The following is a 51,355-nucleotide window of genomic DNA, read 5'->3' as shown; positions in this document are numbered from 1 at the left end:
ACTCCCAGCTTGCTTAGCTTGGGCTCTGCCCGCAAAGATGACTAGTTTTGTGAATAGCTTGGTTCAAGCGTCTTCTCAATACAGTCAGCTACTGTGATTTGCAAAGTAGCAATATTATATTATATATCTCGGATCGATATTTTCTGATTAATAATTACATCCATTTTATTTTAGGTTCTTCGCCTTTAAAGATTCTTACTATATTAGTACGGTGCCTTACGATTAAAATAATCGAAACAAGTAGGCTCATACCGAATAATATGTAATCTTGTATGATGAGTGAGCCAATTACACAACATATTGCAGCAATAATACTTGAGAGTGAAACATATTTAAATATATATAACACGCCAAAGAATATAATTGCTAATACGAGCAGTAAGATAGGATTTACACCTAAGACAACACCTGCACTTGTAGCAACTGCTTTACCACCTTTAAATTTAAGGTATATCGGATAAACGTGTCCTAGTATTGCGAATAAACCTACGATTAACCCATGTGTGAAGAACGTGCTAAGCGGTCCATCTGCATGCACTGGAAACCAAATGGGAAAGAAAACGGTTATAAACCCTTTAAATATATCTAAAAAGGTTACAACAAATCCTGCTGGTTTACCAAGAACTCGGAAGCTATTAGTTGCGCCAGTATTGCCACTTCCAAATTGTCTAATATCTTTTTTGAAAAAGAGCTTTCCTATAACATATCCATTAGGAATAGCACCGATGAGATAGCTTAATATGAGCATGACTACTATCATCATATAACTTTACACATCCTTTAATAACGTAGCTATATTTTACCATAATCTCATAGCTAGCAACGACCAATTTTGAAATTTTGTTTTTTTACTAACTTAAAATTGATTAGTTTTTAACTCACACTTGCAATTTAGACCGATTTATATAAGAATAACTATTGTATAGTTTTTAAAACGAACGTACGTTTGTAGGAGGCGAACGCATTGGCAACAAAAAATTCAAATCATTATTCAGATGATTCTATTCAAGTATTAGAGGGATTGGAAGCTGTAAGAAAGCGTCCAGGTATGTATATAGGATCTACTGATAAACGAGGTCTACATCATTTAGTATATGAAGTTGTAGATAACTCTGTGGATGAAGTGTTAAACGGATATGGTAATGAAATAAATGTAACAATTAATCAGGATAATAGTATTTCTATTGAAGATAATGGTCGTGGCATGCCTTCAGGGATGCATGCATCAGGTAAACCTACTGTAGAAGTTATTTTTACCGTCTTACATGCCGGTGGTAAATTTGGTCAAGGTGGATATAAAACATCTGGTGGATTACATGGTGTTGGTGCTTCAGTCGTTAATGCATTGAGCGAATGGTTAGAAGTTGAAATACATAGAGATGGTAATATCTACAAGCAAAGTTTTAAAAATGGTGGGGTGCCTGCCTCTGGTTTAGTTAAATCAGGTAAAACGAAGAGAACAGGAACTAAAGTTACATTTAAACCAGATCCTGAAATATTTAAAGCAACAACTTCATTCAATTTTGATACATTGAGTGAAAGATTACAAGAATCAGCCTTCCTATTAAAGAATCTTAAAATAACATTGAAAGATTTACGTAGTGGTAAAGAACGTGAAGATGTTTACCATTATGAAGAGGGGATTAAAGAATTTGTAAGTTACGTCAACGAAGGCAAAGAAGTTCTTCATGATGTAACAATGTTCACAGGTTCAGCTAATGGCATAGAAGTGGATGTTGCTTTCCAATATAACGATCAATACTCAGAGAGTATATTAAGTTTCGTTAATAACGTGCGTACAAAAGACGGAGGAACACATGAAGTAGGATTTAAAACTGCTATGACACGTGTCTTTAATGATTACGCTAGACGAATTAATGAATTAAAAGAAAAAGACAAAAATTTAGATGGTAATGATATACGTGAAGGTTTAACTGCGATTATATCAGTACGTATTCCAGAAGAGTTGCTACAGTTTGAAGGACAAACGAAGTCTAAATTAGGTACTTCAGAAGCGCGTAGTGCGGTTGATTCAGTAGTCTCTGATAAATTACCGTTTTATTTAGAAGAAAAAGGACAACTTTCTAAATCACTTGTGAAAAAGGCAATTAAAGCACAACAAGCTAGAGAAGCAGCACGTAAGGCCCGTGAAGACGCACGTTCAGGTAAGAAGAATAAACGTAAAGATACGTTGCTCTCAGGAAAGTTAACACCTGCGCAAAGTAAGAATACTGAAAAAAATGAATTGTATTTAGTCGAAGGGGACTCTGCAGGTGGTTCAGCTAAGCTTGGTAGAGATAGAAAATTCCAAGCGATTTTACCTTTGCGAGGTAAAGTTATTAATACTGAAAAAGCAAGACTTGAGGATATATTTAAGAATGAAGAGATTAACACGATTATCCATACAATTGGCGCTGGAGTAGGAAATGACTTCAAAATTGAAGATAGCAATTACAATCGTATTATTATCATGACTGATGCTGATACAGATGGTGCGCACATTCAAGTATTATTATTAACTTTCTTCTTCAAGTATATGAAACCACTAGTACAAGCTGGTAGAGTGTTTATTGCATTGCCTCCACTTTATAAACTTGAAAAAGGAAAAGGTAAATCTAAACAAGTCGAATATGCTTGGACAGACGATGAACTTGATAAACTTCAGAAAAAATTAGGAAAAGGATTTATGTTACAACGTTATAAAGGTCTTGGTGAAATGAACCCTGAACAGTTATGGGAAACGACAATGAATCCTGAAACTCGAACGCTTATTCGTGTTCAAATTGAAGATGAAATGCGCTCTTCTAAACGTGTTACAACATTGATGGGTGATAAAGTTGCACCGCGTCGTGAATGGATTGAAAGTCACGTTGAATTTGGCATGCAAGAAGATCAAAGTATATTAGATAACACTGAAGTACAAGTAATTGAAACTGAAGAATATACTGAGGAGGAAACAAATTGAGTGAGATAATTCAAGATTTATCACTTGAAGATGTGATAGGCGATCGTTTTGGAAGATATAGTAAATATATTATTCAAGAACGTGCTTTACCGGATGTTCGTGATGGTTTAAAGCCAGTGCAACGAAGAATTCTTTTCGCAATGCATAGTAGTGGAAATACCTATGATAAAAATTTCCGTAAAAGTGCTAAGACAGTCGGTGATGTTATCGGTCAATATCATCCACATGGTGACTTATCAGTATATGATGCAATGGTCCGTTTAAGTCAAGATTGGAAATTGCGACATGTCTTAATTGAAATGCATGGTAATAACGGTAGTATTGATAATGATCCACCAGCAGCAATGCGTTATACCGAAGCAAAGTTAAGTCAATTATCTGAGGAACTTGTACGTGATATTAATAAAGAAACAGTAGCTTTTGTTTCTAACTATGACGATACAACACTTGAGCCAATGGTATTGCCGGCAAGATTCCCCAATTTACTAGTAAATGGTTCAACAGGTATTTCTTCTGGTTATGCGACTGATATTCCGCCGCACAATTTAGCTGAAGTAATTCAAGCAACATTGAAATACATCGATAATCCTAATATTACTGTTAGTCAATTAATGAAATATATTAAAGGACCAGATTTTCCTACTGGTGGTATTATTCAAGGTATCGATGGTATTAAGAAAGCTTATGAAACCGGGAAAGGTAAAATTGTCGTACGTTCTAAAGTCGACGCAGAAACACTTCGAAATGGCCGCCAACAACTTATCGTGACAGAAATTCCATACGAGGTGAATAAAAGTTCACTTGTTAAACGTATTGATGAATTAAGAGCCGATAAGAAAGTAGACGGTATCATTGAAGTACGAGATGAGACGGATCGTACTGGTTTAAGAATTGCTATTGAATTGAAAAAAGATGTAAATGCAGAGGCTATAAAGAACTATTTATTCAAGAACTCTGATTTACAAATTGCATATAACTTTAACATGGTTGCAATTAGTGACGGACGTCCTAAATTAATGGGTATTCGTCAAATTATAGATAGTTATTTAAATCATCAAATTGAAGTGGTAGCGAACCGTACTAAATATGATTTAGATCATGCTGAAAAACGTATGCATATTGTAGAAGGTTTAATGAAAGCATTATCAATTTTGGATGAGGTTATTGCTTTAATTCGTAACTCTAAGAATAAAAAAGATGCAAAAGACAATTTAGTATCTGAATTCGAATTTACAGAAGCGCAAGCAGAAGCTATCGTTATGCTTCAACTATACCGTTTAACGAATACAGATATCGTTGCGTTAGAAAATGAACATAATGAGTTAGCAAATATGATTAAAGAATATCGTCATATACTGGATAATCATGATGCGCTGTTACAAGTAATTAAGAATGAATTGACTGACATTCGAAAACGATTTAAATCTGAACGTTTGTCATCAATTGAAGCGGAAATTGCAGAAATTAAAATTGATAAAGAAGTGATGGTGCCAAGTGAAGATGTTGTTTTAAGTATCACACGTCAGGGTTATATTAAACGCACATCTACACGTAGTTTTAATGCCAGTGGTGTTGCAGAAATTGGACTCAAAGATGGAGATAGTTTACTCAAATATCAAACAGTCAATACGCAAGACACGGTACTAGTATTTACAAATAAAGGTAGATATTTATTTATTCCGGTTCATAAATTATCGGATATCAGATGGAAAGAACTTGGGCAACATGTTTCTCAGATTGTTCCTCTAGACGATAATGAAACTGTGGTCGATGTATACAATGAGCAAAACTTCAAAGATGATGCATTTTATGTATTAGCAACGCGAAATGGTATGATTAAGAAAAGTAACGTTAGTTTATTTAAGACAACGCGCTACAATAAACCGTTAGTCGCCATGAAAGTTAAAGCACAGGATGAATTAATTAGTGTAATGCGCCTAAATGAAAATCAATTGATTACTGTATTAACTCATAAAGGCATGTCATTAACGTATTCAACTGAAGAATTATCTGATACGGGATTGAGAGCAGCTGGTGTTAAATCTATTAATTTAAAAGATGAAGATGTTGTAGTTATGACAGATGCCGTAAATCAAGATAGTTCAATTATAATGGCTACTCAAAGAGGCGCTGTAAAACGAATCAGCTATAAAATTCTACAACAAGCTAAGCGAGCACAAAGAGGAATTACATTACTTAAAGAATTGAAGAAAAATCCACACCGTATTGTTGCTGGTCATGTTGTTAAAGATGAGCATATGTATACATTATATTCTGAAAGTCATACGGAAGAAGGACAAATAACTGATATTCATTTATCTGAACAATATACAAATGGTTCATTTATCGTTGATGTTAAGGAGTTTGGAGACGTTCTAGATATGACAATCGACTAATTGCTCAAAAAATTTTATTTTCAATTTAAAAAGAAAATGATAAAATTGAACTTGTTATTTTAACCAATTTTAATCTTTCAAGAGATTTATATTGATGTTGTATAACCTCAAACGTAATATACATTAGTATTATTTTATTGAGTTTATTCAATGCAGTATAAATCTCTTGTAATATATCTTAGGATATTAATTAATTATAGATGAGAGGGATTTAATGAGTGATTTTGATAATTTAATACCTGGGTGGTTTAAAACAATCGTTCAGGTAGGTAATGATTTAATTTGGTCGCAATATTTAATTGGATTACTATTAACTGTAGGCTTCTTCTTTACAATTAGTTCTAAATTTGTGCAATTACGTATGTTGCCAGAAATGTTTAGAGCTTTAGTAGAGAAACCTGAAACATTGAATAGTGGTGAAAAAGGTATATCACCATTTCAAGCATTTGCAATCAGTGCTGGTTCTCGAGTAGGTACTGGTAATATTGCCGGCGTAGCTACGGCAATTGTGCTTGGTGGACCTGGTGCAGTATTTTGGATGTGGGTAATTGCTTTCATTGGAGCGGCAAGTGCGTTTATGGAAGCTACTTTAGCTCAAATTTATAAGGTTCACGATAAAGAAGGTGGATTCCGTGGGGGGCCAGCTTACTACATAACTAAAGGTTTAAATCAAAAATGGTTAGGTATTTTATTCTCAATATTAATTACTGTAACATTTGCGTTTGTATTTAATACTGTTCAATCTAATACAATTGCAGAGTCATTAAATACTCAATACAACATAAGTCCAGTTATAACAGGTATTATATTGGCAGTTATTACAGGAATCATCATCTTTGGTGGTGTGCGCAGTATTGCGACATTATCATCATTGATTGTGCCTATCATGGCGATCATTTATATTGGAATGGTTTTAGTTATTTTATTATTAAATATCGACCAAATTGTTCCAATGATAGGTACGATCATTAAGAGTGCGTTTGGTTTCGAACAAGTTACCGGAGGCGCTGTTGGTGCGGCTATCCTTCAAGGTATTAAACGTGGTTTATTCTCTAACGAAGCTGGTATGGGTTCGGCACCTAATGCTGCTGCTACAGCGGCTGTACCACACCCAGTGAAACAAGGTTTAATTCAATCACTTGGTGTATTTTTCGATACTATGTTAGTTTGTACAGCTACAGCGATTATGATTTTATTATATTCAGGATTAAAATTTGGTGAAAGTGCACCTCAAGGTGTTCAAGTTACTCAATCAGCATTAAATGAACATTTAGGTTCAGCTGGGGGTATCTTCTTAACAGTTGCGATTACGTTATTCGCATTTTCTTCTGTAGTCGGTAACTATTACTACGGCCAATCAAATATTGAATTTTTATCTAAAAATAAAGCAATTATGTTTATTTTCAGATGTTTAGTTGTTTTATTAGTATTTGTTGGTTCAGTTGTGAAAACTGAAACAGTATGGAGTACTGCCGATTTATTTATGGGATTAATGGCGATTGTTAACTTGATTTCTATTATCGGTCTTTCAAATATAGCTATAGCTGTCATGAAAGATTATCAAAAACAACGTAAAGCTGGTATGAAACCTGTGTTCAAACCAGAGAATCTCGAAATTAACTTGTTTGGCATTGAAACTTGGGGTAGAGAAAATCAACTACCTAAAAAGTAATCGATTGAATAACTATTTAATATAATATTATTAACATACTCCTTTCAATGTATTGAATTTAGGTTTCATAACGTTGGAAGGAGTTTTTACATTAAGTTTGAAATCTTTTCATTTTTAATAATTCGTTTTATAATTCATATATTATAAAGAAAGGTGATTATGATGAGTGAGTATACTATTTCTAAAGCTTTAAATAACAACGTCATCATATGCACTTATAATAATCAAGAGGTTATTCTCATTGGAAAAGGTATTGGCTTTAATAAAAAGGCTGGAATGACCTTAGATGAAAGTGCTTCAATAGAAAAAGTTTATAAGCTAGAACAAAAGCAACAGCAAGAATATTATAAATCTTTAGTTGAAATTGCAGATGAAGATGTTCTACAAGCGATAATTGAAGCAGTCAATTTTATAACGAGTACAACGCATACTACTGACGATAAAAATCTGGTTGTTGCTTTGACTGATCACATTATATTTGCATACAAAAGATTAAAGCAAAATCAAATTATTAGTAATCCATTTGCTATTGAAACCAAACATTTATATAGTGGCGCTTATGCAATTGCAAGCCAAGTTATTGATAAACTGAATCAACGACTAGATGTCAATTTTCCACCTGATGAAATTGGATTTATCGCATTACATATCGCATCTAACACTGAGGATTTAACAATACACGAAATGTCTTTAATTAATAAGTTAATTAGTAAAAGCATACTGATTATTGAAAATGATTTGAACCATGAAATTGATAATCATACAGTTCAATATCAACGATTTATTAGACATATCCAATTTTTAATTCGACGTCTTAATAAAAAAGAATATATTTACGCTCAAGATGTCTTTATTGATATGGTTAAAAACCATTATCCTAATGCATACAATACTGCTTTTAAAATCTCAAGAATGATACAAAAACATTTAAATATTCCTATTGATGATTCTGAAATTGTTTATCTTGCACTACATATTTATCATTTTGAAACACAAATAAGTTCATCTTAAAGCGAAACAACATTTAATTGTTTTTATGTTATGATGTTAGATAGCTTTAGTTCTATAAGTTAGTTAAGGTATGGTGAGAAACATGACAACTGAAAATAAACAAGTTGAAGATAACAGCGCAAAAAAATTCAGTTTTACAGAAACGCGTTTTATGAAGTTTTTAGGCGGTAAAGATTTATTATTTGCTTTACTTTCATTAGTGCTCATAGGCATTGTAATATTTATATTTGATAAAGTTTCATATGTTTTTGAACCATTTATCATTATATTTAATACAATTGTGGCACCAATTATTTTATCGCTCATTTTGTTTTATCTTATTAATCCAATTATCAATTTGATGGAAAGATATAATATCCCAAGATTGCTGGGCATTATTATTGTGTTTTTAGCAATTGTTGGTGGCGCAACATTAATTATTAATTTATTAATTCCATTAATCAGTGATCAAATCACACGCTTAGCGAACAATTTCCCTAAGTATGTAGATAAATTTAATAATGCAATAGATCAAGTTACGCATTTTTCTTTCTTATCTTCATTTTATACTCAAATACAAGATTGGTTAGACTCTGTCTCTAACAAGATTCCTTCGATGGTTTCGAGTTATTTTGATGGATTTGGAACTAAAATAAGAAGTTTTGCAGAAGCGATAGTAAATGTAGGCGTAGTGCTTGTCACAACACCATTTGTATTGTTCTTTATGTTAAAGGATGGTCATAAGTTTAAAGAGTATTCAACTAAGATTATGCCACCAAAATTTAGAAAAGATTACCATGATTTAATGGAGAAAATGAGTGTACAAGTGGGTTCTTATATTCAAGGCCAAATTATTGTTTCATTTTGTATCGGTATCTTACTCTTTATTGGTTATTCTATCATTGGGCTTGATTATGGATTGGTGCTTGCATGTATCGCAGCTGTTACAAGCGTTGTTCCTTATTTAGGTCCAACTATTGCGATTTCACCAGCTATTATCATAGCTATTATTACATCTCCACTTATGTTATTGAAATTAATTGTAGTATGGACGCTTGTTCAATTTATCGAAGGACATTTTATTTCACCTAATGTCATGGGTAAAACATTGAAAATTCATCCTTTAACAATTATTTTCATCTTATTAAGTGCTGGTAATTTATTAGGAATCGTTGGTGTTATATTAGGTATACCAGGATATGCGATACTTAAAGTATTAGTCTCTCACATGTTCTTATTATTTAAACGTCGTTATAATAAGTATTACGGTAATGATTCAGGAGAATATGAAATAAAAAAAGAAGAGACAAAAGAATATACTCGAGCCGATTAGTACGGCTTGTTGATACAAAGTATAGTCGAGTAAAAGACAAATAATGCTAGAGTGTTACTTTGTAGTAGTTGACTAGGGCTGAGAAAGAGGGATATCCACTTTTTCTTAGCCCTAGTTTTTTAATGCAATGTACATATCAAATTTTGAAATCTGAATGTATAATCTCACGTACATTACAATACTGTTAGCACGTGTAATATATATTCATATGTTCATTCAAATGAAGGTATGATATATTTTAAACTAATCGAAGTTGAAGGTAGAGGTATGATATGACTGAAGAACTAAAAAATAGATTATTATCTATACTTAAATTTGTTTTTGCTGCAGTGTTGTTTATAGCAGTTGTTGCCACGCTATATCATGAACTAGCTCATATTAATTTCAAGCAAACGCTTGAAGCTTTTAGCAAAATTAATCGTTGGTACCTTGTAGGCTTATTTATCTGTGGTGGTGCTGCAATGATTTTGCTGAGCTTATACGATCTTATATTGGTTAAGGGATTGAAACTTGATATCCCACTGATAAGAGTGTTTAAAGTGAGCTATATTATTAATGCACTCAATGCTATTGTTGGTTTTGGTGGGTTTATCGGTGCTGGATTTAGAGCATTTGTGTATAAAAATTATACAACGGATCGAAAAAAATTAGTGCATGCCATTTCAATTATACTTATATCAATGTTGACAGGTTTGAGTCTTCTATCTATTCTTGTCGTATTACATATCTTTGATGCTTCGCACATATTAAATAAAGTAAGCTGGGTAAGATGGATATTATATATTGTTGCATTATTCTTACCTTTATTTATTGCTTATACTATGATTAATCCTATTGATCGTTATAACAAATATTTAGGTGTTTATTGCACATTGGTTTCTAGTGTTGAGTGGCTTGCTGCTGCATCAGTACTTTATTTATCGACAGTTATTGTTGATATTAATGTCGCATTTACGACTGTAATTGGAATTTTTATCATTGCTGCGCTTTCTGGATTAGTCAGTTTCATTCCCGGAGGTTTTGGTGCTTTCGATTTAGTTGTATTACTAGGATTAAAGTCGTTAGGCGTTCCTGAAGAAAAAGTTTTATTAGCGTTATTGTTGTATCGTTTCGCTTATTACTTTGTACCAGTCATTATTGCACTTGTATTATCTACTTTTGAATTTGGTTCATCTGCTAGAAAATACTTTGAAGAATCTAAATATTTTGTTCCTGCAAAAGATGTAACATCGTTTTTATTTTCTTATCAAAAAGATATTATTGCTAAAATACCATCTTTTGCTTTAGCCACTTTAGTATTAATCACAAGTTTTGTATTCTTTATTAATAACATTACGATTGTTTATGATGGCTTATATGATGATCATCATTTTGCATATTATATTATGTTATCTATTCATACTAGTGCTTGTTTATTATTACTTCTTAATGTTAGAGGGGTATACAAGCAAAGTCGTCGTGCTATTTTATTTGTAATGATTTCGCTTATTTTAATTTTCGCTGCGACAATATACACTTATGCATCTTTAATCTTATTATCATGGATTATTCTAATATTTGTATTACTTGTTCTTGCATATCGCCGATCTAAAGTTGTGAAGCGACCATTTAGATTAAAGAGGTTCATTGTAGCTATTATTTTGAGCGTCTTTGTATTATACGTTAATCACATTATTATTTCCGAAACATTATATGCGCTGGACATTTATCATATTGAAATGGATACATCATTATTAAAATATTATTTCTGGTTAACAATTCTTGTCGTTGTAATGTTAGTGGGTATAGTTGCATGGCTCCTTGAGTCAAAATACAATAGACCACACCAATTTGAAGATTTGTCACAATGTAAAGCAATCATCGAAACATATGGTGGTAATTATTTAAGTCATCTGATCTACAGTGGAGATAAAGATATCTTTATGCATGAAAATGAACAAGCATTTTTAATGTATCGTTATAAAGGTAATGCACTTGTTGTGTTAGGTGATCCAATTGGTGACCCAAATGCTTTCCAATCGTTGCTGATTGATTTTTATAATTATGGTGAAAAGTTAGGTTATGACATCATTTTTTATCAAGTATCAGATCGGTTTATGCCACTTTATCATAATTTTGGTAATCAATTCTTCAAATTGGGCGAAGAAGCCATCATAGATTTAACTCAATTTACGACATCAGGAAAGAAACGTCGTGGTTTTCGAGCGACACTTAATAAATTCGATGATTTAAATATTCAATTTGAAATTTTAGAACCACCTTTTTCAATGGATATTATTTCTGAATTGAAATATGTCAGTGATCAATGGTTAGATGGACGTAATGAAATGCATTTTTCAGTAGGACAATTTACTGAAGACTATTTACAACAAGCGCCTATTGGAATCATGAAGAATGAAGAGGGTAAAGTAATTGCGTTTTGTACTTTAATGCCTACTTATTATAATGAAGCTATTTCTGTTGATTTAATTCGTTGGTTACCTGACCTTGATTTACCTTTAATGGACGGTTTGTATTTGCATATGCTACTTTGGGGTAAAGACAAAGGCTATAAAGCATTTAATATGGGTATGGCAACATTATCGAATGTAGGTCAATTAAATTATTCATATCCACGTGAACGTGTAGCTGGTCGTGTTTTTGAACATTTCAATGGACTTTATCGCTTTCAAGGATTACGTAAATATAAAGAAAAATATAGCCCTAATTGGGAACCAAGATTTTTAGTTTATAGAAAAGACAGTTCATTATGGTATAGTATGCTAAAAGTAATGAGAGTTATTCGTCATAAATAAATCATTATTTAAAAATAAGGCATCCTACAACTGAAATGATAACAATCATTTATGAAGGATGCCTTTGATTATTTATGTGTTTAATTTGCGCTATAGTTAGCTCGGTCTTGTTGTTCTTGAGCATAACGCTCAGGGTTCTTTTTATAAAAATCTTGATGATATTCTTCTGCTTTGTAAAATGTTGAAGCGGGTAAGATTTTAGTTGCTATTGCTTTTTCAGAATGAATGGTTTGCTCGAGTTGGTGGATGTATTGTTCAGCGAGTTTTTTTGGTCCTCATTCGTGTAGAAGATTGCCGTTCTATATTGAGAACCTCTGTCTTGAAACTGACCGCCATCATCAATAGGATCAATTACCGAAAAGAATACTTCCAATAATTTATTATAAGAAAACAGTGCAACATCATATTCGATTTTTACAGTTTCATAATGTCCTGTGGTCCCACTTTTCACATCTTCATAAGTAGGGTTGTGAGTTGAACCACCCATGTAGCCAGATGTTACTGTTTCTATACCATCGAATTGATCGAAAGGTTTGGTCATACACCAGAAACACCCACCAGCAAAATATGCTGTATTAATATTCATTTATGCCATCCTTTCATTGGACCTTAGTACCATTTATTTAAAAATTACTTGATTTTTTAAAGTAACTTCTATAACTTAATTATATATAATTATAGTACATAGATATACAATTTTGAAGATTTTTACAAGACGTAAGGTAGGTAAATATGACAGAAGAGAAGGATAAGACAGTATACAGACGACAAGCAGAATCAGAGACACCTTCTAAACGACGAAATAAGAAAAAACTACGAAAATTACCTTTTATTATTTTGATTATAGTAATATTGCTTCTTGCAGCTATTATTTATATCGTCCATAGTTATCGTAGTGGTGTTAATTATGCTGAGAAACATGCCAAAGATATTAAAGTACATAAGTTTAACGGACCTGTTAAAAATGATGGTAAGATTTCTGTACTTGTATTAGGCGCTGACAAAGCAAATGGTGGTAAGTCAAGAACTGACTCCATCATGGTAGTTCAATATGATTTTATTCATAAAAAGATGAAAATGATGTCAGTAATGCGAGATATTTATGCAGAAATACCTGGGTATCAAAATTACAAAATTAATGCAGCATATTCACTTGGTGGTCCAGAACTGCTAAGAAAAACATTAAATAAGAATTTAGGTATCAATCCGGAATATTATGCAGTCATTGATTTTACAGGCTTTGAAAAAATGATCGATGAATTAGAGCCAAATGGTGTTCCTATGGACGTAGAAAAAGATATGTCTGAAAACATTGGCGTATCTCTTAAAAAAGGTCATCATCGTTTGAATGGTAAAGAATTACTTGGATATGCAAGATTTAGACATGATGAGGAAGGAGACTTTGGGCGAGTTAGACGTCAACAACAAGTTATGCAAACGTTGAAAAAAGAATTAGTTACGCCTAGCTCTGTAGTTAAGTTGCCTAAAGTAGCTGGTATTTTGAGAGGCTATATTAATACAAGTATGCCTAATTCAGCGATATTCCAAACAGGTATAAGTTTTGGTATTAGAGGAGATAAGAACGTAGAATCTCTTACAGTGCCGATTAATAATTCATACCAAAATATTAATACTAATAATGATGGCAGTGCATTAGATATTGATAAAGATAAAAACAAAAAGGCTATTCAAGAATTTTTAAATAATTAAATAACAGTAAAAAAGCACACTTAGCAAGTGTGCTTTTTTACTACGCAATTAAATACCATAATATTATTATGTAAACTTATCTGCGTTTTATTCAGTGTCTGATTTTCTAACGCCTGCAACGCCATAATGATTTTTTTGCATTTCTTCAATGACAACATGAATAGCTTCTCTATTAGCTCCAGTTGTTTTTTCAACGGCATTTGTTACTTCAGTAACTAAATTTTTTAATTGTTCATCAGAACGTCCTTCTAATAATTTAACATTGATGATTGGCATTTTATTTCCTCCTTGAAATAGTAATTTCATCCATAGTATAGCATGTTTTAAGATACGACTCCAAAATAATTTTGAGAACACTCGTTCTTATTTTTATTGAAATGGAACAAGTGTTCGTATATAATAGGAATTGGATAAGGGAGGTATCTGGCATGTATGATTATAATTTGTTGGAGGATAGAGATATTCTGTGTATTGATCAAAAGAGCTTTTTTGCTAGTGTTTCATGCATCGACAAAGGGTTGGACCCACTAGAAACAAAATTGGCAGTAGTTGCAGACACTAAAAGACAAGGTTCAGTTGTTTTAGCAGCTACACCTAAACTAAAAGAAATTGGTATTAAAACAGGATCTAGGCTATTTGAAATACCACATCGGAATGACATTTATATTATTAATCCTAGCATGAGAAAATATTTAGAAGTTTCAATTGAAATTTCTAAAATTGCACTTAAATATGTACCAGGAGAAGACTTGCATCAATATAGCATCGATGAATTTTTTTTAGATGTAACTAATAGTTATCATCGATTTAACTCTACTGTTCAGTCATTTGCAGAGCGATTACAAAAAGAGATAGAAGATAAAACAGGGATATATTGCACAATAGGCATAGGCTCAAATATGTTATTAAGTAAGGTTGCAATGGATATCGAAGCGAAGCATACAGCCAATGGTATTACAGAATGGAGATATTATGATGTCCCCCAAAAGTTGTGGAAAATTTCGCCACTAAGGGAATTTTGGGGCATTAATAAAAAAACAGAAGCAAAACTTAACAAGAAAGGGATTGTAACGGTAGGGGATTTAGCACAGTATCCGTATAAATATCTCAAAAGAGATTTTGGTGTAATAGGGGTGGATATGCATTTACACGCAAACGGTATTGATCAAAGTAAATTGAGAGAGAAATATAATGTTACTAATCCTTCTATATGCAAAAGCCAAATTTTGATGAGAGATTACCGATTTGAAGAGTCGAAGGTAGTCATGCAAGAACTAATTGAAGATGTTGCTAGTAGAATAAGAGCACGTAAGCAATTGGCAAGAACCATTCACTTTTCATTTGGCTATACGGAAGGTGGCGGCGTACATAAGCAATATACATTAACGGATGCGACAAACTTGGAGCGAGATATTTATAAGGTAGTAAATTATTATGCGAATCAATTATGTGATAAACACGCGCTGTATCGGACATTGAGTGTATCATTGACACAACTTATTAATGAAGAAGACCGTCAACTCAATTTGTTTATTGATGAATATGAAAGAAGACGAGATGAGAAATTAGCCAAAACTATTGATTATTTACAAAATAAATATGGGAAGGGCATTATATCTAAAGCGATATCTTATACTGATGCTGGAACAAAGCATGGACGATTAGGTTTAATGGCAGGGCATAAAATGTAAATAATGTCCTCCTAACAATGATGGTATCAAGATGAAAATTGGGCATTCCAATTTCAAACTTGCTTTGCTCGTGGTATATCTTTGTGAAGTTCTCTTTACTCAGGGCTCGATGCCCAATTGTGCAATATTTGTATCATTTTTGCATTGGGGTCCAATCATCGGTGTCTTGAACTTCTAATATTTTAGGAGCGTCATCAAGTTAGGAGGATATACTTATAAAATATATGTTTCAAAATCATGTAATGCCTGAATACCACGTTCGCGATCTTCAGGAGTTTTAAAGCTAATTTGCAAAGCACCTAAAATATCTTCACGAACTTCGAGAATTTTTAAGTTACTTATAGAAATATTATGTAAACTTAAGATAGAAGTAACTTTGCTAATCATACCCGATTTATCTGGAATATCTACATAAAGATCATACGCAATACTTAGTGCACCTTGTTGCTTAACTGGGAGCTGGTCTCTGAACTTTTTAGCGCTTGAGAAGAAATCATGAATCTCATCAGTGTGATTTGAGCGAATATGCGTGGAAATTGAATCTATCTGTTGTTGTAACATATCCAATAGGTGAAGTATGTTCTCTTGGTTACTAAATGTAATATCACGCCACATATCTGCATTACTACTAGCAATACGTGTAACATCTCTAAAACCACCAGCAGCTAATTGAGTTATCAAAGCATGATGATTTGAGTTTGATTCGCTTAAATGAACTAAACTTGATGCAATAATATGAGGTATGTGACTGACGACACCAGTAATGTAATCATGTTCTTGAGCAGAGGTTGTTATAAATTTTGCAGATGTCGTTGATAATAATGATTGTAATTTTTGGGCTGTTTCAGCATTGCGTGCATCATTATAAACAAGGATGTAGTAAGCATTCTCAAATAAGTGTTTTTTAGCGTTAAGAACACCTGATTTATGACTTCCAGCCATTGGATGGCCACCAATAAGATGAATATCATTGCTTAACAGAAATGCTTCGTAGCTTTGAATATTAGCTTTCGTACTGCCAGTATCAGTTACAATCAAATGAGGTTGTGTTTGATAATTAGGTAATTCTTTTAAATACACTTCAGTTTGTTGTACAGGCGTAGCATAAATGATAACGTCTGCTTTTTTAACACCTTCACTATAATCTTCAACTTTTTCGTCAATTATTCCAATCGACAAAGCTTTTTCTAGTTGATTTTTATCTGCATCAAAAGCAGATATGGTTAAGTTAGGCTGGTAATATTTTAAGTTGCTGGCTAAACTTCCACCAATCAAACCAAGACCTACAAATAAAATATGTTGCATATTGAATCACCTTATTTCGAAATTTTCAGAATATGTACATTGTAAGGTACAGACTATAGATAAACAATAGTAAAATAAATGAATTAATAGTGATAGTATTATAAATACGATAAAATGTTACCAATAAATAATTTAACTAGGGGGAGATAATGATGACTCAAAAGGTATTGAAAACAATAAAAGAACTCACAGAAATCAATAGTCCATCTGGTAATGCGACAGAGGCAATCAATTATGTTAAGAATAGAGTTGAATCACTAGGTTATGACACAAAGATAACAAATAAAGGCGCTTTAATTATCGAAGTTCAAGGAGAAAACCAAGCGCAACAAAGATGTATTACTGCTCATGTAGATACATTGGGAGCAATGGTTAAAGACATTAAAGAGGATGGCCGATTGGCTATAAGCTTAATAGGTGGATTTACATACAATGCTATTGAGGGAGAATATTGTGAGATTCAAACTGAATCGGGACAAACATATACTGGAACGATATGTATGCATGAAACAAGTGTGCACGTTTACAGAAATAACCATGAAATACCAAGAGATAGTGAACATATGGAAATCCGTATCGATGAAAAAACGACATCTGATCAAGAGACAAGAGATTTAGGAATTGAAGTGGGAGACTTTGTCAGTTTTGATCCTAGAACTGAAATTACCTCATCAGGATTTATCAAATCAAGACATTTAGATGATAAAGCGAGCGTGGCAATGATACTAGAATTGCTAGAGAAACTTAAGCAAGAAAAAACGCAATTACCATATACAACTCAATTTTACATTTCCAATAACGAAGAAATTGGTTATGGTGCTAATGCTTCTATATCGGATAAGATAGTAGAATTTATTGCACTTGATATGGGCGCATTAGGTGATGGCCAGTCATCAGATGAATACACCGTATCAATTTGTGCTAAAGATGGATCTGGTCCATATCATAAAGAATTAAAATCACATCTCATAAATTTATGTAAAATAAATGATATACCATATAAAGTGGATATTTATCCTTATTATAGTTCAGATGCGTCAGCAGCCTTAAAAGCTGGTGCTGATATTCGTCATGGCCTATTTGGTGCTGGTATCGAATCATCTCATGCACTAGAGAGAACGCATATAGAATCTATTGAAGCAACACAAAATCTTCTTTATGCATACTGTTTATCACCTATAAATTTATAATCCATTGTTGACAAACAAAATAGATTTTTGTATTATACTGAATTATAAGAAATATCACACAATTCTATGAATGAAGTAGATGATATGGTTTGTAGCAAATAGAAAGCCAATGGGTGATGCAAATTGGCACAACGTATTTATCGAATTGGGTCTGGAATTCTAAAGTTTAATAATTGATGAGTGAACAATTTATTGTTAATTAAGGTGGCACCACGGTAACGCGTCCTTATAAAGTGAGCGCGTATGCTGTGGTGTTTTTAATATTCAATTTAATAGCATAAATGAAGTAGTGATAAGTATGGTAGTGACAGAAAGTTGATGGGTGATGTAAATCAACACCGCTTAATATGAAATTGGGTTTATGCTAGTAAAACAAATTAATATCAATGAGTGAATGTTCAATATTCCGAATAATTGGAATATTGCGTTAATTAAGGTGGTACCGCGCGTCAGCGTCCTTTAGATAAGGAGGCTGACTTTTTTAATGAAAGGAATGAGAAAATGGATTTTTATTATGAAGTATTAAGAGCGCATATAACGCCCGAAGTTTTAGGGCAGTTAAACGAACGAAAAATTATACTGGAAAGTACGAGTCAACAACAATTGAAAGGTAGATACTCTATCGTAGCATTTGAGCCTTATGGCACTGTCAAATTAAATGATAATTCTTTGATGATTGAAACTTTAAAAGGAACTCAAACAATAACTTCTGAGCCATACAATTATTTGAAATCATACATCAATCAGTTTGATTGTGACATTGATGATGAAACATTAAAGCAATTGCCATTTATTTCAGGTTTTATCGGAACGTGTAGTTTTGATTTAGTGCGACATGAATTTCCAATTTTACAACGCATCGCTATTGAAAGTAAGAAAACAACACACGACGCAACGCTCTATATGATAGAAGATGTGTTTGTATTTGATCATTATAAAGATGAGTTATACGCTATTGCGTCAAATCAATTTTCAAAAGTAAGTAAAACTGAATTAAAAACTAGGGTAGCTCGTAACGTTCAGTCATTATCACATATTCAAGTTTATCAAGAAGATATTAAAAAACGACCTAAGCGATCACATATAAAAGCAAATATTTCTGATGAACAATTCATTCATATCATCCAAGAAATGAAACGACGGATTACTGAAGGAGATATGTTTCAAGTTGTACCTTCTAGAATATATAGTTATGAGCATCATTTCAAAGCGGATAAGAACCAATTAAGTTATCAGCTTTATCAAAATTTAAAACGGAAAAACCCTAGCCCATATATGTATTACATCAACATGGACCGAGAGATTATAGTTGGGAGCTCACCAGAAAGTTTTGTCGCAGTTCATAACGGTGAGGTGACAACGAATCCCATTGCTGGAACGATTCAACGTGGTACAACGCCAGAAAAGGATGAGCGTAATGCTAATCAATTAATCACAGATGAGAAAGAGCGAAGTGAACATAGTATGCTTGTAGATTTAGGTAGAAATGACATTCATAGAGTGAGTATCACTGGATCTTCTGAAATATCTAAACTTATGGTAATTGAAAAATATGAACATGTCATGCATATCGTCAGTGAAGTGAAAGGCAAAATTAAAAAGGGGTTATCTCCGATGACTATTATTGCAAGTCTTTTACCAACTGGAACCGTTTCTGGTGCGCCTAAACTAAGAGCAATACAACGTATATATGAAGCATATCCATATAAGAGAGGCGTCTATAGTGGTGGCGTTGGTTATATCAATTGTAACCAAAATTTAGATTTTGCATTGGCAATACGGACCATGCTCATTGATGACAATACGGTTAATGTTGAGGCAGGCTGTGGGGTGGTATACGATTCTGTACCTGAAAAGGAGCTTGAAGAAACGCGACTTAAAGCCAAAAGTTTACTGGAGGTAACACCATGATACTAATTATAGATAATTATGATTCATTTACGTATAACTTAGTTGATATTGTTAGTCAAATTGATGATGTATGTATTAAATATCCAAATGATAAAGATGTATTGCATTATTTAGATCAAATTGATGGTGTGATTATTTCTCCAGGTCCTGGCCACCCATTAGATGGGGATGAATTGATGACAATTATTGATAACTATCATTCATTACCTATTCTAGGGGTATGTTTAGGCGCTCAAGCACTTACTTGCTATTACGGTGGCAAAGTTGTCCAAGGAGAAAAAGTGATGCACGGCAAAGTGGACACACTTGAAATTCAAAATCAGTCGCCACTCTATTTGTCGATACCACATCAAATTAAAATAATGAGATATCACTCGCTTGTCAGTGACATAGCGTCTTTTCCAAAGAATTTAATCATTACTGGGCGGACAAAAGATGCAATACAATCCTTTGAAGATAAGGAACATCTACATTTCGGAATTCAATATCATCCCGAATCATTCGCCACTGAGTTTGGCGCACAAATCATTAAGAATTTCATTCATATTGTAAAGGAAAGGGGGCATCTGAATGGTGCTACTAAAACATATAAATGACCATACTACTATAACCCAATCAGAGGCAACGCAATTGATAGCGTATCTAACAGATCCGCAAGTTGATATTGAAGATAAAGTCGATGTACTAACGCGTTTTACTAAAAAAGATATTAAACAAGAAGAATTAACTTATATTGCCAATGGTTTAATTCAAACTATGTATCCTAAACAACCGACATATGAAGGCAGTATTTGTGTGTGTGGAACAGGAGGGGATAAATCAAATAGCTTTAATATTTCAACGACGGTATCGTTTGTCGTCGCGAGCGCAGGTGTTCCGGTTATCAAACATGGAAATAGAAGCATCACATCGCATTCAGGAAGCACAGACTTATTAAAAGAATTAGACATAAGGACGACGAAAGTATCAGATGTACCATCACAAATCGAAAGGCGAGGATTGGCATTTATTAATGCGATGGAATCTTATCCCATTATGAAACATATTCAACCCGTTAGAAAAATGATTCCTATGCCGACTATTTTTAATATAATTGGGCCACTTATCAATCCGTTTAAATTAACTTATCAAGTCATGGGCGTATACGACCCAAGTCGATTGCACATGATAACGCAAACGCTTAGAGATTTAGGGCGTCGAAGAGCAATCGTAATACACGGAGCCAACGGTATGGATGAAGCTACATTATCTGGTGACAATGAAATTTATGAGCTAAATGAAAAAGGTAATATAACGCATTATTATATTAATGCTAAAGATTATGGATTAAAGGTTGCTGATAACATAGCATTACAAGGTGGTAGTCCAATTGAAAACAAACAAATTACGTTGGACATTTTAAGTGGTCGTGACACATCTTGTAAAAGAGATGTTGTTGTATTGAATGCAGCACTTGCATTATATGTTTCAGAAAAAGTAGCTACAATCGCTTCTGGAATAGATCTCGCACAACATTTAATTGATAGTGGTCGTGCGATGAAACAATTTTTACAAGTTAGAGGTGATAGTTGTGACAATATTAAATGACATAGTGGCATATAAAAAGCGTTTATTAAACGATGGTTATTATCATCAGAAATTACAAACATTAAAAGCGACAAAACATAGTAGTAAAGCACGTTTAACCGATGCATTAAGTAGAAATGAAAATTTAGTATTAATCGCCGAAATCAAATCGAAGAGTCCTTCCATTAAGGCATTTCAACAAAAAGATGTAGTTCAACAAATAAAAGATTATGAAAGATATGGCGCAGATGCCATTTCTATCCTTACTGATGAACAATATTTTGGTGGTAGTTTTGAAAGATTACAAGCTTTATCGGCAAAGACACAATTGCCGGTGTTGTGTAAAGATTTTATCATTGATCCGCTTCAAATTGATGTTGCTAAACAAGCGGGTGCATCAATTATTTTACTCATTGTGAATATCCTTACTGATGAAAAGTTAAAACAACTTTATCATTATGCGACGTCTAAGGGATTAGAAGTATTAGTTGAAGTACATGATGATAATGAGTTACAAAGGGCATATGAGTTAGAACCGCAAATCATTGGTGTAAATAATCGAGATTTAAAATCCTTTAACACCGATGTTGAACATACGAATCATATACTTGAGTATAAAAAGGAAAACTATTTTTATATATCTGAAAGTGGTATTCATTCACAACAAGATGTCAAACAAATCATAAATAGTGGTATTGACGGCTTATTAGTGGGTGGTGCTTTAATGAATTGTAATCAGTTAGAACATTTTATACCATCACTTAAATTAAAAAAGGTGAGAGTATGATTTTAAAATTTTGTGGATTTAAAACAAAATCAGAAGTGTTAAAGTTGTCTACTCTGAATGTAAATATGGTGGGTTTTGTATACTATCCTAAAAGCAAACGTCATTTAGAGATTGAACAAATTAATGCGTTAGCCCAGTTTGTTCCAGATGGTATAGATAAAGTAGTTGTAATGGTTAATCCCACCTTCCAGCTTATAAAGAAAATGTTAAAACAAACGCATATCAATGCGATTCAACTCCATGGGGAAGAAACAATAGCATTTATCAAGCAAATTAGGCTGAATTTTAAGAATATTAAAATAATTAAAGCGTTACCAGCTAGCCAGAATATCATAGATGAAATTGAACGATATCGTCCTTATGTAGACTTATTTATTATAGATACGCCATCTAAACAATATGGTGGGACTGGTCATTCATTTGATTGGACGATTTTAAAACGCATTAAGCAATCCGTTCCGTTTTTAATCGCTGGAGGTATTGATGCTAACAAAATAAAACAAATTGAAACATTACATCTAAATCACGTAGGTTATGACATTTCAAGCGGAATCGAAACAAATGGTATGAAAGACAAAAATAAAATGTTAGCTGTAATACAACAATTGAAGGGAGTACAAAAGAATGTTTAATATACAAACCGAAGCAGATGAACTAGGATTTTTCGGAGAATATGGTGGTCAATATGTTCCGGAAACACTAATACCGGCAATTAATGAATTGAAACAAGCATATGAGAAAGCAAAAAATGATCAATCATTTCAAGATGAATTATCGTACTATTTAAAAGAATATGTAGGTAGAGAAACACCGTTGACGTATGCAAAATCTTACACCCAAGCACTGGGTGGCGCTCAAATATATTTAAAACGGGAAGATTTAAATCATACAGGTGCGCATAAAATAAATAATGCATTAGGTCAAGCATTATTGGCAAAGCGAATGGGCAAAAATAAATTGGTTGCAGAGACAGGAGCTGGTCAGCACGGGGTAGCAAGTGCCACAGTTGCTGCATTGTTCGATATGGAGTTAATCGTATTTATGGGTAGAGAAGATATTAAACGCCAACAGCTCAATGTATTTCGAATGGAATTATTAGGTGCCAAAGTTGAAGCCGTTGATGATGGTCAAGGAACACTCTCGGATGCGGTTAATAAGGCGTTACAATATTGGGTGAGTCATGTTGAGGATACACACTATTTACTCGGTTCAGCATTAGGACCTGATCCGTTTCCTACAATGGTTAGAGATTTTCAAAGTGTAATTGGCCGTGAAATAAAAGACCAAATACTTCAAAAAGCAGGACGATTACCTGATGCTGTGGTGGCTTGTATAGGTGGCGGTTCTAATGCTATAGGCACGTTTTATCCATTTATTCAAGATAACGTTAAGTTGTATGGTGTCGAAGCTGCTGGACAAGGATTTGATACAGATAAGCACGCGCTCGCAATTGGAAAAGGGCGACCTGGTGTACTTCATGGTTCAAAAATGTACTTAATTCAAGATGACCACGGACAAGTAGAATTAGCACACTCTATATCGGCTGGTTTAGATTATCCAGGTATTGGACCAGAACATTCATATTATCACGATATTGGACGTGTTAAATACGAACATGCTAGTGATACCGAAGCTATGGAGGCACTTATCCGCTTCAGTAAAATGGAAGGTATTATACCAGCCATTGAAAGTGCACATGCACTGAGTTATGTAGAAAAATTAGCACCAAAAATGAATAAAGATGAGATTTTAGTAGTGACGATTTCAGGTCGCGGTGATAAAGACATGGAGACAATTCGACATTATATGAAGACAAGAGGTGACTCACATGACTAAGCTTTTTATTCCATACATTATGGGAAATAAATCATTTATTAAGAATATGAAAATCTTAGATGAAAACGGTGCTGATATCGTTGAAATTGGTGTGCCGTTCTCAGATCCTGTTGCGGATGGCCCTATCATTATGGAAGCAGGTAACCAGGCTATCAAAGAAGGAGTAACAATAGATTATATTTTTAATGAACTATCTAATCATAAAGATGAAATCAATTGTAAATATGTACTAATGACGTATTACAACATTATTGTTTCTTATGGCGAAGAGGCTTTCTTTAAACAATGTGCAAATGTAGGTGTTTATGGTGTGATTATTCCTGATTTGCCACACGAATTAACTCAAAAATTGAAAGCTAAAATAGCTAAGGTGAATGTTAAGCTCATATCACTTGTAGCAATGACTGCAGATGATGAACGTATTAATAAAATTGTTAAACAGGCAGAAGGATTTATCTATACGGTAACAATGAATGCTACAACGGGTGAAAACGGAACATTTCATCCACAATTGAAAGATAAATTAAAACTGCTTAAAGCACATACAGATATACCAGTTGTTGCAGGGTTTGGAATCAGAACAATTGAACATGTCAAAGATATTGCTGATGTAGCAGACGGTATAGTTATTGGTAGTGAAATCGTTAAACGTTTGAGTCAAGATGATAATGTGGATACGATTCACTTTTTGAAACAAGTAAGAGAGACGCTAGATATGCTTTAGATAAAAAGCGTCCCTTGGTGGTGGTAATACAAATTTGAATCATTATTATACAATAGCTACACTTAATTATTGTGTCAAAGCAAGCTGGGAGCGGACGACGAATTTTAAAAGAATTCTGTTCCGCTCCCAGTTTTTATTTACTACTTTAATTAGATGATATCGTTTAGGTAGGATCACAACATTTATTTTATAAAATATTTCAATCTCATAAATGGTTTGTATTTTAGTTTTGTTAATTTCTATTGTATACTTAATGAAACTGGATATATAAATTTTTGGTTGAAGATAAAGATATTATTCAAAATTATAATTTAAATTTTGAACTAAAAAAATAGATAAAGATTCTTTGAAGTAGGAGCAATAAATAATGAAGTTTACAAATTTAACAGCTGCAGAATTTGGCAATTATACAGATAAAATGCCATATAGTCATTTCACCCAAACGACTGAAAACTATGAGATGAAAGTTGCAAATAAAACAGAAACTCACTTAGTTGGTATCAAAAATAAAGATAATGAGGTCATTGCAGCTTGCATGTTAACAGCAGTACCAGTCATGAAATTTTTTAAGTACTTTTATAGTAACCGTGGACCAGTAATTGATTATGATAACAAAGAGCTTGTCCACTTTTTCTTTAATGAATTAACAAAGTATTTAAAACAACATCATTGTCTCTTTGTTCGTGTTGATCCTTATTTACCATATCAGTACTTAAATCATGACGGTGACATAACAGGTAATGCTGGCAATGATTGGTTCTTCGATAAGATGAAGCATCTAGGATTTGAACACGAAGGATTTACTAAAGGCTTTGACCCGATTAAACAAATTCGTTACCATTCTGTTCTAGATTTAAAAAACAAAACAGCTAAAGATGTATTAAACGGTATGGATAGTCTTCGTAAACGTAATACAAAAAAAGTTCAAAAAAATGGTGTGAAAGTTAAGTTCTTATCAGAAGAAGAACTTCCAATCTTCCGTTCATTTATGGAAGATACTACCGAAACGAAAGAGTTCCAAGATAGAGACGATAGTTTCTATTATAATCGATATAGACATTTTAAGGATCGCGTCCTCGTTCCATTAGCTTATATTAAATTTGATGAGTATTTAGAAGAACTTCAGAATGAACGTGAAACGTTAAATAAAGATGTAAATAAAGCGATTAAAGATATTGAAAAACGTCCAGATAATAAAAAGGCGTTAAATAAAAAGGAAAACCTTGAAAAACAACTTGATGCTAATCAACAAAAAATAGATGTGGCAAAAACATTACAAGCTGAACACGGTAATGAACTGCCAATATCTGCTGGTTTCTTCTTTATCAATCCATTCGAAGTTGTATACTATGCTGGAGGAACTTCTAATAAGTATAGACATTTTGCGGGAAGTTATGCTGTTCAATGGACAATGATTAATTATGCGATTGATCACGGCATTGATAGATACAATTTTTATGGCATCAGTGGTGACTTCAGTGAAGATGCTGAAGATGTTGGTGTTATTAAATTTAAAAAAGGCTTCAATGCAGATGTAATTGAGTATGTTGGGGACTTTATGAAACCGATTAACAAACCTATGTATTCAGTATATAAGACACTCAAAAAGATGAAAAATAGATTTAATTAAGAGGGGAATAGACGAATATGAAATTTACAGAGTTAACAGTTAAAGAATTCGAAAACTTTGTACAAAACCCATCATTAGAAAGCCATTACTTCCAAATGAAAGAAAATATTCAAACACGTGAAAATGATGGCTTTGAAGTAGTGTTACTTGGTGTTAAAGACGAAGGCAATAAAGTGCTTGCAGCTAGCCTTTTCTCAAAAATACCAACTATGGGAAGTTATGTATATTACTCAAATCGCGGTCCAGTTATGGATTATTCAGATCTAGGTCTAGTTGATTTTTATTTACGTGAATTAGAAAAATATCTACATCAACATCAATGCCTATACGTAAAAATTGATCCATATTGGATTTATCAAATTTATGATAAAGATATTAATCCACTTGAAGATAGAGAGAAAAATGATGCGGTAGTCAACTTATTTAAATCTCATGGTTATGAGCACCATGGATTTACTACTAAATATGACACATCAAGTCAAGCGCGTTGGATGGGGGTTAACTACCTAAAAGGTGAAACACCTGCATCATTGAGAAAGCAATTTGATAGCCAACGAAAAAGAAATATCAATAAAGCGATAAACTACGGGGTAAAAGTAAGATTTCTAAGTAGAGATGAATTTCATATATTCCTAGATTTATATCGTGAAACAGAAGCGCGAACAGGTTTCGTATCTAAGACAGATGAATACTTCTATAACTTCTTTGATACTTATGGAGATAAAGTGCTTGTTCCACTTGCATATATTGATTTAGATGAATACATAAAATCATTGCAAGACGCATTAACTGACAAAGAGAGCCGTCGTGATCAAATGATGGCAAAAGAAAATAAAAATGATAAACAACTTAGAAAAATTGCTGAATTAGATAAGCAAATTGAACACGATAAAAAAGAACTCTTAAATGCAAGCGAATTACGTCAAACAGATGGCCAAATCTTGAATTTAGCATCAGGTATTTTCTTCGCAAATGCATATGAAGTGAATTACTTCTCTGGAGGCTCATCTGAAAAATATAATAATTATATGGGACCATATATGATGCATTGGCATATGATGAACTATTGTTTCGAACATGGTTATGATCGCTATAATTTCTACGGTTTATCAGGCGATTTCACAGAGAATAGTGAAGATTATGGTGTTTATCGCTTTAAACGAGGATTTAATGTATATATCGAAGAGTTAATTGGGGATTTCTATAAACCTATTAATAAGTTTAAATATTGGTTGTTTAATACACTTAATACAATTCGCAAGAAAATAAAAAAATAAATTAATGTTAATAAAGGCTGCGACATTCAACATGTCACAGCCTTTATTTATCGTAACGAGTGATAGAGACAAGTTACAATACAGTGTAGGTAAATTCTAAGTTGATTTTCATGTTGCCCCTACAATTTAATATTACCACAGGTTTGGTTTTTAGCAATAATATTACAAAATAAATTTATTTTAGTAAATTTAAAATGTATGAAAAGTAATTCCTTATAGAAATTAATTTAGTTTATCTTTTATGAGTATGTTCATCATTTACGATTTAATGCGAAACAATTACGATTTAAAACAAAATACCATACTTGTAAGTGAGAAAAAAATATTTAGGCACCTTGGAAGCATTTTAAATATAACTATGTAAATACAGTAATTTAAGAAAAACCTAAATTATATCGGCGAGCCTCTAAAATCGATTAAAATGATATACGTTCACATACAGTTGAATGTATGTACTTAGTCATTGGTATAGTAAAAATTAGTTGCTTAATTATTTAACATTTAGGTAGCTGCTAAATACTGCAAGTTTTTGATCAATAATACGTAGTGATAAAATAACATGTTCAGAAATCATCCTGACAGCGTACGAATAAGTGTAATAACTAAAGGTATATATCGATGTGAGTATTTTAGTTTACATAATATATATTATAGGAAGTTATATGTGTTATCTCAGGGGACCTATTCTATTAATGATTTCGTGTAATTCAACATGACAATCTATGTACAATCATTTAGTATTATTCCTCATAGTTTTTAAATAGCTTACTATATATGCAGTTATATGTGCTAAACTCTAAATATATTACGATATATTAAAGGAGATTAATATGAATCTAGTATTAGATATTGACGGTACGATTTGTTTTGATGGACAACAAATTGATCAAGATATTGTCGATCGTTTACTTAGTTTACATAATATAGGACATAGAGTTATTTTTGCTTCGGCAAGACCGATACGTGATTTATTACCTGTTTTGCCTAAGCAATTTCATTTATTTCCACTTATTGGCGGTAATGGTTCTATCGTTTCTATTAATGGTCATATACGACCATTGGCAACCATTCAGCCTAAATCTTTTAAGATAATCAAAGATGTTATTAACCACTATGATTTAGATTATATTGTAGATGATCAATGGGATTATGCTGCGCGTGTTGATGAGTCTCATACTATTTTTGGTCGTCTTGATCCACAGCGATTAGCACACAAATTAACACTCGATGACATTAAGGCACCGATTAAGACGATTTTATTGAATATTGCTAACGAAGACTTTGATGAAATTGCTGCTTATATAGCGACAACTGCACCTCATTTATCTCTGATTAATCATTCGAATGAACACAATATTGATATTACCGCTAAAAATATCAATAAATTTTCGGCTATTGAATCTATCCTTGGTAGTCAGCCAACCTATATTGCATTTGGAAATGATCACAATGATATTGAGATGCTACAACACGCTAAGATTGGCTATTTTGTGAATAATAATCAAATAGATGTTGCTATTTTTAAAAACGATAATAAAATTCAGTGTATTAATGCTAATACAGATGCCCTATGTCTTGTTTTAGATCAATTACTGGAAGATTTAGTTTAAAAATAAGTGAGTATATGCATTCGAATTATATTGAAAATGATTATCAATTTCAATATAATTGTTTCATAGGAGGCTTAATTATGAAAAATTCATTTAAATATATTGCTATACTCTTTTCAATCATCATATTACTTGCTGCGTGTGGCAAGGATTCGAATTCAAAAACATCCTCTTCCAAGGATACGATTACCGTTGACAATACATATGAATTCAAGGATAAAAATAATACCCATACTAAAGGTGAAATGAAAACCGAGAAAGTTAAGATTCCAGTAAATCCAGACCGAGTTGCTGTGTTGGATTATGGTGCACTAGATATTATGAAACAGATGGGATTAGAAGACAAAATTGTAGCTATTGCAAAAGGTAAAGGTGCAGCATTCTTGCCTACTTCCCTTTCTGAATTTAAAAATGACAAATATATTAACTTAGGTAATCCTGGACAACCTAATTATGATAATTTGGCAAAGGCTAAACCCGAAGTCATTTTCACTTCATTTAGACAAGCTCATACTAAAACTTTAGATGAAATGAAAAAAGCAGCACCTAACGCTAAAATATTATTTGTAAGTCCTGACAACGATCATTATATTGATTCAATTAAAGATAACACAACGTTGTTTGGTAAAATTTTCAAAAAACAAGATGTAGCTAAAGATTTAAATGAAAAACTTAGTAAGAAAGTAGCTGAGACGAAAAAAGTTATCAATAACGATACGGTACTATTTCTAAACGTAGATGATAAAGGTGTTAAAGCATTTGGTCCTACAGGTCGTTTCGGTGGATTCCTAAATAAAGATTTAGGTATAACGCATGCCGACAAGTCTATGAAAGCAAACTCAGCTGGTAATACAGTTACTTATGAGTATTTAAATAAAGTAAATCCAGATAAATTGTTTGTAATAGATCGTACACAAAAAGGTAACGACAAAACCTTACCTTCTGCTTTAAATAATGATGTCATTAAAAATATGAAGGCAATCAAGCATAACCAAGTTTACCAATTTGAATCTAATGCGTGGTATTTTTCAGAAGGTGGTATTCAAACAACGATTGAACAATTAGATAAAATTGAAAAGGCATTTAAAAAATAATAAAGCACACCCGACTAAACATAATAAAAAACGTTTGAAACATCATGCTTAATGCATTTAGTTTCAAACGTTTTTTATTATCTATTGCGACGACGGAATGTTTCGTCATCATCTTCGTATTTACGTATTTCCTTTTCTAATTGTTTCTTTTTACGTTCACGACGCCAATTTCTAGTGAAATACCATAATAAAAAGCTAATAATTAAACTGATAATGGCTAAAAACGCAGCGTATCCAAGTAATGGTTGAAATGAAATGTCATAAAAATTAGGTATGAAAAATGCTAAAACAGCTAACGCAACAAATGTAATTACTGCGGATACAAACCATTTTTTTAGTACTAAAGCACTAAAGACAGTCAAAATGATCATTGCAACTATAGTAATCCATAAATAGTTTGGCATATCAAAAATAGTCATGTGTATCTCCAATCTAAAAAAAGTTCTTTTAAATACTATACAATAATACGTAATTAAATCATACATCTTTGCTTACGAGTTTAACTCGGCCTTAAGGCTTAATAATGAGTTTGAAAATAATATTGTGTATAATAGTTGTGAAAAATAATTGAGGGAGTGAAATATATGACGTCAGGTTTACCATTTAGAAAAGATGTTTCAGAATCAGAAAAATGGAATTTAAATGATTTATTTGAAAGTGACGCACATTTTTATGAAACGTTAGATAATGTCCTTAACCAATCAAAATCATTTAACCAACAATACAAAGGTAAAATTACTGATGCTACGATGATTAAAAAAGTGTTAACTGAATTTGAAAATATCCTTATTCAGCTTGATCGTCTAGGTAATTATGCAGAATTAAGACTAAGTGTCGATACAGCAAACACAGAGGCACAAACATTAAGCGCTAAATTATCGACAAATTATGGGAAAATTTCAAGTCAGTTATCCTTTGTAGAATCAGAAATAGTATTACTACCTGAGAATGTGATTAAACAAGCAATAGCTGAATCTGAAGTGCCACACTACTTAGAAAAATTAATTGAAAGCAAACCATATCAATTATCTCCAGAAGTTGAGCAAGTATTGGCTAGTTTGTCACCTACTTTCCAAAGTGCCTATGAATTATATGGCACTACGAAAATGTTAGACATTGCCTTTGAATCATTTGAACATAATAATGTGACATACCCTATGGATTACGCAACATTTGAAAATGAATATGAAGATAATGCTGATCCTGAATTTAGACGTAAAAGTTTCAAAAGCTTTAGTAACGCATTAAAGAAATATCAACATACAACTGCTGCGACATATAACCAACATGTGAAACAAGAAAAAATAGAAGCAGATTTAAGAGGTTATGATTCTGTCATTGACTACTTATTACATGATCAAGAAGTCACGCGAGAAATGTATGACAGACAGATTGATGTGATTATGAGTGATTTAGCGCCAGTAATGCAGAAATACGCTAAACTATTACAACGTATTCACAAGCTAGACAAAATGCGCTTCGAAGATTTAAAAGTATCTGTTGATCCAAGTTATGAGCCTGAAATATCAATAGAAGATTCTAAACAATATATCCATGGTGCACTAAAGGTACTTGGTGATGACTATATTCAAATGGTGGAACATGCTTATAATCAGCGCTGGATTGATTTTGCACAGAATAAAGGTAAAGATACAGGTGCTTATTGTGCTAGTCCATATGCTACACATTCATATGTATTTATTTCTTGGACAGGTAAAATGACTGAAACATTTGTATTAGCACACGAATTAGGTCATGCAGGACATTTCACATTAGCACAGCAACAGCAACACTTGTTAGATTCTGAAGCATCAATGTATTTCGTTGAAGCACCATCTACTATGAATGAAATGTTAATGGCTAATTATTTATTCAGTAATAGTGAAGATCCTAAATTTAAACGTTGGGTCATTGGTTCAATATTATCACGTACGTATTATCATAATATGGTTACTCACTTATTAGAAGCTGCATATCAACGTGAAGTATACCGCAAAGTGGATAATGGTGAATCACTAACAGCGCCAGTACTCAACCATATCATGCAAGATGTATATGAACAATTCTTTGGCGACGCTGTTGAGTTAACAGATGGTTCGGAATTAACTTGGATGCGCCAACCCCACTACTATATGGGATTGTACTCATACACATACTCTGCAGGGTTAACCATTGGTACAGTTGTTTCACAAAAAATTAAGCAAGAAGGTCAACCGGCAGTAGATGCATGGTTAAAAACATTACAAGCAGGTGGAAGCCAATCACCTGTTGCTTTAGCAAAAATTGCAGGTGTTGATATTACAACAGATGCCCCACTTAAAGCAACAATCAAATACATTTCTGACTTAGTAAACGAAGCGGAACAATTAACAGATGAAATTGAAAAACAAGGTTAAGTCATTACGCTTGTTGATTAATTTTAAAACCCTGAAAATAACTAGTTGAATCAGTTATTTTCAGGGTTTATTTACTTGATTTGGGTTATTTCATTTAGGAATAATTCTATGTTATTTATCGTAATGTTCACCAGTATAGAAATAATAAATACTTTCTGCTATATTTCTAACGTGGTCCCCGACTCTTTCAAGGTTTCGTGCTGCAAGGTGTGCTTGTCCGGCTACAAAAGGATCGTTATCGATTAAATATGTCGTGTTAACAATATTGGCATAAAGATCATCAATGTCTTTATCACGTTCAATCACTTCTTTAATCAATGTGATATCTTCTTCCTTTGTTGCGGTGTTAAGATCTTGCAACATTAGCATTGCCAATTTCCCCATCGTTTTTAAACGTGTTAACACATAATGATCTGTTATCTTTACTCGGAGTCTAATATGCGCGATATGTGCTGCATTATCTCCCATTCGTTCAAAGTCTGTGGAAATTTTTAAAGCTGCCATCATCATTCTTAAATCAGTTGCAATAGGTTGTTGCTTAGTGATGAGCATAATCACTTTTTCATTTATTTCATAGTCTAAATGATTAATCGTTTTATCATTTTCGATTACTTTTCTTGCATAATTTTTATCTTCTTCACTTAACGACACTAAAGCATGTTCTAGATTAAAATAAACACGAAGACCAAGGTGACGAATATCTTTAATTAAGTCACCCAATTGACCTTCGTATTTCTGTCTAATAATGGTCATCATAGTCGAATATTAACCGAAACGTCCTGAGATGTAATCTTCTGTTTGTTTATCAGAAGGATTAGAGAAGATTTTATCAGTGTCGTCATATTCGTTAACGTACCCATTAAGGAAGAATGCAGTTTTATCTGATACACGTGCAGCTTGTTGCATGTTATGTGTAACCATAATAATTGAATAATTTTCTTTTAATTCTTGAACCAATTCTTCAACTCTTAAAGTAGAAATTGGGTCAAGTGCAGACGTAGGTTCGTCCATTAAAATGACATCTGGTTCAATTGCTAAACATCTAGCGATACAAACACGTTGTTGTTGACCACCAGATAAACCATATGCATTTGTGTGTAATCTATCTTTTAATTCATCCCAAATTGCAGCGCCACGTAAAGATTTTTCTACGATTTCATCTAATAGTTTCTTATCTTTAATACCGTGTGTTTTAGGGCCATAAGTAATGTTATCATAAATTGATTTGGGGAATGGGTTTGGTTGTTGGAATACCATACCAACATTCGTTCTTAATTTTTCTTTAGAATAATTTTCGTCAAAGATATTTTGATCACGGTAAAGAATTTTACCAGCAGTTTTGACTGAAGGTACTAATTCTACCATACGATTTAATGTTTTGATGTATGTTGATTTACCACAACCAGATGGTCCAATAATTGCTGTTACATTGTTTTCTAAAATATCTAAATTGATATTTTGTAAAGCATGTGTATCGCCATACCATAAATCTAAGTTTTGTGTTGAATACACTACTTTTTTATTCGTATCAGTTTCGTTATTATGTTTCACTTCATTTGATGAAACAACTGTTGAAATTGAGTCTTGAGATCGATTTGTATGTTGTGCTAATTCTTTCTCTTTAACATTTGTATTTGCCATAATTAAAAACTCCTTTATATCTGTAAGATTGAAACGATAATGATGCATGATTATAAACATGTCATTGTCGCTTCAATCTTCACTCCCTAATGAATGATGTATATGATTGGATTAATATTTTCTAGAGAACTTGTTACGTAAGAAAATGGCTACTGCGTTCATTAATAATAAGATGACTAGTAATACGATAATTGCTGCTGATGCAACATTTTGGAATTCAGCTTGAGGCATTTTAGCCCAAGTGTAAATTTGCGTTGGTAATGCTGTAAACATTGACATAATACTTGTTGGTGTTGCTAATAGAATCGTTGGTATACCAATTAAGATTAATGGCGCTGTTTCACCCAGTGCACGAGATAAAGATAGAATGAAACCAGTTAAGATACCAGGTAGTGCTGCAGGTAATACAACACGTCTAATAGTTTGCCATTTGTTTGCGCCTAAGCCGTATGAAGCTTCACGAACAGAGTTTGGAACAGCTCTGATTGCTTCCTGACTTGAAACGATAATAATAGGTAAAATAAGTAATGACATTGTTAAGGCTGCAGCGATAACACTATTACCTAAAGCAAGTGCTTGAATACCGCCACCACGAACGAATAATGTTAATCCTAGTAAACCAAATACGATTGAAGGTACACCGGCTAAGTTAGAAATGCTAATTTTAACGAAGCTCGTAAAGAAATTATCTTTCGCATATTCTTCTAAGTAAATTGCCGTACCAACACCTAAAATCATAGAGATTGGGATAATACTTACCATTAACCAAATTGTTCCTGCTAATGCACCTTTAATACCTGCTTGTGAAGGTGTAGAAGAAGAGAAACTCGTAAAGAAATCTGGTGTAAGATAACCAATACCTTTAACAAATGTTTGAATTAATAAAGCTGCAAGTACGATTAAAGCGATTACGATACATGTAAAGAATAACCATTTATTTAGCTTGTTCGTTTTGCCACGACTTGAAATATTTTTTTCTACTTTATTTTGGTCTATTAATGTTTTTGCTTTAGGATTTGTAGTAGCTGTCATATTAATACTCCTCTCTGAAGCGTTTCGAAATCCAATAAGAAATTAAGTTCATTATTAACGTGAAGATAAACAACGTGAAACCAACGGCATAAATACTGTAGTACATATCTGAACCGAATGTAGCATCACCAGTTGCAACTTCTACGATATAACCAGTCATCGTTTGAATTGAATTTGTTAAGTTTAGTGATGCTGTAGGTGAACTACCAGCCGCTAATGATACGATCATTGTTTCACCGATGGCTCTAGAGATACCTAGAACGATTGAAGCTACGACACCAGAGGCTGCAGCTGGTAATACTACTTTTGTAGCAACTTCGAATTTAGTTGATCCTAATCCGTAAGCACCCTCACGAATTTTATTAGGCACAGATGCCATAGCATCTTCACTCATACTTGTAATGACAGGAACAATCATGATACCTACTACAATTCCTGGGCTGACAGAGTTAAAACTATCAAGCGCTGGAATAAACGTTCTTAAAACAGGTGTTACAAACGTTAAAGCGAAGAAACCAAATACAATTGTTGGAATACCTGCCAAGATTTCTAGAATTGGTTTAATAATACGTCGTGCTTTGTCACTTGCATATTCACTTAAATAAATAGCTGCGCCTAATCCGATAGGTACTGCGACGATCGTTGCGATAACAGTAATTTTTAAAGTACCAATTACAAGTGCCCAGATACCATATTTAGGATCAGAACCTGTTGGGTTCCAGTCTTTAGTGAATAGGAATTCAACGATAGATACGCGTGTGAAGAATGTTATTGTTTCAGTTATCAAAGTGAATAGAATACCGATTGTAGTTAAAATTGAGATTGCAGCTATAATACCTAAAATAATGGGTACGATTTTATCACTAAAACCGCCCTTTTTAGCGTTATTTTTAGCTATCAAGTCTCTAACATTAGTTTCCGATGCCATATATAACCCTCTCTTTTTCTCCCAATAAATTTAAAAAAGCGCTAGAAATTATCAGGTAAACAATGAGTTCAAATTAACCTTAAAACATTTTAACAATCACCCATATATTCGAGAACAAGGTAGCAGAGTTGCTACCTTGTAATACCCCTTGAATAATTCCCAGCCCTTTGTTATTAATAATGATTATTATTTATCTGATTTTTTGTCATATTTTTCTAAGCTTTTAAGTTCATCTTTGTAAACTTTTTCTGGTGAAGCTACATAACCAGCATCTTCAGCAGATTTACCTTTGTCTTCTAATGTGAATTTGATGAATTCTCTCATTACGTCATTATCTTTTAATGATTTTTCTTTAACATATAAGTATAATGGTCTACTTAAAGCATATGAACCGTCTTTGATTGTTTCTTTAGTTGGTTCAGTAGTTTTGCCTTCATCGTCTTTGATTTTAACTTCTTTTAATTTATCTTTGTTTTGTTCGTAGAAGTTATAACCGAAGTAACCGATACCCTCTTTGTTTTTCTCAACTGATTGAACAATTACGTTAGTATCTCCGTTTTTCTCAGCTTTGATATCTTCTTTGTTCATTACTTCCTCTTCGAAGAAATCATAAGTACCATGACTTGAGTTTGGAGAGAATGCTTTGATTTCTTTATCAGGCCAGCTTGAATTTACATCTTTCCAAGTTTTAGCTTCGCCACTGTAGATTTTTTTCAATTGATCTTTAGATAATTCTTTAACGAAGTCGTTATCTTTGTTTACAGCAACTGTTACACCATCTTGTGCAATTTTGTATTCTTTATATTTAATATCTTTGTCTTCTAATTTTTGTTTTTCTTCATCTTTAATAGGTCTAGAAGCTTGTGAGAAATCAGTTTCGCCAGCGATGAATTTTTCAAAACCAGCACCAGTACCTGCTTGACCAGATGAAATAGTAGCGTTTGGATGATCTTTAGCCCATTTTTCGTTTAATTTTTCAACGATAGGAGCTACTGTTGATGAACCTTCACCTTTGGCTTCACCTTTAAGGTCTTTGCCATCTCCAGAACCACTTCCACTGCTATCTCCACCGCCACATGCGCCTAATAATACCGAAGCGCCTAAAACAGTTGTACCAACTAATTGCCATTTTTTCATTGAAATATCCTCCTAATAGATAACCCAAAATGTTATATGTATTTCTTACAGTCCTTATATTACATACCTTTTGTTAATACAAAATGGTTTAAATGTAAATTTTTTGTTAAGATTATAGAAAAATTAATACTAAGCATAAAGATTGTCTATGAAAATAAAAAAAGGGGCTGGAGAGAATTCTTATCGAATTCATCTTCCAGCCCCACATGTATGACTAGCGGTTAGAAAAATTTCTTGAAATGACATAGCGTATTAAAACCACTATTTAAATAGAAGGAAAATGTTTGAATCGAGATGATTAATCTTTTTCTACACGACTCCAACCTTTTTTAGTTAAAGAAATTTTTCCTGTTTCAATATTAATAATTTTATGTTTGTATAAGTGACCAATGGCACGTTTGAATGAACCTTTACTCATGTTGAACACTTCTTTGATTGCTTCTGGGCTTGATTTATCCCAAAAAGGTAATTCACCTTCGTATTCGACTAATAAATCAAATATTAATTGACCATCATCATCAAGACGTTCATGAGCTAAAGGTAAAAATGAACCATTTAGTTCACCTTTATCGTTATGACCAATAATTCGAACTTCTACTTCTTCCCCTAAACGTGGCTCTTCTTTACGTTCTGATTCATGTACAAAGATTTTATAGCCATCATTTGATAGCAAGAAACTTCCTATTCTTAATAATCGATATGGTCTTGCTTTAATAAGTTCATTTTGTTTTTCGTCATCATAAACTGGCGTAAACATTTTTTCTACGATTGTTTCACTAGCTAGACGCGCAAACATTTGATTTTCTCTATCGATACGTAATGTAACGAGTACATAATCTCCAGTTTGTGGCCATAATGACTTCACTTTCGGTAAATCTTCCCAAGGAATAAGTACTTCTCTTGGTAAACCAACATCTACACGTGCACCATCACGGTCTGTTTTTAACACTTTGGCAAAATCATATTTGTCTTTCGTAATGTCCGGCATATTTTGAGTTGCAAATAATTCTCCAGAACGGTTTGGATAGATGAAGAAACTGTATTCTTCACCTGTTTCTAATTCATCTTCATCATTGATTTCTGATTGATTTAATTTTACTTGTTCACCATTTGGACCTTTTAAAAGGTATGTAGAACCTTCTAAACCAATGACTTCTAAAAATTCAATTGAACCAACGATATCTTTATCTAATGCCATAATATTCTCCTTCAAGGGTTTGTATTCTACATCATTATAACATGCATAGTAAAAACAAGCATTCACACGTTTACATTTACATTAGGTCGAAACTCTATACAGAATATGATATAATTTTTGCGTTAGATAAACGATAAATAAAGGAGTAAATGCATGCTACAAGTAACTGATGTAAGTTTACGTTTCGGCGATCGTAAACTATTTGAAGATGTAAATATTAAATTTACTGAAGGTAATTGTTATGGACTTATTGGTGCCAATGGTGCTGGTAAATCAACGTTTTTAAAAATTTTATCAGGAGAAATTGATTCTCAAACAGGACACGTTTCAATGGGTAAAGATGAACGTTTAGCTGTTTTAAAACAAGATCACTTCGCTTATGAAGATGAACGCGTATTAGACGTCGTTATCAAAGGTCATGAACGTTTGTATGAAGTAATGAAAGAAAAAGATGCCATTTATATGAAACCGGATTTCAGTGATGAAGATGGTATCCGTGCTGCTGAACTTGAAGGTGAATTCGCTGAAATGAATGGTTGGAATGCAGAAGCGGATGCTGCTTCCCTACTTTCAGGTTTAGGTATCGCTACTGAATTACACGATAAACAAATGTCTGAATTAGAAAATAATCAAAAAGTGAAAGTTTTATTAGCTCAAAGTTTATTTGGTGAACCAGATGTACTTCTACTCGATGAGCCTACCAATGGTTTAGATATTCCTGCCATTAGTTGGTTAGAAGATTTCTTAATTAATTTCGATAATACAGTCATTGTTGTATCACATGACCGTCACTTTTTAAATAATGTATGTACACATATTGCTGATTTAGATTTCGGTAAGATTAAATTATATGTAGGTAACTATGATTTCTGGTATCAATCAAGTCAATTAGCTCAAAAAATGGCTCAAGAGCAAAACAAGAAAAAAGAAGAAAAAATTAAAGAATTACAAGACTTTATTGCACGTTTCTCAGCAAATGCTTCTAAATCTAAACAAGCGACAAGTCGTAAAAAACAATTGGAGAAAATTGAATTAGATGATATTCAACCTTCTTCAAGACGTTATCCATATGTTAAGTTCACGCCAGAGCGTGAAATTGGAAATGATTTATTAACCGTACAAGGTCTATCTAAAACGATTGATGGTGAAAAAGTACTTGATAATATCTCATTCACTATGAATCCAGATGATAAAGCGATATTAATTGGAGATAGTGAAATTGCTAAAACAACACTATTGAAAATTTTAGCTGGTGAAATGGAGCCAGATGAAGGTACATTTAAATGGGGTGTAACGACATCATTAAGTTACTTCCCTAAAGATAACTCAGAATTCTTTGAAGGTGTAGACATGAATTTAGTAGATTGGTTACGTCAATATGCGCCTGAAGATGAACAAACTGAAACGTTCTTACGTGGATTCTTAGGACGTATGTTATTTAGTGGTGAGGAAGTTAAAAAGAAAGCGAGTGTACTTTCTGGTGGCGAAAAAGTTCGCTGTATGTTAAGTAAAATGATGCTTTCAAGTGCGAACGTTTTACTATTGGATGAACCTACGAACCATCTTGATTTAGAAAGTATTACAGCAGTAAATGATGGCCTTGCTTCATTTAAAGGTTCAATCATCTTTACGTCATATGACTTTGAATTCATCAATACGATTGCAAACCGTGTCATTGATCTAAATCAACCAGGCGGTTTATCTAAAGAAGTCCCTTATGAAGAATATTTACAAGAAATTGGTGTATTACAAAAATAAATTTATAATTTAAAATAAGGTTGAGATTAAAGTATATCGTTTAGAACATGTCGATTAAGTTCTAGAATAGGATTACTTTGTGTCTCAACCTTAATTTTTTATACTAATTAAAGGTCTCAACACTGAAATTTTTACACTTTTAATTCATATTTACCTTCATGATGAAAAATAGCCTTTAATTTTTCAGTCTATTTCAAAAAATCACAATTATCGGTTTACAGACACAATTGCCATATGTATAATATAAAACATAGCAATTGAATAAGAAATTGATGAGGCGCATCAATCATTAGTATATATTAGATACACTGTCTGCAACAGCTAATATAGAAAGGGTGCGATGCCGAAATGAATCATAATCGCAGGTATGATTTGTTGGACTTTGTGGTTAAGAGCTGAGAGTTTGTCATTATTTAAAAATAATGGAGTGCATCACTTGTATATAAATTATGAGCAAGTTCGAGCATTCCGAACTTGCTCTTTTTTTATAACGTGTGCCTCCCCCTAATCTGTAGGAGGTATCGTATTGAAACGAAGTGTTTTGAAATTTGGCGGTTCATCCGTTGCTGATTTTACAAAAATAAAAAATATAGCTAAAATGCTGAAACGTCGAGTAGACGAAGGTGAACAATTAATTGTAGTAGTCAGTGCTATGGGGAAAACAACAGATCAACTAATGGATAATGTCTTCCATTTGACTGCGACACCTAAAGATGAAGAACTTGCACTGTTACTTACTACTGGTGAACAACAAACGGTATCCTATTTATCAATGGTGTTAAATGATATCGGTGTGACTGCTAGAGCCATGACTGGTTATCAAGCAGGTATTAAAACGGTTGGTCATCATTTGAAAAGCAGAATTGCAGAAATTGATTCAAAAACCTTTGATCAAGCTTTTCAAAATAACGACATTTTAGTCGTAGCAGGCTTTCAAGGTATCAATGATGAGTTAGAACTTACAACTTTAGGTCGTGGTGGTTCTGATACAACGGCAGTTGCCTTAGCAGCAAGTAATCAAATACCTTGTGAAATATATACAGATGTTGATGGTGTCTATGCAACCGATCCAAGAGTTCTTAGTCGAGCAAAGCGCTTAGATTATGTATCTTACGAAGAAATGATGGAAATGAGTGCACTTGGTGCAGGTGTACTTGAAACCCGTAGTGTTGAGCTTGCTAAGAATTACGATATACCATTGTATTTGGGAAGAACACTATCAAATGTGAAAGGAACGTGGATTATGCCAAGAACAGAAATTCTAGAAAAGAAAGCAGTCACGGGCGTCGCTTTAGATAAACATATGATGCATGTAACGATAAGCTACCCCCTACCTGACAATCGTTTGTTAACGCAATTGTTTACAGCGTTAGAAGATGGCTCAGTTAATGTAGATATGATATCGCAAATCGTTAACATCGAAGGGCTACAATTATCGTTTACGATTAAAGATAGTGATGTGCATCAAATTTCACATATTTTAAGTGGGCTTTCCGCTCAATTTGAAGCTTTAGATTATAAAATTAATGAAGCCTATGTCAAAATTTCATTAATTGGTTCAGGCATGAGAGATATGTCAGGCGTAGCATCCAGAGCGTTTATTACACTAATTAACGCCAACATCCCTTTTTATCAAACAACAACTTCAGAAATCAGTATTTCATATGTCATTGACGCTGAAAATGGCGAAAAAGCCGTAGAGCGATTATATGAGGCATTTGATATATAATTCATATAACATTTAAATTAAATTTTAGGAAAATTCAAACAAATATTATTGGAGTGATAAATTATGACAAAATTAGCAGTGGTTGGAGCAACAGGATTAGTTGGAACAAAAATGTTAGAAACTATTGATCGTAAACACATTCAATTTGACGAATTGGTCTTATTCTCATCTGCAAGATCTGCGGGGAAAGAAGTTGAATTTCAAGGTCAAACATATGTTGTTCAAGAACTAACAGAAGATGCAGCTAGTGCCCACTTTGACTATGTTTTAATGAGTGCTGGTGGCGGTACAAGTGCACAATTCGCCCCTATTTTTGAAAAAGCTGGTGCAATCGTTATTGATAATTCAAGCCAATGGCGAATGACTGAAGATGTAGATTTAATTGTACCTGAAGTTAATCAACCAGAATTCAAACGTGGTATTATTGCCAATCCTAACTGTTCAACAATTCAATCGGTAGTGCCATTAAAAGTGTTACAAGATCAATTTGGTTTAAAACGTGTGGCATATACTACGTATCAAGCAGTTTCAGGCTCTGGAATTAAAGGTAAACGAGATTTAGCAGAAGGTGCAAATGGGAAAGAACCAGAAGCATATCCACACCCTATTTACAATAATGTGTTACCTCATATCGATGTGTTTTTAGAAAATGGATATACAAAAGAAGAACAAAAAATGATTGATGAAACACGCAAAATTTTACATGAACCAGATTTAAAAGTCACAGCTACATGTGCCCGCGTTCCGGTACAAGATAGCCATAGTGTTGAGATTGACGTTACGCTTGATAAAGAAGCAACTGTACAAGACATTAAAGCGTTATTCGATAAAGATGATCGTGTTGTATTAGTTGATAATCCTGACAATAACGAGTATCCTCAGGCACTTACTTCTACTGGTAAAGATGACGTGTTTGTTGGTCGTATTCGTAGAGATGACTCATTGGATAATACGTTCCACGTATGGTGTACGTCAGACAATTTATTGAAAGGTGCAGCCTTGAATGCCGTGCAAGTATTAGAGCAAGTAATCAATTTAAAAGGAGCTAGATAATATGCCACATTTATTCGAAGGTGTAGGTGTAGCACTTGCTACCCCATTCAAAAATAATGAAGTTGATTATAATGCATTAGAGAGACACGTAGATTTCCTTTTAGAAAATGGTGTAAAAGCTATTATTGTTAATGGAACTACAGCTGAAAGCCCTACTTTAACTGAAGAAGAGAAAGCGCATATTCTAGAATCAGTGATTCAACAAGTCAATCATCGTGTGACAATTATCGCAGGTACAGGTACTAATAATACTGCCAAATCTATTCAAGCATCACTACGCGCAAAAGCACTTGGTGCGGATGCAATTATGCTGATTACACCCTACTACAACAAAACGAATCAACGTGGATTAATTAAACACTTTGAAACGATTGCAAATGAAGTTAAATTACCTGTAGTACTTTATAATGTACCTTCTCGAACAAATATGACGATTGAACCAGAAACGGTTGAAACATTAAGTCATAATCAATACATTGTTGCAATTAAAGATGCTACAAATGATTTTGATTATTATGAAGATGTAAAACGTCGTATTGATCAAGAAACTTTTGCATTGTATAGCGGTAATGATGACAATGTTGTTGACTTCTATAATAGAGGTGGCAATGGTGTTATATCGGTTATTGGTAATGCTATTCCTAGAGAATTCCAAGCATTATACGATGCGAAACAACGTGGAGAAGATATTTCAAAAGATTTTGAACCGATTGGTAAATTATTAAGTGCATTATCTGTTGATGTTAACCCTATTCCGATTAAAGCGTTAACGAGTTATCTAGGATTCGGAGATTATGAATTACGTTTACCACTGATTCCTTTAGAAGTAGAAGATGCTAAAGTATTAATTGACGCATTTCAACAATTTAAAGCAGGTGAACTTTAATGAAAATATTACTTATAGGTTATGGCGCAATGAATCAGAGAGTGGCACGTTTGGCAGAAGACAAAGGTCATGAAATTATCGGTGTTATAGCGCCACAAAACAATGAAACAACGCCATATACGCATTACAGTCATATTGCTGATGCGCAAAATGAAGCGGATGTGGCTATAGACTTTTCAAATCCTAATCTATTATTACCTCTACTTGATGAGCAATTTCAATTGCCTTTAGTGGTAGCTACTACTGGTGAAAAGGAAAAAATAGTTGAAAAGTTAAATGAATTAGGTCAAAGCATGCCTGTCTTCTTTAGTGCAAATATGAGTTATGGTGTGCATGCATTAACTAAAATATTAGAAGCTGCAGTGCCGCTTTTACAAGATTTTGATATTGAGTTGACTGAAGCACATCATAATAAAAAAGTAGATGCCCCTAGTGGCACATTAGTTAAATTATATGACGTCATCAAAGACTTACGTCAAAACAGTACACCTGTATATGATCGTCATGAGCGCACTGAACAACGCAGTAAAGATGAAATTGGTATTCACTCTATTCGAGGTGGCACTATAGTTGGTGAACATGACGTGTTATTTGCTGGAATAGACGAAACCATTACAATTACGCATAAAGCACAGTCAAAGGATATCTTTGCTAACGGTGCCATTACTGCCGCAGAAAAATTAATAAATCAATCTAATGGTTATTACACGTTTGATAATTTATAAAATATAAAATTCTATCTATTATTAAGGAGAGTTCAATTATGGTACAACACTTATCAGCTGAAGAAATTATTCAATATATCAGTGATGCTAAAAAATCCACACCATTAAAAGTATATGCCAATGGACATTTTGATGGTGTTACCTTCCCAGAATCTTTTAAAGTATTTGGTTCTGACGATTCTAAAGTTGTTTTTTGTGAAGCAGATGATTGGAAGACATTCTATGAAGCAAATCAATCTGTAATTACGAAGTTAGAAATTGAAATGGATCGTCGAAATTCAGCTATTCCGCTTAAAGATTTAACGAATACGAATGCGCGTATTGAGCCAGGTGCATTCATTCGAGAACAAGCAATTATCAAAGATGGCGCTGTTGTAATGATGGGTGCAACGATAAATATTGGTGCAGTTGTTGGCGAAGGCACTATGATTGATATGAATGCAACACTTGGTGGTCGTGCTACTACTGGTAAAAATGTACATGTAGGTGCTGGTGCTGTGTTAGCAGGTGTTATTGAACCCCCTAGCGCCTCTCCAGTAATCATTGAAGATAATGTGTTAATCGGTGCGAATGCGGTTATCTTAGAAGGCGTTCATGTTGGTGAAGGTGCAATTGTTGCTGCTGGTGCTATTGTCACTCAAGACGTTCCAGCTGGTGCAGTTGTTGCTGGTACACCAGCCAAAGTCATTAAACAAACTTCTGAAGTTGAAGATTCTAAACGTGAAATCGTTTCAGCATTAAGAAAATTGAATGACTAATGCGATATGTATTTGATAAGTGTCTGTGGCACAATTTATTATTTTATGGCTATAATGCATGATTGTAATAGCTGACTGAACTGAGAAGGCGCTTAACATAAGCTCTTCTCAGTTTTAGTTATTCTCGAGAGTGATGACGCGCTAGTATGACGGGTTATTCTTTCTCTATTCTCACACTTTAATCATATTTTAAATTACAATCACACCATACATAAAAAGATGAAATAAGTTACAATAATGATAAGACGAATATAGTAAACAAAGGAATGATATGATGAGCGAATTAGAGTTTGTAACGAAACATAGAAGACATTTACATCAACATCCAGAATTAAGTCTACATGAGTTTGAGACAACAGAATACATTACACATTTTTTAGATGACTTAGGGGTTTCTTATGAGAGACCGCTTGAAACAGGTGCAATTGCTTATTTAAAAGGTAATAGTGATCATACCGTTGCATTTCGAGCAGATATTGATGCGTTACCTATTTTTGAAGAAAATGATGTTGACTATCGTAGTCAAACAGACAACGTGATGCATGCGTGCGGCCATGACGGTCATACAACGGCATTAATGTTATTTGTTAAACGTTGTAAAGAGATGTTTGATAAAGGGACACTACCGCATAATGTTGTATTTATATTCCAACCTGCTGAAGAAACTGGCGGCGGTGCGAATCGCTTAATTAAAGCAGGCGCGTTTAATAATTATCCAATAGAAGCCGTTTTTGGCATTCATGTTAATCCATTTGCAGATGAAGGACAAGTTGTAATCCGCGATGAAGAAATTACAGCCAGTGCAACTGAGTATCGTTTCTTTTTAAAAGGGCTATCTAGTCATGTTGCGGATAAAGAACAAGGTCATTCTTGTGGCGAAGCGCTATTACATGTTCTAAATCAAGTTGGTCAGATACAACAGTATCATCTTAACGGATTGAAACGAAACATTGTTCATATGGGACATTTTGAAGCTGGTGAGGCAATAAATACAGTAGCTAGCCACGGATATTTAGAAGGTACAATTAGAACGTATGACCCTAATGATTTAAATGTAGTTAAAACTCAAATGCATAAAATTGCTGAAAGTGTAAGTTTATTATTTAACGTAGAATGTGAAGTGAAATTTGAAGAAGGCTATCCTCCTACGATGAACAGTCCTAAACTACGTGCAAGTGTAGAACAAGCAATTAATGCTGCGAATCTAGAAGTAATAGATAAGCCCCTACCTTTCTTATTTGGTGAAGACTTTAGTTTCTATGGCCAACAACTTGCGCCTGCTTACTTTGCATTCGTAGGTACACGTAACGAAGACAAAGGTTTTGTAACTGGCCTTCATACCTCTCATTTAAATTTTGATGAAAAAGTATTAATTGATGTGGCAAATTATTATGAACAATTGTTAATGCATTATGGAGAGGAGTAATTCACATTGACAGCAATATGGTCCGTCGATAAAGAAGCGTTTTTACAAAATGCTATTCAAGTTAAAAATGATAATTCAATAATGGCTGTAGTGAAGAACAACGCTTATCATTATGGTTTGGCGTTTGCTGTTACCTCTTTTTTAAAAGCAGGAATCCATACATTTAGCACTACTTCTTTGAAAGAAGCCATTAAAGTACGCGAATTAGCACCTAATGCCACGATATTCTTGATGAACGCAGTTTATGATTTTGAAAAAGTAAGAAAATATCAAATTCAAATGACCTTACCGTCATTAGCGTACTATTATAAATATAAGAATGATTTAAGTGGTATCAAAGTGCATCTCGAATATGAGAATTTACTTCACCGTTCTGGATTCAAAACATTAGAAGAAATTAAAGAAGTTATTGAAGACCATCTAGCGAATACAAACGAAGATAAAATGATTATTAGTGGCGTATGGACCCACTTTGGTTATGCGGATGAATTTGATGTTCCAGAGTATGGTGTAGAGCGAGAGGCTTGGATAAATGTGGTGAATGCATTGTTAAAAGATGGTTATCAGTTTGATTTCATTCATGCGCAAAATAGTGCAAGCTATTATCGTGAAGGTCAAATACTATTACCGCAACATACCCATGCACGTGTAGGCATCGCGTTATATGGTTCTCGTCCTTATAGCCGATTAGGCACACAGATTATTAAGCAATCACTGACTGTTAAAGGTAATGTGATTCAAGTGCGTGAAGTTAATGCTGGAGATTATTGTGGGTATAGTTTCGCATTCGAAGCGACTCGTGATCACACACGATTAGCAGTTGTAGACATCGGTTATGGTGATGGTATCCTTAAATCGAGAGCTAAACATGACGCATTAATTAATGGTAAGCGTTACCCTATTCGTGCATTAATGATGAGTCATATGTTTGTGGAAGTCGATGATGAAGTCGATGCACAAGATGAAGTGATATTATATAATGACGATATACGCATTGATGAATATACATTCAAAGGTGTTGGCGCTAACTCAGAACAACTTAGTGCGATGAATCATGATTCTCTCATAAAGGAGTATAGATAAAATGGCAGTAAAATATAATGATTATGGTGAATTAACAATGGCAGGCACAAGTTTAAAGACGCTTGCTCAAAGCTTTGGTACCCCTACTATTGTTTATGATGAAGATGAAATCCGCAATCAAATGCGTAGATACCATAAAGCTTTTCAAGAAAGTGGTTTGAAATATAATATTTCTTATGCATCTAAAGCTTTCACTTGTATACAAATGGTTAAATTAGTACAAGAAGAGGATTTACAATTAGATGTAGTATCTGAGGGTGAATTATATACTGCATTAGAGGCGAAATTTGATCCTAGTAAAATTCACTTCCATGGTAACAATAAAACAAAACATGAGATTCAATATGCTCTAGAAAATGGCGTTGGTTACTTCGTCATCGATTCACTTGAAGAAATTGAATTAATCGATAAATACGCAAGTGATTCGGTGAATGTAGTTATACGTGTTAATCCAGGTGTTGAAGCGCATACACATGAGTTTATTCAAACTGGACAAGAAGATAGTAAATTCGGTTTATCTATTCGTCATGGTTTGGCTATCGAAGCGGTTAATAAAGTGCGTGATTCAAAACGTTTACATTTAAAAGGCGTTCACTTCCATATCGGTTCTCAAATCGAGGGTACTGAAGCAATGATTGAAACTGCTAAAATAGTACTAAATTGGTTATCTGACAATGATATTAAAATTGAGCTGCTTAATATCGATGGAGGTTTTGGTATTAAATATATTGAAGGTGATGTTAGCTTCCCTATTGAGGAAGGCATCTCAGAAATAACTAACGCAATTAAAGCGGAAACTGATAAATTGAATTATGAAGTGCCAGAAATAGGTATTGAACCTGGTCGTTCAATCGTTGGTGAAGCTGGTATAACATTATATGAAGTTGGCACAATTAAAGAAATTCCTAATGTGAATAAATATGTATCGATTGATGGCGGTATGAGTGATCATATTAGAACAGCTTTATACGATGCGAAATATCAAGCGTTATTAGTGAATCGTCATGAAGAAGCTGATGATACGGTAACGATTGCTGGTAAATTATGTGAATCAGGCGATATTATTATTCGCAATGCGAAACTCCCTTCTTCTGTTCAACGTGGTGATTACCTAGCGATTCTTTCTACAGGAGCATATCATTACTCAATGGCTTCTAATTACAATCAAATGCAGAAACCACCTGTGTTTTTCTTAAAAGATGGTAAAGCACGTGAAGTTATTAAACGCCAATCATTACGTCAATTGATTATTAACGATACTAAATAACAATTACCAATTTAAAAAAATAATTCTAAAGAATGTTAAAAGAAAATTTAAACTTAAAACCTACGTAGACTTTATAAATTTTGCTACGTAGGTTTTTAATATCTTAATAATTAATTCTATTATATATATACTAATATTGTAATTTTTTAAAAATAAGTTTTGATACAAGATATATAACTATTATGTATACTAAAGTAATTACACTCATTATTAATAAATTTTGCGAAAAGCTAATATTACTATCTAATTTGATAAAATTAGAAGGGAAAAGCTTAATTTTATCAATACTGTCTGTAACTTTTATGAGAATAAATCCTGTAATTAAAGTAATAATAGTTACTCCAGTATTAAAACGTATAGATGCAATAAGTGATAAAAATATTAAAATAGCATCGGTAAAAAATAAGCCTATCAAATTTGTCATTAGATAATGATTATATTTAGTATCTTTTAATAATAAAGAATGTGATGAATAATCATGATTATTCACAAAATATAAATAAACAATTATTGAGGATACACATAATATAATTAGAAAAGTAATATAAACTATAATGATTGATAAAAATTTATTATTAAAAATTTTATTTCTATTCTGATCTTTGAAAAAAAGAAGACGACTAGTACTAATTTCATTATAGAATAATATTGATGCTAAATAAGCAACTATTATTAATGATAGCATTGACTTTTGCTGGGTATCATATATCGCAATAAAGGTTTCCAAAAAGCTTACACTACCAGCTTGACTAGCTGAGAGTGATAAGAAATTACTATTTAAAAATTGTGCTAAAAATATTAATAAAGGATAGAGACCTAAAATTAAAAGTAACCATGTGGCGCGTATCTTAAAAACATACATGAATATAAATTTAAACATTAGTAATACCTACTCTTGATAAAAATATGATTCTAAATCATGTGAGTTATGTATAACTTCTAATAAAGAATTATCACTTAACTCTACAAGTAATTTAGACAAGTTATCGTTCTCATTTTTTATAGTGACAATATTTAAGTCGATTTTTTCAATAAATGAGAACTTAGAAAGTAAATTGTCAATATTGTTAATTGTTTTTTTAAATTTCAATTTTATAATATTGTTTTGTTCTTTAACATCTATTTCTGTAATCTTTCGTTTATTTAATAATAAAAACCTTGTGCACAATCCTTCTAATTCTTTTAATTGATGACTAGATATTAAAAAAATTGTGTCATTCTCTTTAGAAAATTGTTCGATTATTGTTATTAATTTTTGTACTCCAATAGGATCTAAACCTAAAAATGGTTCATCTAAAATAGCAACTTTTGGTTTGATTATTAAACATAACGCCAAACATAATCGCTGTTTCATACCATATGAAAAGTATTTTACTTTCTTCGAGTTATCTTCTAGAGCAACTAGATTTAAAATTTTACTTATATCTTTAGAATATTCTGTTTTATTATTAATTTCTAAGTAATATTCTAAATTTTTTCTGGCGCTAATTTCAGGGAAATAGATTTGATTAATCATAAATGCAAAAGCATTTAAGACGTTATATTTACTATTTATATCAATGCCATTATAAAAAATATGACCTTGGGTAGGCAACTGAGATTTAGCAATTAGCTTCATTAAAGTAGTTTTACCTGCCCCATTAGTACCAAGCAAACCGACTTTTTCACCTTTACATATTTTGAAATTTATATTTTCTAAAATTGCTTTTTTATGATACTTTTTTGAAATATCTTTAAATTCTAACATGTTTCTCCCCTTTTTTAAATTTAATAAATATTATGAATAGTTGAGGTATTAAATAAGCCAATATTAAAAAAATTACTTGAGAGATTTCGATAAAGTCCGTATAATTGTG

The 51,355-nt window shown here is 33.0% G+C and carries 42 protein-coding genes, 1 pseudogene and 1 riboswitch; of the genes and pseudogenes, 30 read left to right on the top strand and 13 right to left on the bottom strand.

Translation table 11 applies throughout. The features are described 5' to 3' along the window. Window positions 1-154: 154 nt before the first annotated feature. Window positions 155-763, bottom strand: a complete 609-nt coding sequence (gene plsY, locus JVV30_RS01795) for a glycerol-3-phosphate 1-O-acyltransferase PlsY (protein WP_053030977.1) — start codon at window positions 761-763, stop codon at window positions 155-157. Between the two features lie 201 nt (window positions 764-964). Here plsY and parE point away from each other — a divergent pair, with 201 nt between their 5' ends. From parE to mprF, 6 genes are all read left to right on the top strand, one after another. Further along, on the top strand, window positions 965-2,965 hold the full coding sequence (parE, locus tag JVV30_RS01790; protein ID WP_053030975.1) for a DNA topoisomerase IV subunit B: 2,001 nt from the start codon (window positions 965-967) through the stop codon (window positions 2,963-2,965). Beyond that, on the top strand, window positions 2,962-5,361 hold the full coding sequence (parC, locus tag JVV30_RS01785) for a DNA topoisomerase IV subunit A (RefSeq protein WP_204193225.1): 2,400 nt from the start codon (window positions 2,962-2,964) through the stop codon (window positions 5,359-5,361). Before parE ends, parC begins: the two co-directional genes overlap by 4 nt. 214 nt (window positions 5,362-5,575) lie before the next feature. Beyond that, window positions 5,576-7,033 carry a glutamine transporter AlsT gene (gene alsT / locus JVV30_RS01780; RefSeq protein ID WP_204193222.1) on the top strand — a complete coding sequence of 486 codons (1,458 nt, stop codon included), beginning with the start codon at window positions 5,576-5,578 and terminating at the stop codon, window positions 7,031-7,033. A gap of 162 nt (window positions 7,034-7,195) precedes the next feature. Continuing rightward, a complete protein-coding gene (gene glcT, locus JVV30_RS01775; RefSeq protein WP_070855580.1) occupies window positions 7,196-8,044 on the top strand; it encodes a glucose PTS transporter transcription antiterminator GlcT in 849 nt (282 codons plus the stop codon). Window positions 8,045-8,126: 82 nt separating this feature from the next. Then, complete coding sequence (locus tag JVV30_RS01770) at window positions 8,127-9,356, top strand: AI-2E family transporter (protein WP_070855581.1); 1,230 nt, start codon at window positions 8,127-8,129, stop codon at window positions 9,354-9,356. 272 nt (window positions 9,357-9,628) lie between these two features. Further along, entirely contained in the window at window positions 9,629-12,151 is a 2,523-nt protein-coding gene (gene mprF / locus JVV30_RS01765) for a bifunctional lysylphosphatidylglycerol flippase/synthetase MprF (protein ID WP_070855582.1), read from the top strand. A gap of 80 nt (window positions 12,152-12,231) precedes the next feature. On the opposite strand, the pseudogene msrA reads toward mprF, so the two are convergent. Further along, window positions 12,232-12,737, bottom strand: a pseudogene (gene msrA / locus JVV30_RS01760) (peptide-methionine (S)-S-oxide reductase MsrA). A 146-nt stretch (window positions 12,738-12,883) separates the two neighbouring features. Here msrA and JVV30_RS01755 point away from each other — a divergent pair. Beyond that, complete coding sequence (locus tag JVV30_RS01755) at window positions 12,884-13,861, top strand: LCP family protein (protein ID WP_053030963.1); 978 nt, start codon at window positions 12,884-12,886, stop codon at window positions 13,859-13,861. An 87-nt stretch (window positions 13,862-13,948) separates the two neighbouring features. On the opposite strand, the gene JVV30_RS01750 is transcribed toward JVV30_RS01755, so the two are convergent. After that, a complete protein-coding gene (locus JVV30_RS01750) occupies window positions 13,949-14,137 on the bottom strand; it encodes a 2-hydroxymuconate tautomerase (RefSeq protein ID WP_204193220.1) in 189 nt (62 codons plus the stop codon). Between the two features lie 152 nt (window positions 14,138-14,289). Here JVV30_RS01750 and JVV30_RS01745 point away from each other — a divergent pair, with 152 nt between their 5' ends. Next, window positions 14,290-15,552: a Y-family DNA polymerase gene (locus JVV30_RS01745; RefSeq protein WP_070855583.1), complete on the top strand. Its 1,263-nt coding sequence runs from the start codon at window positions 14,290-14,292 to the stop codon at window positions 15,550-15,552. A 213-nt stretch (window positions 15,553-15,765) separates the two neighbouring features. Here the strand turns inward: JVV30_RS01745 and JVV30_RS01740 are convergent, their stop codons facing one another. Then, a complete protein-coding gene (locus JVV30_RS01740; protein ID WP_204193217.1) occupies window positions 15,766-16,857 on the bottom strand; it encodes a prephenate dehydrogenase in 1,092 nt (363 codons plus the stop codon). A gap of 152 nt (window positions 16,858-17,009) precedes the next feature. On the opposite strand from JVV30_RS01740, the gene JVV30_RS01735 reads away from it, so the two are divergent. The 12 genes from JVV30_RS01735 (at window position 17,010) to JVV30_RS01680 (ending at window position 30,482) form a co-directional block, all read left to right on the top strand. After that, complete coding sequence (locus JVV30_RS01735) at window positions 17,010-18,047, top strand: M42 family metallopeptidase (RefSeq protein ID WP_070855584.1); 1,038 nt, start codon at window positions 17,010-17,012, stop codon at window positions 18,045-18,047. Between the two features lie 501 nt (window positions 18,048-18,548). Continuing rightward, window positions 18,549-19,958, top strand: a complete 1,410-nt coding sequence (locus tag JVV30_RS01730) for an anthranilate synthase component I (protein ID WP_204193214.1) — start codon at window positions 18,549-18,551, stop codon at window positions 19,956-19,958. After that, a complete protein-coding gene (locus JVV30_RS01725; RefSeq protein ID WP_053030952.1) occupies window positions 19,955-20,554 on the top strand; it encodes an anthranilate synthase component II in 600 nt (199 codons plus the stop codon). The genes JVV30_RS01730 and JVV30_RS01725 overlap by 4 nt, the downstream gene beginning before the upstream one ends. After that, window positions 20,529-21,545, top strand: a complete 1,017-nt coding sequence (gene trpD, locus JVV30_RS01720) for an anthranilate phosphoribosyltransferase (protein ID WP_070855586.1) — start codon at window positions 20,529-20,531, stop codon at window positions 21,543-21,545. The genes JVV30_RS01725 and trpD overlap by 26 nt, the downstream gene beginning before the upstream one ends. Beyond that, on the top strand, window positions 21,529-22,311 hold the full coding sequence (gene trpC / locus JVV30_RS01715; protein ID WP_070855587.1) for an indole-3-glycerol phosphate synthase TrpC: 783 nt from the start codon (window positions 21,529-21,531) through the stop codon (window positions 22,309-22,311). The genes trpD and trpC overlap by 17 nt, the downstream gene beginning before the upstream one ends. Continuing rightward, window positions 22,308-22,943 (top strand): phosphoribosylanthranilate isomerase, encoded by a 636-nt coding sequence (locus JVV30_RS01710; protein ID WP_070855588.1) that lies wholly within the window; start codon window positions 22,308-22,310, stop codon window positions 22,941-22,943. Before trpC ends, JVV30_RS01710 begins: the two co-directional genes overlap by 4 nt. After that, complete coding sequence (trpB, locus tag JVV30_RS01705; protein ID WP_204193212.1) at window positions 22,936-24,147, top strand: tryptophan synthase subunit beta; 1,212 nt, start codon at window positions 22,936-22,938, stop codon at window positions 24,145-24,147. Before JVV30_RS01710 ends, trpB begins: the two co-directional genes overlap by 8 nt. Then, window positions 24,140-24,871, top strand: a complete 732-nt coding sequence (trpA, locus tag JVV30_RS01700; RefSeq protein WP_204193210.1) for a tryptophan synthase subunit alpha — start codon at window positions 24,140-24,142, stop codon at window positions 24,869-24,871. Before trpB ends, trpA begins: the two co-directional genes overlap by 8 nt. Window positions 24,872-25,238: 367 nt before the next feature. Further along, the gene (locus tag JVV30_RS01695) at window positions 25,239-26,501 is read left to right on the top strand and encodes an aminoacyltransferase (protein WP_070855591.1); all 1,263 of its coding nucleotides are present in this window, start codon (window positions 25,239-25,241) and stop codon (window positions 26,499-26,501) included. Between the two features lie 17 nt (window positions 26,502-26,518). Then, on the top strand, window positions 26,519-27,778 hold the full coding sequence (locus JVV30_RS01690) for an aminoacyltransferase (RefSeq protein WP_053030939.1): 1,260 nt from the start codon (window positions 26,519-26,521) through the stop codon (window positions 27,776-27,778). An 830-nt stretch (window positions 27,779-28,608) separates the two neighbouring features. Then, complete coding sequence (locus JVV30_RS01685) at window positions 28,609-29,388, top strand: HAD-IIB family hydrolase (protein WP_070855592.1); 780 nt, start codon at window positions 28,609-28,611, stop codon at window positions 29,386-29,388. An 80-nt stretch (window positions 29,389-29,468) separates the two neighbouring features. Beyond that, window positions 29,469-30,482, top strand: coding sequence for a siderophore ABC transporter substrate-binding protein (locus tag JVV30_RS01680; protein ID WP_204193208.1), 1,014 nt, complete (start codon window positions 29,469-29,471; stop codon window positions 30,480-30,482). Between the two features lie 77 nt (window positions 30,483-30,559). Here the strand turns inward: JVV30_RS01680 and JVV30_RS01675 are convergent, their stop codons facing one another. Next, window positions 30,560-30,901, bottom strand: coding sequence for a hypothetical protein (locus JVV30_RS01675; protein WP_053030933.1), 342 nt, complete (start codon window positions 30,899-30,901; stop codon window positions 30,560-30,562). A 165-nt stretch (window positions 30,902-31,066) separates the two neighbouring features. Between JVV30_RS01675 and pepF the strand changes: the two genes are divergently transcribed. Further along, window positions 31,067-32,878 (top strand): oligoendopeptidase F, encoded by a 1,812-nt coding sequence (pepF, locus tag JVV30_RS01670; RefSeq protein WP_204193206.1) that lies wholly within the window; start codon window positions 31,067-31,069, stop codon window positions 32,876-32,878. Window positions 32,879-32,989: 111 nt separating this feature from the next. Here pepF and phoU read toward each other — a convergent pair whose 3' ends face one another. From phoU to cvfB, 6 genes are all read right to left on the bottom strand, one after another. Then, window positions 32,990-33,631, bottom strand: a complete 642-nt coding sequence (phoU, locus tag JVV30_RS01665; RefSeq protein ID WP_053030929.1) for a phosphate signaling complex protein PhoU — start codon at window positions 33,629-33,631, stop codon at window positions 32,990-32,992. A gap of 12 nt (window positions 33,632-33,643) precedes the next feature. Continuing rightward, entirely contained in the window at window positions 33,644-34,519 is an 876-nt protein-coding gene (pstB, locus tag JVV30_RS01660; protein ID WP_053030927.1) for a phosphate ABC transporter ATP-binding protein PstB, read from the bottom strand. A gap of 111 nt (window positions 34,520-34,630) precedes the next feature. Then, window positions 34,631-35,551: a phosphate ABC transporter permease PstA gene (gene pstA, locus JVV30_RS01655; protein WP_053030925.1), complete on the bottom strand. Its 921-nt coding sequence runs from the start codon at window positions 35,549-35,551 to the stop codon at window positions 34,631-34,633. Window position 35,552: 1 nt separating this feature from the next. Next, window positions 35,553-36,479, bottom strand: a complete 927-nt coding sequence (gene pstC, locus JVV30_RS01650; protein ID WP_070855595.1) for a phosphate ABC transporter permease subunit PstC — start codon at window positions 36,477-36,479, stop codon at window positions 35,553-35,555. A 186-nt stretch (window positions 36,480-36,665) separates the two neighbouring features. After that, entirely contained in the window at window positions 36,666-37,616 is a 951-nt protein-coding gene (locus JVV30_RS01645; protein ID WP_070855596.1) for a PstS family phosphate ABC transporter substrate-binding protein, read from the bottom strand. A 298-nt stretch (window positions 37,617-37,914) separates the two neighbouring features. Next, window positions 37,915-38,814 (bottom strand): RNA-binding virulence regulatory protein CvfB, encoded by a 900-nt coding sequence (gene cvfB, locus JVV30_RS01640; protein WP_070855597.1) that lies wholly within the window; start codon window positions 38,812-38,814, stop codon window positions 37,915-37,917. Between the two features lie 153 nt (window positions 38,815-38,967). On the opposite strand from cvfB, the gene JVV30_RS01635 reads away from it, so the two are divergent. The 9 genes from JVV30_RS01635 (at window position 38,968) to lysA (ending at window position 49,499) form a co-directional block, all read left to right on the top strand. Then, window positions 38,968-40,572 carry an ABC-F family ATP-binding cassette domain-containing protein gene (locus JVV30_RS01635; protein ID WP_204193203.1) on the top strand — a complete coding sequence of 535 codons (1,605 nt, stop codon included), beginning with the start codon at window positions 38,968-38,970 and terminating at the stop codon, window positions 40,570-40,572. A 264-nt stretch (window positions 40,573-40,836) separates the two neighbouring features. After that, window positions 40,837-41,013, top strand: a riboswitch (Lysine riboswitch). A gap of 85 nt (window positions 41,014-41,098) precedes the next feature. Further along, a complete protein-coding gene (locus JVV30_RS01630) occupies window positions 41,099-42,301 on the top strand; it encodes an aspartate kinase (RefSeq protein ID WP_070855598.1) in 1,203 nt (400 codons plus the stop codon). Between the two features lie 63 nt (window positions 42,302-42,364). Next, window positions 42,365-43,354, top strand: a complete 990-nt coding sequence (locus tag JVV30_RS01625; protein ID WP_053030913.1) for an aspartate-semialdehyde dehydrogenase — start codon at window positions 42,365-42,367, stop codon at window positions 43,352-43,354. 1 nt (window position 43,355) lies between these two features. Beyond that, window positions 43,356-44,240 carry a 4-hydroxy-tetrahydrodipicolinate synthase gene (gene dapA, locus JVV30_RS01620; protein ID WP_053030911.1) on the top strand — a complete coding sequence of 295 codons (885 nt, stop codon included), beginning with the start codon at window positions 43,356-43,358 and terminating at the stop codon, window positions 44,238-44,240. Then, window positions 44,240-44,965, top strand: coding sequence for a 4-hydroxy-tetrahydrodipicolinate reductase (dapB, locus tag JVV30_RS01615; RefSeq protein WP_070855599.1), 726 nt, complete (start codon window positions 44,240-44,242; stop codon window positions 44,963-44,965). The genes dapA and dapB overlap by 1 nt, the downstream gene beginning before the upstream one ends. Before the next feature lie 38 nt (window positions 44,966-45,003). Beyond that, entirely contained in the window at window positions 45,004-45,723 is a 720-nt protein-coding gene (gene dapD, locus JVV30_RS01610) for a 2,3,4,5-tetrahydropyridine-2,6-dicarboxylate N-acetyltransferase (protein ID WP_204193195.1), read from the top strand. A gap of 274 nt (window positions 45,724-45,997) precedes the next feature. Beyond that, on the top strand, window positions 45,998-47,149 hold the full coding sequence (locus JVV30_RS01605) for an amidohydrolase (protein WP_070855601.1): 1,152 nt from the start codon (window positions 45,998-46,000) through the stop codon (window positions 47,147-47,149). 6 nt (window positions 47,150-47,155) lie between these two features. Further along, entirely contained in the window at window positions 47,156-48,232 is a 1,077-nt protein-coding gene (locus tag JVV30_RS01600) for an alanine racemase (protein ID WP_070855602.1), read from the top strand. A 1-nt stretch (window position 48,233) separates the two neighbouring features. Further along, a complete protein-coding gene (gene lysA / locus JVV30_RS01595) occupies window positions 48,234-49,499 on the top strand; it encodes a diaminopimelate decarboxylase (protein ID WP_204193192.1) in 1,266 nt (421 codons plus the stop codon). 130 nt (window positions 49,500-49,629) lie between these two features. Here the strand turns inward: lysA and JVV30_RS01590 are convergent, their stop codons facing one another. Further along, the gene (locus JVV30_RS01590) at window positions 49,630-50,379 is read right to left on the bottom strand and encodes a hypothetical protein (protein WP_204193189.1); all 750 of its coding nucleotides are present in this window, start codon (window positions 50,377-50,379) and stop codon (window positions 49,630-49,632) included. Window positions 50,380-50,388: 9 nt separating this feature from the next. Continuing rightward, the gene (locus JVV30_RS01585; protein WP_204193156.1) at window positions 50,389-51,246 is read right to left on the bottom strand and encodes an ABC transporter ATP-binding protein; all 858 of its coding nucleotides are present in this window, start codon (window positions 51,244-51,246) and stop codon (window positions 50,389-50,391) included. Window positions 51,247-51,355: the final 109 nt, after the last annotated feature.

It is taken from the genome of Staphylococcus sp. GDY8P47P (genome assembly GCF_016892225.1).
Classification (GTDB): domain Bacteria; phylum Bacillota; class Bacilli; order Staphylococcales; family Staphylococcaceae; genus Staphylococcus; species Staphylococcus borealis.
The sequence above is the reverse complement of the archived record's forward strand: the minus strand, read 5'-3'. Positions and strand labels throughout refer to the sequence as shown.

Excerpts from the sequence above, each read along its gene's own strand:
- JVV30_RS01740 (WP_204193217.1), bottom strand. The coding sequence starts at position 16,857 with ATGCAACATATTTTATTTGTAGGTCTTGGTTTGATTGGTGGAAGTTTA.
- trpD (WP_070855586.1), top strand. The coding sequence starts at position 20,529 with ATGGTGCTACTAAAACATATAAATGACCATACTACTATAACCCAATCA.
- JVV30_RS01770 (WP_070855581.1), top strand. The coding sequence starts at position 8,127 with ATGACAACTGAAAATAAACAAGTTGAAGATAACAGCGCAAAAAAATTC.
- pstA (WP_053030925.1), bottom strand. The coding sequence starts at position 35,551 with ATGACAGCTACTACAAATCCTAAAGCAAAAACATTAATAGACCAAAAT.
- mprF (WP_070855582.1), top strand. The coding sequence starts at position 9,629 with ATGACTGAAGAACTAAAAAATAGATTATTATCTATACTTAAATTTGTT.
- trpA (WP_204193210.1), top strand. The coding sequence starts at position 24,140 with ATGACTAAGCTTTTTATTCCATACATTATGGGAAATAAATCATTTATT.
- phoU (WP_053030929.1), bottom strand. The coding sequence starts at position 33,631 with ATGACCATTATTAGACAGAAATACGAAGGTCAATTGGGTGACTTAATT.
- JVV30_RS01725 (WP_053030952.1), top strand. The coding sequence starts at position 19,955 with ATGATACTAATTATAGATAATTATGATTCATTTACGTATAACTTAGTT.
- dapB (WP_070855599.1), top strand. The coding sequence starts at position 44,240 with ATGAAAATATTACTTATAGGTTATGGCGCAATGAATCAGAGAGTGGCA.
- pstB (WP_053030927.1), bottom strand. The coding sequence starts at position 34,519 with ATGGCAAATACAAATGTTAAAGAGAAAGAATTAGCACAACATACAAAT.
- JVV30_RS01730 (WP_204193214.1), top strand. The coding sequence starts at position 18,549 with ATGGATTTTTATTATGAAGTATTAAGAGCGCATATAACGCCCGAAGTT.
- plsY (WP_053030977.1), bottom strand. The coding sequence starts at position 763 with ATGATGATAGTAGTCATGCTCATATTAAGCTATCTCATCGGTGCTATT.
- JVV30_RS01590 (WP_204193189.1), bottom strand. The coding sequence starts at position 50,379 with ATGTTTAAATTTATATTCATGTATGTTTTTAAGATACGCGCCACATGG.
- JVV30_RS01675 (WP_053030933.1), bottom strand. The coding sequence starts at position 30,901 with ATGACTATTTTTGATATGCCAAACTATTTATGGATTACTATAGTTGCA.
- JVV30_RS01750 (WP_204193220.1), bottom strand. The coding sequence starts at position 14,137 with ATGCCAATCATCAATGTTAAATTATTAGAAGGACGTTCTGATGAACAA.
- trpB (WP_204193212.1), top strand. The coding sequence starts at position 22,936 with ATGTTTAATATACAAACCGAAGCAGATGAACTAGGATTTTTCGGAGAA.
- lysA (WP_204193192.1), top strand. The coding sequence starts at position 48,234 with ATGGCAGTAAAATATAATGATTATGGTGAATTAACAATGGCAGGCACA.
- dapD (WP_204193195.1), top strand. The coding sequence starts at position 45,004 with ATGGTACAACACTTATCAGCTGAAGAAATTATTCAATATATCAGTGAT.
- JVV30_RS01605 (WP_070855601.1), top strand. The coding sequence starts at position 45,998 with ATGAGCGAATTAGAGTTTGTAACGAAACATAGAAGACATTTACATCAA.
- JVV30_RS01710 (WP_070855588.1), top strand. The coding sequence starts at position 22,308 with ATGATTTTAAAATTTTGTGGATTTAAAACAAAATCAGAAGTGTTAAAG.
- JVV30_RS01645 (WP_070855596.1), bottom strand. The coding sequence starts at position 37,616 with ATGAAAAAATGGCAATTAGTTGGTACAACTGTTTTAGGCGCTTCGGTA.
- dapA (WP_053030911.1), top strand. The coding sequence starts at position 43,356 with ATGCCACATTTATTCGAAGGTGTAGGTGTAGCACTTGCTACCCCATTC.
- JVV30_RS01635 (WP_204193203.1), top strand. The coding sequence starts at position 38,968 with ATGCTACAAGTAACTGATGTAAGTTTACGTTTCGGCGATCGTAAACTA.
- pepF (WP_204193206.1), top strand. The coding sequence starts at position 31,067 with ATGACGTCAGGTTTACCATTTAGAAAAGATGTTTCAGAATCAGAAAAA.
- JVV30_RS01680 (WP_204193208.1), top strand. The coding sequence starts at position 29,469 with ATGAAAAATTCATTTAAATATATTGCTATACTCTTTTCAATCATCATA.
- JVV30_RS01690 (WP_053030939.1), top strand. The coding sequence starts at position 26,519 with ATGAAATTTACAGAGTTAACAGTTAAAGAATTCGAAAACTTTGTACAA.
- glcT (WP_070855580.1), top strand. The coding sequence starts at position 7,196 with ATGAGTGAGTATACTATTTCTAAAGCTTTAAATAACAACGTCATCATA.
- JVV30_RS01695 (WP_070855591.1), top strand. The coding sequence starts at position 25,239 with ATGAAGTTTACAAATTTAACAGCTGCAGAATTTGGCAATTATACAGAT.
- cvfB (WP_070855597.1), bottom strand. The coding sequence starts at position 38,814 with ATGGCATTAGATAAAGATATCGTTGGTTCAATTGAATTTTTAGAAGTC.
- JVV30_RS01755 (WP_053030963.1), top strand. The coding sequence starts at position 12,884 with ATGACAGAAGAGAAGGATAAGACAGTATACAGACGACAAGCAGAATCA.
- JVV30_RS01745 (WP_070855583.1), top strand. The coding sequence starts at position 14,290 with ATGTATGATTATAATTTGTTGGAGGATAGAGATATTCTGTGTATTGAT.
- JVV30_RS01625 (WP_053030913.1), top strand. The coding sequence starts at position 42,365 with ATGACAAAATTAGCAGTGGTTGGAGCAACAGGATTAGTTGGAACAAAA.
- pstC (WP_070855595.1), bottom strand. The coding sequence starts at position 36,479 with ATGGCATCGGAAACTAATGTTAGAGACTTGATAGCTAAAAATAACGCT.
- alsT (WP_204193222.1), top strand. The coding sequence starts at position 5,576 with ATGAGTGATTTTGATAATTTAATACCTGGGTGGTTTAAAACAATCGTT.
- JVV30_RS01585 (WP_204193156.1), bottom strand. The coding sequence starts at position 51,246 with ATGTTAGAATTTAAAGATATTTCAAAAAAGTATCATAAAAAAGCAATT.
- JVV30_RS01735 (WP_070855584.1), top strand. The coding sequence starts at position 17,010 with ATGACTCAAAAGGTATTGAAAACAATAAAAGAACTCACAGAAATCAAT.
- JVV30_RS01685 (WP_070855592.1), top strand. The coding sequence starts at position 28,609 with ATGAATCTAGTATTAGATATTGACGGTACGATTTGTTTTGATGGACAA.